49 protein-coding genes (1 of these 49 cut by a window edge) are annotated in these 53,851 nt (G+C 71.9%); 18 read left to right on the top strand and 31 right to left on the bottom strand.

The genetic code is table 11. The features are described 5' to 3' along the window. On the bottom strand, positions 1 to 827 hold an 827-nt coding region (locus Ade02nite_RS43715; RefSeq protein WP_203777044.1), incomplete at its 3' end, for an SDR family NAD(P)-dependent oxidoreductase. A gap of 61 nt (positions 828 to 888) precedes the next feature. Here Ade02nite_RS43715 and Ade02nite_RS43710 point away from each other — a divergent pair. Beyond that, positions 889 to 1,836 carry a Dyp-type peroxidase gene (locus tag Ade02nite_RS43710; RefSeq protein ID WP_203777042.1) on the top strand — a complete coding sequence of 316 codons (948 nt, stop codon included), beginning with the start codon at positions 889 to 891 and terminating at the stop codon, positions 1,834 to 1,836. Here the strand turns inward: Ade02nite_RS43710 and Ade02nite_RS43705 are convergent. Beyond that, positions 1,825 to 2,448 (bottom strand): HAD-IA family hydrolase, encoded by a 624-nt coding sequence (locus Ade02nite_RS43705; protein WP_239169484.1) that lies wholly within the window; start codon positions 2,446 to 2,448, stop codon positions 1,825 to 1,827. The two genes, Ade02nite_RS43710 and Ade02nite_RS43705, sit on opposite strands and share 12 nt — an antisense overlap. 280 nt (positions 2,449 to 2,728) lie before the next feature. Here Ade02nite_RS43705 and Ade02nite_RS43700 point away from each other — a divergent pair, with 280 nt between their 5' ends. Further along, positions 2,729 to 3,688 (top strand): hypothetical protein, encoded by a 960-nt coding sequence (locus tag Ade02nite_RS43700; protein WP_203777041.1) that lies wholly within the window; start codon positions 2,729 to 2,731, stop codon positions 3,686 to 3,688. A gap of 132 nt (positions 3,689 to 3,820) precedes the next feature. Here the strand turns inward: Ade02nite_RS43700 and Ade02nite_RS43695 are convergent, their stop codons facing one another. Then, positions 3,821 to 4,594 (bottom strand): SGNH/GDSL hydrolase family protein, encoded by a 774-nt coding sequence (locus tag Ade02nite_RS43695; RefSeq protein WP_203777039.1) that lies wholly within the window; start codon positions 4,592 to 4,594, stop codon positions 3,821 to 3,823. Positions 4,595 to 4,730: 136 nt separating this feature from the next. After that, entirely contained in the window at positions 4,731 to 6,011 is a 1,281-nt protein-coding gene (locus tag Ade02nite_RS43690; protein ID WP_203777037.1) for an NAD(P)/FAD-dependent oxidoreductase, read from the bottom strand. A gap of 314 nt (positions 6,012 to 6,325) precedes the next feature. On the opposite strand from Ade02nite_RS43690, the gene Ade02nite_RS43685 reads away from it, so the two are divergent. Both Ade02nite_RS43685 and Ade02nite_RS43680 read left to right on the top strand, forming a co-directional pair. Continuing rightward, positions 6,326 to 6,844 (top strand): SigE family RNA polymerase sigma factor, encoded by a 519-nt coding sequence (locus tag Ade02nite_RS43685; protein WP_203777035.1) that lies wholly within the window; start codon positions 6,326 to 6,328, stop codon positions 6,842 to 6,844. Continuing rightward, positions 6,841 to 8,040, top strand: a complete 1,200-nt coding sequence (locus tag Ade02nite_RS43680) for a TolB family protein (protein ID WP_203777033.1) — start codon at positions 6,841 to 6,843, stop codon at positions 8,038 to 8,040. The genes Ade02nite_RS43685 and Ade02nite_RS43680 overlap by 4 nt, the downstream gene beginning before the upstream one ends. Before the next feature lie 4 nt (positions 8,041 to 8,044). Here the strand turns inward: Ade02nite_RS43680 and Ade02nite_RS43675 are convergent, their stop codons facing one another. The 6 genes from Ade02nite_RS43675 to Ade02nite_RS43650 all read right to left on the bottom strand — a co-directional run bounded on the left by Ade02nite_RS43675 (position 8,045) and on the right by Ade02nite_RS43650 (position 14,906). Then, entirely contained in the window at positions 8,045 to 8,692 is a 648-nt protein-coding gene (locus Ade02nite_RS43675; RefSeq protein WP_203777031.1) for a tetratricopeptide repeat protein, read from the bottom strand. Positions 8,693 to 8,711: 19 nt separating this feature from the next. Continuing rightward, positions 8,712 to 9,950: a tetratricopeptide repeat protein gene (locus Ade02nite_RS43670; RefSeq protein ID WP_203777029.1), complete on the bottom strand. Its 1,239-nt coding sequence runs from the start codon at positions 9,948 to 9,950 to the stop codon at positions 8,712 to 8,714. Next, positions 9,947 to 10,891 carry a cyclase family protein gene (locus tag Ade02nite_RS43665; protein ID WP_203777027.1) on the bottom strand — a complete coding sequence of 315 codons (945 nt, stop codon included), beginning with the start codon at positions 10,889 to 10,891 and terminating at the stop codon, positions 9,947 to 9,949. The genes Ade02nite_RS43670 and Ade02nite_RS43665 overlap by 4 nt, the downstream gene beginning before the upstream one ends. A 10-nt stretch (positions 10,892 to 10,901) precedes the next feature. Further along, the gene (locus tag Ade02nite_RS43660) at positions 10,902 to 11,489 is read right to left on the bottom strand and encodes a TMEM165/GDT1 family protein (RefSeq protein WP_203777025.1); all 588 of its coding nucleotides are present in this window, start codon (positions 11,487 to 11,489) and stop codon (positions 10,902 to 10,904) included. Positions 11,490 to 11,714: 225 nt separating this feature from the next. Then, positions 11,715 to 13,283, bottom strand: coding sequence for an alpha/beta hydrolase (locus Ade02nite_RS43655; protein ID WP_379038473.1), 1,569 nt, complete (start codon positions 13,281 to 13,283; stop codon positions 11,715 to 11,717). A 393-nt stretch (positions 13,284 to 13,676) separates the two neighbouring features. Beyond that, positions 13,677 to 14,906, bottom strand: coding sequence for an MFS transporter (locus tag Ade02nite_RS43650; RefSeq protein ID WP_203777022.1), 1,230 nt, complete (start codon positions 14,904 to 14,906; stop codon positions 13,677 to 13,679). Positions 14,907 to 14,987: 81 nt separating this feature from the next. Here Ade02nite_RS43650 and Ade02nite_RS43645 point away from each other — a divergent pair, with 81 nt between their 5' ends. Continuing rightward, complete coding sequence (locus Ade02nite_RS43645; RefSeq protein WP_203777020.1) at positions 14,988 to 15,572, top strand: TetR/AcrR family transcriptional regulator; 585 nt, start codon at positions 14,988 to 14,990, stop codon at positions 15,570 to 15,572. Between the two features lie 127 nt (positions 15,573 to 15,699). On the opposite strand, the gene Ade02nite_RS43640 is transcribed toward Ade02nite_RS43645, so the two are convergent. Next, positions 15,700 to 17,568, bottom strand: coding sequence for an MFS transporter (locus Ade02nite_RS43640; protein ID WP_203777018.1), 1,869 nt, complete (start codon positions 17,566 to 17,568; stop codon positions 15,700 to 15,702). Positions 17,569 to 17,728: 160 nt separating this feature from the next. On the opposite strand from Ade02nite_RS43640, the gene Ade02nite_RS43635 reads away from it, so the two are divergent. Further along, positions 17,729 to 18,256: a hypothetical protein gene (locus tag Ade02nite_RS43635; RefSeq protein WP_203777016.1), complete on the top strand. Its 528-nt coding sequence runs from the start codon at positions 17,729 to 17,731 to the stop codon at positions 18,254 to 18,256. Between the two features lie 79 nt (positions 18,257 to 18,335). Here Ade02nite_RS43635 and Ade02nite_RS43630 read toward each other — a convergent pair whose 3' ends face one another. The 7 genes from Ade02nite_RS43630 to Ade02nite_RS43595 all read right to left on the bottom strand — a co-directional run bounded on the left by Ade02nite_RS43630 (position 18,336) and on the right by Ade02nite_RS43595 (position 25,518). Then, complete coding sequence (locus tag Ade02nite_RS43630) at positions 18,336 to 18,641, bottom strand: hypothetical protein (RefSeq protein ID WP_203777014.1); 306 nt, start codon at positions 18,639 to 18,641, stop codon at positions 18,336 to 18,338. A 388-nt stretch (positions 18,642 to 19,029) separates the two neighbouring features. Further along, positions 19,030 to 20,550 (bottom strand): APC family permease, encoded by a 1,521-nt coding sequence (locus Ade02nite_RS43620; protein ID WP_239169483.1) that lies wholly within the window; start codon positions 20,548 to 20,550, stop codon positions 19,030 to 19,032. Positions 20,551 to 20,644: 94 nt separating this feature from the next. Further along, positions 20,645 to 21,634 carry a zinc-dependent alcohol dehydrogenase family protein gene (locus Ade02nite_RS43615; protein WP_203777010.1) on the bottom strand — a complete coding sequence of 330 codons (990 nt, stop codon included), beginning with the start codon at positions 21,632 to 21,634 and terminating at the stop codon, positions 20,645 to 20,647. Then, the gene (locus Ade02nite_RS43610) at positions 21,631 to 22,431 is read right to left on the bottom strand and encodes a carbohydrate ABC transporter permease (RefSeq protein WP_203777008.1); all 801 of its coding nucleotides are present in this window, start codon (positions 22,429 to 22,431) and stop codon (positions 21,631 to 21,633) included. Before Ade02nite_RS43610 ends, Ade02nite_RS43615 begins: the two co-directional genes overlap by 4 nt. Continuing rightward, on the bottom strand, positions 22,428 to 23,357 hold the full coding sequence (locus Ade02nite_RS43605) for a carbohydrate ABC transporter permease (protein WP_203777006.1): 930 nt from the start codon (positions 23,355 to 23,357) through the stop codon (positions 22,428 to 22,430). Before Ade02nite_RS43605 ends, Ade02nite_RS43610 begins: the two co-directional genes overlap by 4 nt. Next, positions 23,357 to 24,706, bottom strand: a complete 1,350-nt coding sequence (locus Ade02nite_RS43600) for an ABC transporter substrate-binding protein (protein ID WP_203777004.1) — start codon at positions 24,704 to 24,706, stop codon at positions 23,357 to 23,359. The genes Ade02nite_RS43605 and Ade02nite_RS43600 overlap by 1 nt, the downstream gene beginning before the upstream one ends. Before the next feature lie 50 nt (positions 24,707 to 24,756). After that, positions 24,757 to 25,518: a DeoR/GlpR family DNA-binding transcription regulator gene (locus Ade02nite_RS43595; RefSeq protein ID WP_203777002.1), complete on the bottom strand. Its 762-nt coding sequence runs from the start codon at positions 25,516 to 25,518 to the stop codon at positions 24,757 to 24,759. Positions 25,519 to 25,749: 231 nt separating this feature from the next. Between Ade02nite_RS43595 and Ade02nite_RS43590 the strand changes: the two genes are divergently transcribed. Beyond that, positions 25,750 to 28,008 (top strand): putative bifunctional diguanylate cyclase/phosphodiesterase, encoded by a 2,259-nt coding sequence (locus Ade02nite_RS43590; RefSeq protein WP_203777000.1) that lies wholly within the window; start codon positions 25,750 to 25,752, stop codon positions 28,006 to 28,008. Positions 28,009 to 28,021: 13 nt separating this feature from the next. On the opposite strand, the gene Ade02nite_RS43585 is transcribed toward Ade02nite_RS43590, so the two are convergent. The 3 genes from Ade02nite_RS43585 to Ade02nite_RS43575 all read right to left on the bottom strand — a co-directional run bounded on the left by Ade02nite_RS43585 (position 28,022) and on the right by Ade02nite_RS43575 (position 31,469). Beyond that, complete coding sequence (locus Ade02nite_RS43585) at positions 28,022 to 28,915, bottom strand: phosphotransferase enzyme family protein (RefSeq protein WP_239169482.1); 894 nt, start codon at positions 28,913 to 28,915, stop codon at positions 28,022 to 28,024. A gap of 70 nt (positions 28,916 to 28,985) precedes the next feature. Next, the gene (locus Ade02nite_RS43580; RefSeq protein WP_203776998.1) at positions 28,986 to 29,159 is read right to left on the bottom strand and encodes a CsbD family protein; all 174 of its coding nucleotides are present in this window, start codon (positions 29,157 to 29,159) and stop codon (positions 28,986 to 28,988) included. A 60-nt stretch (positions 29,160 to 29,219) separates the two neighbouring features. Further along, the gene (locus Ade02nite_RS43575; protein WP_203776996.1) at positions 29,220 to 31,469 is read right to left on the bottom strand and encodes a putative bifunctional diguanylate cyclase/phosphodiesterase; all 2,250 of its coding nucleotides are present in this window, start codon (positions 31,467 to 31,469) and stop codon (positions 29,220 to 29,222) included. Positions 31,470 to 31,567: 98 nt separating this feature from the next. Here Ade02nite_RS43575 and Ade02nite_RS43570 point away from each other — a divergent pair, with 98 nt between their 5' ends. Both Ade02nite_RS43570 and pseI read left to right on the top strand, forming a co-directional pair. Continuing rightward, positions 31,568 to 32,020, top strand: coding sequence for a GNAT family N-acetyltransferase (locus tag Ade02nite_RS43570; protein ID WP_203776994.1), 453 nt, complete (start codon positions 31,568 to 31,570; stop codon positions 32,018 to 32,020). After that, a complete protein-coding gene (gene pseI, locus Ade02nite_RS43565; protein ID WP_203776992.1) occupies positions 32,020 to 33,048 on the top strand; it encodes a pseudaminic acid synthase in 1,029 nt (342 codons plus the stop codon). The genes Ade02nite_RS43570 and pseI overlap by 1 nt, the downstream gene beginning before the upstream one ends. A 41-nt stretch (positions 33,049 to 33,089) precedes the next feature. On the opposite strand, the gene Ade02nite_RS43560 is transcribed toward pseI, so the two are convergent. Next, complete coding sequence (locus tag Ade02nite_RS43560; RefSeq protein ID WP_203776990.1) at positions 33,090 to 34,925, bottom strand: amino acid adenylation domain-containing protein; 1,836 nt, start codon at positions 34,923 to 34,925, stop codon at positions 33,090 to 33,092. Positions 34,926 to 35,346: 421 nt separating this feature from the next. On the opposite strand from Ade02nite_RS43560, the gene Ade02nite_RS43555 reads away from it, so the two are divergent. Genes Ade02nite_RS43555 through Ade02nite_RS43535 form a run of 5 tightly spaced genes read left to right on the top strand, consistent with a single transcriptional unit; the run spans position 35,347 to position 38,224 of the window. After that, positions 35,347 to 35,697: a fluoride efflux transporter FluC gene (locus Ade02nite_RS43555; RefSeq protein WP_239169481.1), complete on the top strand. Its 351-nt coding sequence runs from the start codon at positions 35,347 to 35,349 to the stop codon at positions 35,695 to 35,697. Continuing rightward, positions 35,694 to 36,050 (top strand): fluoride efflux transporter CrcB, encoded by a 357-nt coding sequence (gene crcB / locus Ade02nite_RS43550; RefSeq protein ID WP_203776986.1) that lies wholly within the window; start codon positions 35,694 to 35,696, stop codon positions 36,048 to 36,050. The genes Ade02nite_RS43555 and crcB overlap by 4 nt, the downstream gene beginning before the upstream one ends. A gap of 52 nt (positions 36,051 to 36,102) precedes the next feature. After that, entirely contained in the window at positions 36,103 to 36,735 is a 633-nt protein-coding gene (locus Ade02nite_RS43545; RefSeq protein ID WP_203776984.1) for a GNAT family N-acetyltransferase, read from the top strand. A gap of 40 nt (positions 36,736 to 36,775) precedes the next feature. Further along, positions 36,776 to 37,762, top strand: a complete 987-nt coding sequence (locus Ade02nite_RS43540; protein WP_203776982.1) for an RNA polymerase subunit sigma-70 — start codon at positions 36,776 to 36,778, stop codon at positions 37,760 to 37,762. Between the two features lie 15 nt (positions 37,763 to 37,777). Further along, entirely contained in the window at positions 37,778 to 38,224 is a 447-nt protein-coding gene (locus Ade02nite_RS43535; RefSeq protein ID WP_203776980.1) for a DUF6069 family protein, read from the top strand. A gap of 53 nt (positions 38,225 to 38,277) precedes the next feature. Here the strand turns inward: Ade02nite_RS43535 and Ade02nite_RS43530 are convergent, their stop codons facing one another. The 9 genes from Ade02nite_RS43530 to Ade02nite_RS43490 all read right to left on the bottom strand — a co-directional run bounded on the left by Ade02nite_RS43530 (position 38,278) and on the right by Ade02nite_RS43490 (position 49,329). Next, positions 38,278 to 40,425, bottom strand: coding sequence for an MMPL family transporter (locus Ade02nite_RS43530; RefSeq protein WP_203776978.1), 2,148 nt, complete (start codon positions 40,423 to 40,425; stop codon positions 38,278 to 38,280). Positions 40,426 to 40,496: 71 nt separating this feature from the next. Continuing rightward, positions 40,497 to 41,141 (bottom strand): response regulator, encoded by a 645-nt coding sequence (locus tag Ade02nite_RS43525; RefSeq protein ID WP_203776976.1) that lies wholly within the window; start codon positions 41,139 to 41,141, stop codon positions 40,497 to 40,499. 28 nt (positions 41,142 to 41,169) lie between these two features. After that, positions 41,170 to 42,471, bottom strand: coding sequence for a sensor histidine kinase (locus Ade02nite_RS43520; protein ID WP_203776974.1), 1,302 nt, complete (start codon positions 42,469 to 42,471; stop codon positions 41,170 to 41,172). 77 nt (positions 42,472 to 42,548) lie between these two features. Next, the gene (locus Ade02nite_RS43515) at positions 42,549 to 44,855 is read right to left on the bottom strand and encodes a hypothetical protein (RefSeq protein ID WP_203776972.1); all 2,307 of its coding nucleotides are present in this window, start codon (positions 44,853 to 44,855) and stop codon (positions 42,549 to 42,551) included. Positions 44,856 to 44,906: 51 nt separating this feature from the next. Continuing rightward, positions 44,907 to 46,100: an acyl-CoA reductase gene (locus Ade02nite_RS43510; protein WP_203776970.1), complete on the bottom strand. Its 1,194-nt coding sequence runs from the start codon at positions 46,098 to 46,100 to the stop codon at positions 44,907 to 44,909. Then, entirely contained in the window at positions 46,097 to 47,131 is a 1,035-nt protein-coding gene (locus tag Ade02nite_RS43505; RefSeq protein ID WP_203776968.1) for a LuxE/PaaK family acyltransferase, read from the bottom strand. The genes Ade02nite_RS43510 and Ade02nite_RS43505 overlap by 4 nt, the downstream gene beginning before the upstream one ends. Continuing rightward, entirely contained in the window at positions 47,128 to 48,357 is a 1,230-nt protein-coding gene (locus Ade02nite_RS43500) for an AMP-binding protein (protein ID WP_239169479.1), read from the bottom strand. The genes Ade02nite_RS43505 and Ade02nite_RS43500 overlap by 4 nt, the downstream gene beginning before the upstream one ends. After that, on the bottom strand, positions 48,354 to 49,091 hold the full coding sequence (locus tag Ade02nite_RS43495) for an SDR family NAD(P)-dependent oxidoreductase (RefSeq protein WP_203776966.1): 738 nt from the start codon (positions 49,089 to 49,091) through the stop codon (positions 48,354 to 48,356). Before Ade02nite_RS43495 ends, Ade02nite_RS43500 begins: the two co-directional genes overlap by 4 nt. After that, on the bottom strand, positions 49,084 to 49,329 hold the full coding sequence (locus tag Ade02nite_RS43490; protein ID WP_097328818.1) for an acyl carrier protein: 246 nt from the start codon (positions 49,327 to 49,329) through the stop codon (positions 49,084 to 49,086). Before Ade02nite_RS43490 ends, Ade02nite_RS43495 begins: the two co-directional genes overlap by 8 nt. Positions 49,330 to 49,520: 191 nt before the next feature. On the opposite strand from Ade02nite_RS43490, the gene pseB reads away from it, so the two are divergent. The 4 genes in view from pseB to Ade02nite_RS43470 are tightly spaced (at most 4 nt apart) and all read left to right on the top strand, a layout consistent with a single transcriptional unit that may run on beyond the window. Further along, positions 49,521 to 50,501 (top strand): UDP-N-acetylglucosamine 4,6-dehydratase (inverting), encoded by a 981-nt coding sequence (gene pseB / locus Ade02nite_RS43485; protein ID WP_239169478.1) that lies wholly within the window; start codon positions 49,521 to 49,523, stop codon positions 50,499 to 50,501. Next, positions 50,501 to 51,625, top strand: coding sequence for a DegT/DnrJ/EryC1/StrS family aminotransferase (locus Ade02nite_RS43480; protein ID WP_203776964.1), 1,125 nt, complete (start codon positions 50,501 to 50,503; stop codon positions 51,623 to 51,625). Before pseB ends, Ade02nite_RS43480 begins: the two co-directional genes overlap by 1 nt. A 4-nt stretch (positions 51,626 to 51,629) precedes the next feature. After that, positions 51,630 to 52,457: a hypothetical protein gene (locus Ade02nite_RS43475; RefSeq protein WP_203776962.1), complete on the top strand. Its 828-nt coding sequence runs from the start codon at positions 51,630 to 51,632 to the stop codon at positions 52,455 to 52,457. After that, positions 52,457 to 53,851: the 5' portion of a class I SAM-dependent methyltransferase gene (locus Ade02nite_RS43470; RefSeq protein ID WP_239169485.1), read on the top strand. It continues 147 nt past the right edge of the window; the window shows 1,395 of its 1,542 coding nt (coding positions 1–1,395); the start codon lies at positions 52,457 to 52,459; its stop codon lies beyond the right edge, outside the window. The genes Ade02nite_RS43475 and Ade02nite_RS43470 overlap by 1 nt, the downstream gene beginning before the upstream one ends.

Here is a 53,851-nt window from a genome sequence, read left to right as displayed (position 1 = left end):
CTGAGGCGCCTGCCGGCTCGTTGCGTGATCTTCCAGTAGCGGGTCGGGGTGAGCCGGGCCAGCACGTCCGCGGCCCGCGCCACCCCGCCGATCACCAGGCGCGGGCGGCGGCGCTGGATCGCGGCGACGATCTGCCGGGCCGCCTCCTCCGCCGGCATGGTCAGCGCCCGCTCGGCGAACCGCTTCGCCTGGGACGCCTGCTCGCCGCCCGGATCGCCGGCACTGAGCCGCGCGTTCGCCGCGATGCTCGTCTTGATGCCGCCAGGGTGCACCACGGTCACCCCCACGCCCCGCGGCTCCAGCTCGTTGCGCAGCGCGTCGGTGAACCCCCGCACGGCGAACTTGCTGGTCACGTACGCCACCTGACCGGCCGGGGCGATCAGCCCGAAGAGGCTGGAGACGTTGACGACGTGCGAGCCGGGCCGGGCCAGCAGCTGCGGCAGGAACGCCTTGGTCATCCGCACCACCGCGTGCAGGTTGATCTCGAGCAGCCAGTCGAAGTCGGCCATGCTGTTCTGCTCGAACGTGCCCATCAGCGTCACGCCCGCGTTGTTGACCAGCAGGTCGACCCCGCCGTGGCGCGCCCCCACCTCGGCCGCCAGATCGGCCCGGTCGCCACCGTCACTCAGATCGATCTCGTACGCCGACACGTCGGCGGCCCCGAGCTCGCGCGCCGGCTCCGCCACCCGCGCCATGCCGTCGGCGTCCCGGTCCACCAGCACCAGCACGGCCCTGCGGCGCGCCAGCTCCAGCGCGAGCGCCGCCCCGATCCCACTCGCCGCCCCCGTGACGACGCAGGTCCGCCCGGCAAACGCGAAGGGCCGCATCACACGTCACGCCGATCACTCATGCGTCCATTATCGGGTGACGGTCCGTAGGCTGCTGACCATGACAGCGCCCCGTTCCGTCGCTCCCACGGTCGAATCGCAGGCCGTGCTCGCGCCGCTCACCGACGCGGCCATCTTCCTGGTGATGACCGTCCGGCCCGGCGGCGAGCAGGCCGTCCGCGACCTGCTCGAGGACGTGAGCGGGCTCCAGCGCACGGTCGGCTTCCGGCTGCCCGCCGCCAAGCTGTCCTGCGTCACCGGCATCGGCTCCGACCTGTGGGACCGGCTGTTCCCCGGCGGCCCCCGCCCGGCCGAGCTGCACCGCTTCCGCTCCTGGAAGGGCCCGCGCCACGTCGCGCCCTCCACCCCCGGCGACCTGCTCTTCCACCTGCGCGCCGGGCAGATGGACGTGTGCTTCGAGATGGCCGCCAAGATCGCGCAGCGGCTGGCGGGCGCCGCGGACGTGGTCGACGAGACCCACGGCTTCAAGTACTTCGACGAGCGCGACCTGCTCGGCTTCGTCGACGGCACGGAGAACCCGACCGGCCACGCCGCCGAGCGGGCCGTCCTGGTCGGCGACGAGGACCCGGCCTTCGCCGGCGGCAGCTACGTCATGGTGCAGAAGTACGTGCACGACCTGGCGGCCTGGAACGCGCTGAAGGTCGAGGACCAGGAGGCGGCGATCGGGCGCACCAAGCTCGACAACGTCGAGATCGAGGACAAGGCGCCCAACTCGCACGTCGCCCTCAACACCGTCGACGACCCGGACGGCAACGAGCTCAAGATCCTGCGGGACAACATGCCGTTCGGCTCGATCAAGGAGGGCCAGTTCGGGACCTACTACATCGCGTACGCGGCCACGCCCGACGTCCCCGAGCTGATGCTGCGCCGCATGTTCCTCGGCGAGCCGTACGGCAACTACGACCGGATCCTCGACTTCTCGACCGCGATGACCGGTTCGCTGTTCTACGTCCCCACCGCCGACTTCCTCGACGACCTACCCGCGTAGGAAGGCGGCCAGGTCGGCCAGCGACCCCAGGCGCAGGTCGCCGTCGAGCCCGCGCAGCGCCGCCGTGCGCGCCCCGGCGGCCCGCGCGGCCTGCAGACCCACCTCGGCGTCCTCCACCACGACACAGCCGGCCGGGTCCACGCCGAGCAGCTCGGCCGCGCGCAGATAGCCCTCCGGGTCGGGCTTGCCGGCGGCGATGTCGTCGGTCGTCACCAGCACCGGCGCCACGATGCCGGCCGCGCCCAGCCGAGCCTTGGCCAGCCGGGTGTCGGCGCTGGTCACCACGGCCCACGGCAACCCACGCTCGGCGAGCACGCCGAGCGCCTCGAAGGCACCCGGCGTCGCGGTGACATCGCTGAGGTCGTCGTACTGAAGCTCCAGCTGACGCGCCGAGGCGACGACGATCGCGCCCTCGTCCAGGTGGGGCAGGAGCTTGCGCACGGTGCTCGCGCTGGGGCTGCCGTGCGCCATCTCGTACGCCTCATGGCCGTCCACGCCGTATTCCGCCGCCCAGGCCAGCCAGGACCGCTCCACCGCCCCGTCCGAGGCGACCAGGGTGCCGTCCATGTCGAAGAGCACAGCACGCACTTCGTCCGGGTTGATACGGGGCACCTAAAACCTCCACAGGCCGTCCATAGTCACGTTGGTCAGTGTCCTTGGTAGCGCACGAGCGAACCGAGGGAGAACCGAGACGATGACCGTTCACGACCATTCCACCCGTTCGTCCGCCGAGCCCCCGCGGAGTTGGCCGCCCGTTGACCCGGCCGCACTGCCCGCCCCCGACGATAGGCCGAGCTCCGCAGACGATCACGCGGGGTTCGCGGGTCCCACAGCCTCCTATCCGGCGACGTCACACCTGGACGAGCAGCCCCCGACCGCAGCGTTCCCCAGCGTGCCGCCCACCGGCGAACCCTTCCCGACGCCTGCGCCGGCCGCGCGGGATGGGCTTGCGTCCTTCTCCGGCCCCAGCTTCGCGGTCGCCCCGCGCGACGGCTCGGCGGGCGGCGCCCCGCCCACCTGGACCCCGCCCGAGGACAACGGGGGCGGCGGCGACCGCCCCGGCGGCCGCAAGAACGCCAAGCTGGCCGCCGCGGGCGCTCTCGTCGCCGTGGCCGTGGCCAGCGCCGGCATCACCGCCGGCGTGATGGCCGCGACCGACGGCTCCTCGTCCACCACCCAGACCGGCCCGGGCGGCGGCGCCGGCCAGCAGGGCGGCGGCTTTCCCGGCGGCAACGGCACCTTCGGCGGCGGCCGCGGAACCCTCGACGGCGCGGGCGCCTCCACCGCCCTCCACGGCGAATACGTCATCTCCGACGGCAACGGCGGCTACACCACCCAGCTCACCCAGACCGGCACGGTGTCCGCCATCAGCAGCAGCTCCATCACGGTCAAGAGCACCGACGGCTACAGCCAGACCTACGTGATCACCAGCTCCACCACCGTCGACAACGGCGCCGACCAGATCTCCGAGGTCGCCACCGGCCACACCGTCCGCGTCATCGCCACCACCGCCGACTCCAAGTCCACCGCCACGTCGATCACCGACACGAACCTGGCCTCGACCGGCACCGCTCAGCAAGGAACCCAGCAGGGCGGCACCACGCAGCAGGACGGCACTCAACAGGGCGGCCAGGCCCCTGGCGGCATGCAGGGCGGTCTTCCCGGCGGCGGTCAGCTCCCCCAGGGCAACGGCCAGGCACCCACCGGCACTCAGGACGGCGCAGCCACCGGCACCGGGGTGACCGGCACCGGCACCGCTGACACCGGCGCGACAGGCACCGGCACCGCCGGTACAGGGGCGACAGGCACCAGCACGGCCGGCACCGGCGTCACGGGAACGACCGGCACCTGATCCGGAAGCACCGGCCCGCCCAACCACCGCTCAAAGTCCCGCCCTCCCAGGGGGCGCCCGGCCACGCAAGTGCCGGACGAGACGGGGACCTCGCGGCTCAGCACACGCGAGCTCCCCGTCCCGTCCCCACCGTCAGCGCCCCACCAGCGCCCTACCCACCGCAGGCAGATACCCGTCGCTGTAACCACCCGCCGTCGGATGGAACGGCGCCTGCGCCGCCGGCCCGCCCAGCCACGGGTCGTTGCCGCACAGACCATGCCCAGCAAAGGCCGGCCGCACGTCCGCGAAGCGAATGCCGGCCCGCGCCGCCCGCTGGCGGATCTTTGCGTCGAGCACGTCGACCGCCGAGTTGAGGGCCGTCCGCTTGGTCAGGCTCGCCGGCACCGTGGCGCAGTCGGGCGTCGTCTCGAAGAAGTGCGCGTACCCGGTCGCCACGACGGTCGCGTGCGGGGCGCGCTTCTTGATCGTGCGGTAGACGGTGTCCAGGCGGCCCGGCAGGGTTTCCGCCGTGAACTTCTCGGCGGCCGCCACGACCGTCGCGCAATCCGCGTCGGTGCCCTGGAGGCAGGTGGCGAGGCCGGAGCTGAAGCCCAGGTCGTTGCCGCCCACCGTCACCGTCACGAGCCGGGTGTGGCGGTCGAGGTTGCCGAGCTGGGTGGCGAGCACGTCGGCCGTGGTGGCGCCGCTGCACGCGTCGTAGTGGAACGTCGTGGCGCCGAGCCGGCCGGCGAGCAGCGGCGGGTAGCCGCCCGTTCCGCGCAGGCAGGTCGGGTCCGTGTACGGCGGAGCGCCCACCCCGGCCGCGTATGAGTCACCCAGGGCCACATAGGCCTTTCCAGGCGTGGCGGCCTGGGCGGCGGCGGGCGCGAGCACGGCCGCGGCCACCGCGGTGGCTACTGCGATCAATCGACGACGAAGCACGAAAGAACACCTCTCTGACGGATCTTCCGCGCCGTCAGACGGGCCGATCGCCCTGGAGTTCATTCGTTCCCGCAGCGAGCTCACCCTGAAGGGCCGAGCGGTCATCGTCCCCCGACGACGCTCAGGCGGCCGAGCTGTCCAGCGGCACGGAGGCGCCGCGCACCAGGCCCAGCTGGACGCCCTGGCGTGGGAGCAGCGCGTCGAGCACCCAGTCGGCCGCGACGCGGACGCGGTTGCCGGGCATGGAGAGCAGGTGGTATCCGCGGGTGACCACCTTGGCCGGCAGGCCGGAGAGCGGCACACCGATCGGGTTGGCCGCGGCGTCGAAGCCGCCGAGGTCCACCACGAAACCGAGATCGTTGTGCTTGTACGGGCGGCGGCGGCCCGTGCCGTACGAGGCGGCGATGTTCTTGGCGGCCGCGACGCCCTGGCGGGTCGCGTGTTGCGCGGTCATGCCGGTGAACTCGCCGGGGCGGGTCAGGTCGGGCACCGCGGCCGCGTCGCCGATCGCGTAGACGTCGGGGTGGCCGGGCACCGTGAGGAACTCGTCGACCACCAGGCGGCCGTGCTCGATGGGCAGGCCCAGCTCGGCCACCAGCGGGTCGGGCCGCACGCCGACGCACCAGATCAGCGACTTGGTGGGCACGTACTCGCCCGTCGACAGGTGCACACCGTCCTCGGTGGCCTGCTTGACGCTCGTCCGCATGAGCACCTCGACGCCCCGCTCGCGCAACACCGCGTCGGACGCGTCGGCGAGCCGGCTGTCCAAGGAGGGCAGCACCCGGTCGGCCGTGTCGAGGAGCAGCCAGCGCACCCGGCCCTGAAGCTCGGGGCGCGCCTTGACCAGCGCGTCGGTGTAGAGGACGCCCTGCGCCGCCACCTCGGTGCCGGTGTAGCCGGCGCCGACCACGACGAACGTGCTGCGCGCGTCGCGCTCGGCCGGGTCGTCGGTGCCCGCGGCCATCTCGATCTGGCGGATGATGTGGTCGCGCAGGTAGAGCGCCTCGGAGACGCCGCGGAAGCCGTGCGCGTACTCGCTGACGCCGGGCACCGGCAGCAGCTTGTTGACGCTGCCCGCGGCGATCACCAGGCGGTGGTAGCCGATCGTGGCCGTGCCGCCGTCGGGGTCGCGATAGGACACCGTGCGCGCGTCGAAGTCGAATCCGTCGACCTCGCCGAGGATCAGCCTGGCGTCGGGCAGGGTCGCGGCGAGCGACACGGTCACCCGGCGCGGCTCGAGGATGCCGGCCGCGACCTCGGGCAGCAGCGGCAGGTAGAGGAAGTAGTCCGTCGGGTTGATGACGACGATCTCGGCGCCGCCGCGGGACAGCTTGCTGAGCTCGCGGGCCGCCGTGAACCCGGCGAAGCCGGCTCCGACGATCACGATGCGTGGGCGTGCCATGCGGGTCCTTCCGTCATGGGCGCCGGCGCGCCCGCGAACCGACCGATGCCCTGTCGACGCTACCGAAAACCCGTTTGGCCAGGGATGTGAGTGGCGTGACAAGGACTGCCCGATCGGCGGAGGCGGATTTAGGCCGAACGGACGTCATCCGGGCATCGGCGTCCGCGCGTCCTCCCATGCGCCGAACGGTGCCCACACGGGGAGGCACCGCGCGGTGCGGGGAAGAGGGGGAAGACGTGACGACCGAGGGCGCGGTGGTTGAGCCGCCTCGGTACGCTCACGTCTCCCTCGTCTCCTCGATCGGACAGCCTTGGATGGACGCCCGTGAGGCCGACTACGCACACTTCGTCCGCACGCGGACACATGCGTTGTTGCGCTCGGCGTACCTTTTGACCGGGGATCAACACTTAGCCGAGGATCTGGTGCAGGAGGCGCTCGCCCGCACCCACCGGGCCTGGCAGCGGCTGGAGCGGCCGGAGAACGCGGAGGCGTACTGCCGCAAGGTCATGTACCACGCGCAGGTGTCGTTCTGGCGGCGCCCGAGGGTCGCCGAGGTCATGCCGGCCGACTTCGAGCCCGACCGCCGCCGCGGCGCCGACGACCCTGCCGACGAGACGGTCCAGCGGGTGATGCTGCGCCGCGCGCTGCTCATGCTGAGCGCGCGCCAGCGTGCCGTGATCGTGCTGCGCTTCTTCGAGGACCACACCGAGGTCGAGGCCGCCCAGTTGCTCGGCGTCTCGGTCGGCACGGTGAAGACGCAGACCGCGCGCGCCCTCGACCGGCTGCGCACGCTGGTGCCCGACATCCAGATGCTGGCGGAGGGCGGGCGGTGAACGGCGACCACGACCGGCTCCGCGAGTCGCTGCGCGACCTCGCCGACGTCGCCGAGCCCACCGACCTGTACGAGCGCGCGGTGCGCCGCTCCCGCCGGATCGCTCGCCGCGAGGCCGCCGTCGGCGCCACCGCCGCGGTGGTGGTGCTCGCCGCGCTGGGCAGCGGGCTCTGGCGGTTGCCGCAGGCGGCGCGGGACGAGCCGCCCGCGTCCGCGGCGGTGGCCCCGTCGAGCGAGGCTCCCACGCTCGCCCCGTCCTGGTCGGCGACCACCGAGACGCGGCCCCTGCCGACGGCGGTTCCCACCACAAAGGTCGCCGAGATCCGCCCGCCCTACCGGGGCAGCCGCCCGAAGGCCCGGGCCACCACCGCGACGCCGCTGTCGCGGACCATCGCCGACCTGCCGGGCCACGCGTTCTACCGCGAGGGCGGGACGGTGGTGAAGCTCTCCCCTTCGGACGGTGCGACCCAGACGGTGCTGCGGGACGCGACCTCGGCGGTGGGCGTCTCCCCCGATGGCTCGCGCATCGCGTACGAGGTCGACGGGTCCTTGATGGTCGGTCCCACCACGCCGGACGCCACCGCGCAGCAGGTCGCCACCGGGGTGACCGCCCCCGATCAGGCGCCGGCCTGGTCACCCACGGGAGACCGGCTGCTGGTCACCCTCGAACGGCCGGGCGTGCTCGACCTCGCCTCCGGCGAGATCACCCCGTTACCCGAGGGCCTCACCGCCGGGCAGCATTTCCGCTGGTCGGGCGACGGCAGCAAGCTGGTGTACGCGACGGCGCACTGCGGCCTGGAGATCGCCGGCACCGAGGACCAGTCGGGCACCGTGGTGCCGGTGCTCGGCGACACGCAACCCGCCGACAACCCGGACGGGCTGGCCGCGTGCAAGCCCACCAGCGTGGACGCGACCGGCCAGCGGGTGACAGTGCCGTTGCAGACCACCGGCGAGACCGCCGCCGGCACCGACGCGGCCGACGCCGTGGTCGACACGGCCACCGGCGATCTCGTGCAGCTGCCGGTCACCGGCTCGGTGGTCGGCACGGTGTTCGACGCGGAGGGCAACCTGCTGGTGCGCACCCGCCAGGACGACGTCACCAAGCTGTGGCTCTTCGGCCCGGACAACACGCTCGAGGTGCAGGCCACCGAGCCGGCGTCCGTGCGCGACTTCGAACTGATCGCCTACACGGGGTAGGCCCTCAGCCCTTACGGCCGAAGAGCCGCCAGCCCTTCTTCCTCGCCGGGGCCTCGCGCTCGGCCTCGCCGTTGAGCACCGCGAGCCGGTGCTGGGCCACCGGGTTCTCCGGCTCCATCCGCAGCGAGGTGAGCAGCGCCTGCCGGGCCTGGTCGACGTGCCCCATGGCCTCCAGCGCGACGCCGTGCGTGAAGTAGTAGTGCGCCTCGGTGGGGTCGAGGCCGATGGCCGTACGGGCGGCCTGCTCGGCGTCGGCGATGTGCCGCTCGGCCGAGAGCAGCGCCCAGGCGACCCGGTCGTGCCAGAGCGCGTTGCGCGGGTCGGCGATGACGGCCCGGTAGGCCATGGTGACCGCTTCCTCGTGCCGGCCCAGCAGGGTGAGGGCGCGGCTGGCCAGCGCGAGCGACCGCGGCTCGCCCTGGTTCAGGCCGATCGCGTGGTCGGCCGCGTCGAGGGCGCCCGCGGCGTCGTCCAGGGCGAGCCGCAGCCGCGCCATCAGGATCCAGCCCTCGATCGTGCCGGGGTCGGCGGCCAGCACCGGCCTCAGGACGCCCACCGCCTGCTCGAGGTCGAGCTGCTCGAAGAGGGTGGCGGCCCGCGCCACGCCTACCTCGGTGGGCCCGCCGAAGGCATGCTGGAGGTCCGGGGTCACATGGGCATGATCGGCAGATTCAGCTCGTTGATGAGACTTTTCGCTTTCGTCTGACGATGGTGGCGAGCGCGAGGCCCGCGCAGACGTACAGCCCCAGCCCGATGCCGAGCAGCATCCAGTCGCCGGCGCCGATCAGGCAGAGCGTGCCGATCACCGAGCAGCCCACGATGATGATCCACAACGTCGGCCCGCTGAGCCCGCGCGGCACCGGGATGCCGGCCGCGCGCACGTGCGCGTTCGACGCCGAGACGGTCAGCAGCCGGGCCGCGAAGCCACCGCCCGCCGCCAGGCCCAGCAGCCAGCCCATCCACGACCGGGGCGCGACCGTCGCCGTCAGCAGCAGCGCGATGCTCACCGCGGCCAGCACGGCCGCCACGCGCTGCCGGCCGTAGGCGAGGACCGTGATCAGGTACGTCCGCAGGCCGCGATCCAGGCGCGACACGAAGTAGCCGGCGACACCGATCGGGACGAGGGCCGCCGCGGCCGCGAGGAGCCGCGCGCCCTGCTCCGAGAAGTCGAGAACCCGCCACCCGATGTACGCGAGCAGGGCCAGCACGATCGCCGTGTAGACCAGGAACCGCTGGAGCGCCACGTCCAGCATGAACTTGCTCGCCTGCTGCCCCGGGTCGGCGCGCAGGGCCCCGGCCAGGCCGCTCGCCCCACGGGCCAGCCGGCCCAGCGCGAACGGGTTGCGGTGCACCACGTCCAGGGTGGCGAGCTCGTGCTGGGCGACCGCGTTGTCCGGCTCCAGGGCCAGCGCGTCCCGCAGCGCCTGCCGCGCCCGGTCGGTGTAGTCGAGCTGCTTCATCACCATCGCGTACGTGATGCGGAAGTCGGCCTCGTGCGGGTCGAGCTCCACGGCCCGGCGGGCGGCGTGCTCGGCCTCCACCGTCCGGCGCCCCTCGCCGAGCAGCGCCCACGCCACCCGGTTGTGCCGGTATGCGTTCTCCGGCTCGAGCCGTGCCGCCGCCTGCGCCACCGCGACCGCCTCGCCGTGCCGGTCGAGCCCGCTCAAGGCCCGGCTCAGCGCGCCGAGCGCCTCGGCCGACTCGGGCGCCGCGACCACGGCTCGGTGCGCCACCTCGTGGGCGAGGTCCGGCTTCTTGAGCGCGAGCTGGGTGTGGGTCATCAGCACCAGAGCGCGCACGTTGTCCGGCTCCGCGGCCAGCACCGGGCCGAGCAGGTCCGCCGCGCCGGCCGCGTCGCCCCGCTGGAACTGCGCGGCGGCCCGGGCTATCGAGGTGGCGGTGTCGTTCATTGCGGGAGCCAGCCCGCCGAGCGCGTGTGGTCGTGCGGCTCGTGGAACGGCACCTGCGCGTACGCCCGCACCGGGAACGTGCCCATCGCGGTGACGCGCGGCGGGGCGGCCGTGAACCGGGCGCCCCGCGGCGGCAGATTCTCCAGGCCGGTGAGGTGCTCGACGATCGGGATGTTCGCGGCGAGCAGCACGGTGTGCGCGGGCCGCTCCCCGGCGCTCGCCGCCGAGGAGTCGTCGAGGTTGACCGAGTCGATGCCGACCAGGGCGGCGCCGCGCTCGACCAGCAGCGCGGCGGCCTCACCGGTCAGGTAGGGCGCGTCCTGGGCGTACGCCGGGGTGCCCCAATGGCGGTCGTGGCCGGTGTGCAGCAGCACCGCGTGGCCGGCGACGGTGAGCGGCTCCAGGTCGTCGGTGGTGATCGCCCGGCGGCCGCCGCCGACCGCGCGGACCACCACGGCGGGCAGGTCGGCGAGGCGCTCCAGGGGCATCCCGGCGAGGTCGGTGCCGCCCTCGTACCGGTGCCGTGGTGTGTCCAGGTAGGTGCCGGTCTGGCCGACCATCTCGATCCGCTCCATGCTGAACGAGGTGCCCTCGGCGTAGCGCGACCGCGAGTCCTCCCAGGTCAGGTGCGCGGAGATGACCAGCGCGGGCAGATCCGGGTAGGTCGTCATCCCGGCCTGGATGACGTGGCTCAGCTCGACGAAGGTGGTGCGCGGCGGGCCGGGCTCCCCGGCGACCGGGGGCTTCTCGCCGAAGACGCGCACGGCGGTGAGCTCGACCCGCTCGACGTCGCGCAGGCCGAGCGACCGTACGAGAATCGCCTCGATCTCGGCCGTGGTCACGTCGGCGTGCGGCACGTCCACGCGCAGGCCCTCGGCCCGCAGACCGCCGCCGGTGGTGAGGGTCACGGCGGCGGTGACTTCCGCCCGGTACTGGAGCACGGCCCATCCCCTATCGCAGCTCGATGATCGCTTCCACGATCAACCAGATGCCGAAGATAGCGAAGAGCGCGGCGGCACCGTACTTGATGACCTTTTCGGGCAAGTGGCGACCGAGCATCCGGCCCACCAGGATCGCGAGCGCGTCCGCGGCGACCATGCCGACCGTCGAGCCCAGCCAGGTGCCGAACCAACCGTGCTGGGTGGCCAGCGTGATGGTGGCGAGCATGGTCTTGTCACCCAGCTCGGCCAGGAAGAACGCGCCGCCGACCGCGAAGATCGCCGATTTGGTGGTGCGCTCGGCCTTGTTCTTCTCCTCCTCGGTCAGCGCGTCCCCGCGCAGGGTCCAGGCGCCGAAGACCAGGAACGCCAGGCCGGCGACGAGTGAGATCCATCCCGTCGGGAGGGTCGCGCCGAGGCCGTAGCCGATGCCGACCGACACGGCGTGCACCACGGCAGTGGCCACGGTGATGCCGATCAGCACCGGCACCGGCTTGAAACGGGTCGCGAAGGTCAGCGCCATGAGCTGCGACTTGTCGCCCAGCTCGGCCACGAAGATGACCACGAAACTGATCGCCAGGGCGGCGAGGAAACCATCCAAGGTAGTGCTCCCGGTTTATCTCGGACCGGGAGGAAGTGCGCACGGGCGACCTCGACCCGGCCGCGCGTACACAGCCAGATCGAAGGTCTCGCTCGCCCCGAGAGGCCGCGCGGCCGGACCAGAAGGTCAGTATGTCGACCGCGACATTGGGAGCTACTCCCCTTCGCACTTCAGAGCATAGGCCACGGCCCCGCGCTTCGAGGCGGGGCCGTGGCCTATCTCATCTCATCGCTCGCGGATCAGGTCGAGCCTTTCCTGGTACGCCGGCGCGCGCTTGGCGGCCGGCGCGGCGCTCGGCTCCGGCGGGTCGATCGGCTCGCAGCGCTTGTCCGAGCGCTCGCCCTTGAGCCGCTCGGGCAGCTCACCGGTGGCCAGGTAGGCGGCAACCGTGTTGTCGACGCACTTGTTGCCGAACAGCGACCCCGAGTGCGTGGTGCCGCCGACGCCCTCGACCAGCACCGAGCGCGGGAACCGCTTGCGCACCTCGAGGCTGCCGGTGAACGGGGTGGCCGCGTCCAGCGTCTCGCTGATCAGCAGGATCGGCGGCACCGTCTCGCCCGACACGGTCGCCGGGACGCCGGGCTTCGCGGCCCACGACCGGCACGGCGCGTTGTACCAGGCATTGCCCCACGTCTCGAACGGCGCCCGGCGGTGCACCTCCCAGTTGTCCGAGGTCCACTTGGCCCAGCTCCGCGGCCACGGGGCGTCCGTGCACTGGGTGGCCAGGTAGATGGCGTACCCGTTGTCCCCGCCCTCGGTCTGCGGGTTGTTGTCGTCGTACAGCTTGCGCAGCCCCGACGCGTCACGCTTGTGCACCCAGCGGCTGAACGCCTCGGCGATCTGCGCCCAGCCGAAGACGTAGTAGCCGGCCTGGAGGAATACGTCGGTCAGCTCGGACGGCCCGATCACCCCGCCGGCCGGCTTCGCGGTCACCCGGCGCTGCTCGGCGTCGAACCGCTTCTGCACCTCACGGGCCGTACGGCCGAGCTTGTAGACCTTGTCGTTCTTGGCCACCCAGCCGAAGTAGACCTTGATGTTCTTGTCGAACGCGAGATCCTGGTCGAGGTTCGAGTCGTACCAGACCCGCGCCGGGTTGACGTTGCCGTCGAGCACCATCCGCCGCACCCGGTCCGGATAGCGGGTGGCATAGACCTGGCCCAGATACGTGCCGTACGAGAACCCGTAGAAGTTGATCTGCCGCTCGCCCAGGGCCTGCCGCAGCTGGTCCATGTCCTGCACGGTGTCCAGCGTCTTGAGATGGTTCAGCAGCTTGCCGCCGGCCCGCGCGCAGTCCTTGGCATACTGCTCGGCCCGCCGCAGCCATGTCGCCTCGATCTCGGCGCTGGTCGGCACGTAGGGCGGCCGGTTGTAGCCCGCGTAGTCGCTGTCGCAGCTCAGCGCCGGCCTGCTCTCCCCCACCCCGCGGGGGTCAAAGCCGATCCAGTCGTACGCCGCGCCGGCCTTGCCGGGCACCAGCGACCCGAGAATCGACAGCATCCGCCCCTTGCCACCCGGCCCACCCGGGTTGACCAGCACGACGCCCTGGTACTTGCTCTCCGGCACCGTGTGCTTGACCCGGGAGACGGCGATCTGAACGGTCGCCCCACGCGGCCGCTTGTAGTCCATCGGCACGGTCAGGAAGCCACACTCCGCCTTACGAGCCGAGAGCGTCGCGTCGGTGCACGGCTTCCACTTGATCGCCCGAGCGGCCCGTGCGTACCCGCTCGCCACGTCCCGCTCACCGGCTCGGGCCGCGATCCCCGCGCCGCGCTCACCGGCCCGCGTGTCCGTCACTGCGCCGCGCTCGCCGGTCCGGGCGGCACCCGCCCCGGCGCCATGCTCATCAGCCCGGGCCGCACTCGCCGCAAGCCCGCTCCCCGCCACAGCGATCGTCGTGGCCGCCGCCAGAAGTCTTCTCATGCCTGCCTCTCGTGTCCGGTTCGCCCCAATATGCTGCGGCGTGGGCGGCCACATGAGGACCGTCCACGCCGGGACACCACGAAAGAAACGTCCGACCGGCCGAGCGCGCCTCCCTCCACCGGACAGCCACGACCGGCGAGCTCGGTTATCCCCAGTGCGGGTTATCCACAGGACGATGCACGCGATCTCGCAGATTCGGCGAGAATGGCTCGCCGGCCCTGCTGGTGGGGGTCCCCCTTGGGAGGGCGGGGTCGTGGGTGGCCGGGGTCAGGCCGTCGCCGCGCGGCGGCTGCGCAACCGCTGGGCGACCAGGGCCAGCGCTCCCAGCACGGCCACCACCACGCCGTAGGCCACCGCCGTCACTTGCAACCCCGCCGACGTCGCCGCGAAGCCCGCGATCACCGCCGGCACGCTGAAGGCGATGTACGCGATCACCAGCGCGACCGCCAGCAGCTCGCCCCGCTCGTGCGGGTCGGCCAGGAGCGCAAGCGTGCCGAAGGAAGCAAGCGCCGACGCGCCGAAGCCGACTCCCGAGATCACCGTGCCGACGGCCGCGATCACGACCTGGTCGGCCTCGACACCGGCGACGCTGATGACGGCGCCGACGGTCAGCAGGCTGGCGGCGATGGCCAGCACGCGCGGGGTGGGCAGACCGCGCAGCGCGTACGAGGTGAGCGCGCCCGTGCCGCACAGCAGCGTGACCACCAGGCCGCCGATCAGGTGGCTGCCGAGGCCGAAGACGCCGGCCGCCACCGAGGGGCCGAGCGAGAGGTAGAGGCCACCGATGGCCCAGCTCGCCACGATGATCGGGACGAGGGCGAAGACGTCGGCGCGCAGCCGTGCGGGAATGCCGAGCTTGGGAGCCAGCGAGGCGGCGGCGCCGGGCCGGCGGGCGGAGGTCTCGGGAAGGCGCAGCACGACGAGGCCGGCGATCACCATGGCGCCGAGCAGCAGGGCCCAGACGAAGTGGGTGGGTGCGGGCGCGTACTGCACCAGGGCGCCGGCGCCGAGCGCGCCGAAGGCCAGCCCGGCGCTGGGGATGATGCCGTTTACCAGGCCGGCGCGGCCGGGGGCGTGCGGCGGGTTGAGGTCGACCAGCGCGGCGCCGAGCGTGGTCATGGCCGCGCCGGTGGCGATGCCCTGGAGGAAGCGGGCGACGCTCAGCACGGCCACGTCGCCGGCGGTCAGGAAGAGGACCAGCGCGACGACTTCGAGGCCGATCGCGGCGGCCAGCACCGGGCGGCGGCCCAGGTGATCGGAGAGCGCGCCGAGGGTGAGCAGGGCGCCGACCAGGCCGACCACGTAGATCGCGAAGACGACCGTGAGCGTGGTCGCCGAGAAGCCCCACAGGTGCTGGTAGACGACGTAGAGCGGAGACGGCGCCGCGGACGCCGACGTGAAGGTCAGGAAGATCGCGGCGATCGCCGCGAAGGCGAGCGGCCGGGAGAAGTGGCGGCTGCGCACGAGAGCGGGGGGCGCGTCGGCTACGGCGGTCATGGGACTTCCTTACGGATACTGAACAGACAGGTCTGTCTGACCGCACGAGAGTAGACAGATCTGTCTGGTATCGTCAACGGCATGTCCGCCGCGTCACTCACCACCCCGCGCAAGCCCTCCGCGCGGGATCGGCTCCTCGCAGCCGCCGACGAGCTCTTCTACGCAGAGGGCATCCACACCGTCGGCATCGACCGCGTCATCGAGCGGGCCGGCGTCGCCAAGGCATCGCTCTACAGCACCTTCGGCAGCAAGGACGAGCTGGTCCGCGCCTACCTCGAGGGCCGCCACGAGCTCCGCCGCACGCGCCTCCTCAAGGGCCTGGAGCGGTACGAGGACCCGCGCGACCGCGTCCTCGGCGTCTTCGAGGTGCTCGACGAGCTGGCCGGCACCCCGGGCTTCCGCGGCTGCGCCTTTTACAACGCCAGCGCCGAGGGCACCCCCGGCGGCCCGGTCCAGGAGGTCTCCGACGCCACCCGCGCCTGGACCCGGGGCCTCTTCGTCGAACTGGCCCGCGACGCCGGCGCCAAGGATCCCCACGCCCTCGCCGACCAGCTGACGGTCCTCTACGACGGCGCCTCCGTCGGCGCCAAGATGGACCGCCCGTCGATGGCCCCCCAGGTAGCCCGCGACATGGCCGAGATCCTCCTCAACGCCGCCACCGCCTGACGTCTGCCAGGCCTCGTGGGCGCGCCGAACGCCGGAACGCCTCTCCTCCACTGCGACCCTCAAAGCTGCCCGATCTTTTGGATTCGGACGGCTCGAGGTGCGCAACCACCATCTGGCCGGCAAGGAGCTAGAGGCCCGGCGAAGCGGTGCCGCCGGCCGAACTCGCAGGACCGGAAGGCGCGGCGGCACCCGGCGAGCGGGAGGGCCCAGCGGCAGGTTCGGTGAGCGGCTCCGCCACCGCCGTCGCCGGGTTGAGGGGCTGGGCTTCCGCGAACTCGGCCTGGACCTCGGCCTCATGGGCGACGAAAGGGGCGACGGACGAGTCGGCCGCGGGCTGGGCCGGCACCGGCTTGCCGCGCAGCAGGGAGGCCAGGGCGCCCACCACCGACATCGCGATCGCCAGCCAGAAGACGATCACCAGGCCGTCGTGGAAGGGGCCGGAGATGAGCTGGGGGAAGAAGTCCAGCCCGGTCAGGCGGGACGCGTTCTCGGGCGGCAGGGCGCTCAGCGTCTGCCGGCCGAGCAGCTCGCCGATCGGGTTGTAGCCGAGGAACGCCGCGAAGAGGGTGCCCACCGGCGGGGTCGCGGCCACCGACGCGGCCGTGTCCGCCGGGACGCCCTGGGCCACCAGGCCGCTGTTCAGGGTGCTCGGCAGCGAGGATGCCAGACCGGCCACCATCAGCGAGAAGAAGACGCCGATGGAGAGCACCTGGCCCGCGTTCTGGAAGGTCGCCCGCATGCCGGAGGCCGCGCCGCGCATGGTGGCCGGCACGCTCGACATGACCAGTGAGGTGTTCGGCGCCGCGAAGAGGCCGCCGCCCAGGCCGTTCACGAAGATCAGCACGGCGAACACCGCGTAGTTGAAGTTGCTCGGCACCAGCAGCAGGCCGGCGAAGGACACCGCCATCACGAGCAGGCCGCCGGTGGCGAACGGGCGCGGGCCGAACTTGTCGGACAGGGTGCCGGCGAGCGGGCCGGCGGCCAGGAAGCCGATCGTCAGCGGGACCAGGTAGATGCCGGCCCACAGCGGGGTGGACTCGTAGTCGTACCCGTGCTGGGGCAGCCAGATGCCCTGGAGCCAGATGATCAGCATGAACTGGAGACCGCCGCGGGCGATGCTGGCCAGCAGGTTGGCCAGGTTGCCGCTGAGGAACGACAGGTTCCGGAAGAGCCCGAGCGGGAACATCGGCTCGGCCACCCGGGTCTCGATCAGGCCGAAGACCACGAGCACCAGCGCGCCGCCGATCAGCCCGGCCAGCACCCACGGGTTCGTCCAGCCCATGGTGTGCCCGCCGTACGGCTGGATCCCGTACGTGATCGCCGCCAGGACGGCCGTGAGCCCGGCCGCGAAGGTCGCGTTGCCCCACCAGTCGATCTTCGCTTTGCGGCGGACGCCGGTGTCGCGCAGGGAGCGGTACGCCCAGACGGTGCCGAGCACGCCCAGCGGGATGTTGACCCAGAAGACCGAGCGCCAGTCCCATTCGGCGAGCACGCCACCCGCGACCAGGCCGATGAACGAGCCGGCCAGCGCCGAGACGATGTTGACGCCGAGCGCCATGCCGCGCTGCTTCGCCGGGAAGGCGTCCGTGATGATCGCCGCGGAGTTGGCCATCAGCATCGCGCCGCCTATCGCCTGCACCACGCGCCAGCCGATGAGCCAGAGGGCGCCGCCACCGCCGTCGAACGGGTCGAGCGACAGAACGATCGACGTGAGCGTGAAGATGGCGAAGCCGGCGTTGTAGATGCGCACCCGGCCGTACATGTCGCCGAGCCGGCCCAGCGTGACCACCAGGACCGCGGTGACCAGCATGTAGCCGATCAGCATCCACAGCAGGTAGCTGACGTTGTCGGGCTCGAGCGGGTTGATGTCGATGCCCTTGAAGATCGCCGGCAGCGAGATCAGCACGATCGACGAGTTGATCGTCGCCAGCAGGGTTCCGAGGGTGGTGTTCGACAGCGCGACCCACTTGTAACGCGGGTGATCAACGGTCAGCACAGCTGATTTATATCACCGGATTATGGACTGCCGCCCGGCGAGTGATCCAGCGCTCACATCGCCGAAAAGCCTTAACCCGAAGGTCACAAATTCGCAATTCGCCCGTACGTGCACGGCAGTCCGACAAGCCGCGGACCGTCCGGAATGTCACCATGCAGGTATGGGTGAGCAGACACTCTGCACGGCTCGAGACTCCTGGCTGCACCCCCACCTGGGCGCCACCACCACCGGAGGCCCGGCCCCGCGCGAGTACGTGGTCGCCCTGCGCCACGTGGCCCTGACACTCGACGCGGACCCGCGCTGGCGCTCCTGGTGGCGGCAGTCCGGCCTGTCCGCCTGCGAGCTCGGCATCGTCGCCGAGGGCCCGCTCGACCATCCCCGGCCGAGCGCCGACATCCGCCGCCTCGACGACCGCCTCCAGGCCAACTTCACCTGCGCGCTGCCCGCCCGCGGCCCGGCGCCGCACGAGGGCATCGAGCTGGCCACCCGCACCGCGGCCGGCGAGATCCGCGCGATGTTCGAGGTGATCCGCCAGGCCCTGACCCTGCCGGCGCTGCCGCCCACGCCCCCGGTGCCGAGCCTGCCGGCCGACGTCCCCGACGTCCCGGTGACCACCAAGCACCTGCCCGAGGCCCCCGACGACCCGGATCACCTCACGCTGGCCCAGATCCAGGAGTTCTTCGCCTAGGGCCTCACTTGGTGAGGGGCGCCGGTCACGGCGGTTGCGGCTGAGCCGCGGTCCCACCCGAAGAGGAGCGTGCCGAGCTCTAATAGGTCAGGGCTACCAGGTCGCGGAGCTGGGCCAGCGCGTCCCGCTTCGCCGGGCCCTCCGGGAGCTCCTGCTGGGCCGCGACGACCAAACCCGAGCGCAGCAGGGCGTAGATCTCGCGCTGCCCCTCCTCCGGCAGGTCGGGGATCCAGAGGCTACCGAGATTCTCCGCGACCACCATGCGGAGCCAGTCGGCCGTCTTGGGGTCGTCGATCCTCGGAATGAGGTATTCCAGCGTCCATTCGAAGAGGCCACCCGTCGACTGCCAGTCGACGCCCGGCCGGACCATGATGAGAGCCGCCATTGACGCCGCCCCAGGATGAACACGCGCGGTGCCAGTCCGCGCTCCGCGACGAATCGTTCCACTCGGGCCACCTGCTCCGGGGTGAAGCGTGAGACATCCACCGGAACGAGGTCGGCCTTCTTGAGGTGCAGCACGATCTGCAACGAGAATCGCGCCCATTGCTGGTCGAACCTGTGGGCCGCGAACGGTCCCACGGCGTCGTAGGAGAGTCCCCGCTCGTCGACCCAGTCGGCCCGGCAGCCGGGCGCGGCCCGGGTCAGCCGGACACCGAGCTCGGTCTCGATGCGCAGGGCCGTCTCGCTTTCGTTGGGCCGGTATCGGCCGGTCGCCGGGTCCATGCCGAGCGCGCGAACTCTTCGCAGCTCTCGCAGGCGGCCCGGCGCGACCATCAGCGGTTCACCCGCTCCGGGCGGTGCGCGCCGGGTTGCCGTTCGTCCGACGGCTCCCGCGGCGCGGGCAGCGCGGGCACCACCACCACGCCCCGCCCGATCGCCTCGTATATCTCCGGCCGGAGGCGCCGCAGCAGCAGCGCGTGCAGCGCGCCCGCGATCGCCACGAGGGCCACCCCCACCGGCACGATCCACCGCAGCGCCGAGGAGCCCGGCACCCCGAGCAGCGGCCCCAGCTCCCGGACCGTCAGGTAGCCGATCACGCCGAGCGCCACTGTGGACAGAAGCGGGGCGGCGAAGCGGCTCCACGCGCCTTCCCCGTCCGGCACCTGGTTGAGGTGCAGCAGCGCCGCCAGCGACGTGCCGACCAGCAGGACCAGCACGCCGAGCGCACCGGCGACCAACAGCCGGCGCCCGAGGACGGCGACGTCCGAGACCCCGATGGCGTACGCCGCCAGCAGCGCGACGCCCGCCGCGAGCGACTGCACCAGCGACGCGTTGCGCGGTGCCCAGGTGCGCACCGCCGTCCGGCTCAGCCCGGACGGCAGCACCCTTTCCCGGCCGAGCGCGAACAGATAGCGGGCGATCGTGTGGTGCAGCGCCAGCATCGCCGCGAGCAGCCCGGTGAGCAGCATCAGCCGGCCGAGGGTGACCGCCCAGGGCGCCAGCCGGGCCGCCGCGAGGTCGAAGAGCAGTTCGGAACCGCGCTCCCGGGCGAGGGCCGCGATCTGCCCGGTGCCGGCGGCGACCGCGAGCGACCACGACGCACCGGCGAGCAGCAGCGTGACCGCGAGCACCGTGCCGTACGCGGCGTTGCCGGGGTCCCGGCGCGGCCGGATCGCCTCCTCCGCGTACGCCCCCGAGGTCTCGAAGCCGGCGAACGCGAGCAGCGCCACGGCGAGCAGCAACCCGAGCACCGGCATGTCCACACCGGACGGCGCGATGGTCGCGGCGGTGCGCCCGCCCGCTACCGGGTCGATCGCGTTGGCCACGGCGAACCCGGTGACGACCGCGCCCTCGGCGAGGACCAGCAGCGCGATCAGCCCGCTGCTCACCTCGACCCGGATCGTGCCGCAGAGCGTGATGACCAGCCAGCAGCCGGCGGCCACCATCCACCACTGCGCCTCGGCGCCGAGCCAGCTGCGCAGCAGGGGCGCCGCCGCCGCGCCGGTGAGGCCGTAGAGGCCGAGCTGGAGAACCTGGTAGGACGCGACGGCGAGCCAGGCCGCGCCCGCGCCGGCCGGCTTGCCGAGGCCTTTCGCGACGTACGTGTACATCGCGCCGGCGAACGGCGCGCGGTGCGCCATCGCCGCGTATCCGCCGGTGAAGACGATCAGGACGAGGCCGGCGGCGAGGAAGGCGATCGGGACGAGCGGCCCGCCGCCCGTGGCGTAGGCGGCGGGCACCACGTGGACCAGCACGGCGATCGGCGCGGTCGCGGCGAGCGCGAAGAAGGCGACGGCGGCCGCGCCGATGCGGCCGGGGGCGAGGGTGTGCGGCGACTGGTCGGGCGTACCCACGGACCTATTTGATCCTGCGGGGTTGCCGCTTGACAACTAGCCGTAACGGTTCACTCACCAACCGTGGAGAAGGTTGGCACAAACACGCCCTGACCTAGGGTTCGATGAGGATTTTGCGGCCCACACCGGCCCGGAAACGGTCCAAAGCCGACGCATAGGAGTCGAGCGGGAACCTGTCGCTCACGAAGATCGACGGGTCGAGGACGCCGGCGGCCAGCATCTCGCCGGCCCGGTCGAAGCTGTGCAGCACGGCCATCGAGCCGGTGATGGTGATCTCGCGGCGATAGATCTCGTACGGCTCGATCGCCACTCGCGCGCCATAGCCGGCCACCCCGAACTGGAGGAACGTGCCACCGCGCCCGACCCGGCCGAGGCCGTCGCGGATCGCCGCCTCCACGCCCGTGCAGTCGATGACCACGTCGAACCCGCGGGGCGCCTCGATCTCGTCGGCGGACGCGACCGCCGCCGAGCACCCGAGCCGCTTCGCCGTCTCCAGGCGCGCCGGGTTGAGGTCCACAACGGACACCGACTCGGCGCCCGCCCGCTTCGCCAGCTCGAGCATCATGAGGCCCATCGTCCCGGAGCCGTAGATGAGGTACGAGCTGGCCATCGCGCGCGGCAGCACGTCGAAGCCGCGCACCGCGCAGGAGAGCGGCTCGATCAGCGCCGCGTCCCGGGCTGCGAGGTGCGCGGGGAGCTTGAAGAGGTTGGCCATGGGCGCGGCGACGTATTCGGCGGCGCCGCCGCTGACCGTCACCCCGATGGCGCCCCAGTTCTCGCACTGGTTGCCCCGCGCCCGCTTGCAGTAATAGCAGTGCCCGCAGTAGAGCGACGGGTCGACGGCCACCTGGTCACCGACGGCGTAGCCGGTGACCTCGGCGCCGACCGCGACGATCTCGCCGGCGAACTCGTGCCCCGGGACGATCGGGAAGGCGGGCGCGAACTCACCGTCCATGATGTGCAGGTCGGTGCCGCAGATGCCGACCGCGGCCGGCTTCACCACCACCTCGGCAGGACCGGGCGTGGGATCCGCCAACGATGCCAACTCGATCGTCCCGGGGGTGACGACGACGGCTGCTTTCACTTGACGGCTCCCATCGACAGACCACGGACCAACTTGTTCTGCGCCAGCCACCCGGCGATCAGCACCGGCAGCGAGACCAGCGTCGCCGCGGCGCAGAGCCGGGCGAGGAACAGGCCCTCGGAGGAGATGAACCCGACCAGGAAGATCGGCGCGGTGCCCGCGTTCGTCGCGGTCAGGTTCACCGCCAGGAAGAACTCGTTCCAGGCGAAGATGAAGCAGATCAGCGCCGTCGCCGCCAGGCCGGGCGAGACGATCGGCAGGATGATCTTGCGGATGGAGGTGAGCAGGCCGGCGCCGTCCACCTCGCCGGCCTCCAGCACCTCGCGCGGCACCTCCAGCAGGAAGGAGCGCATCATCCAGACCGCGAGCGGCAGGTTCATCGAGGTGTAGAGGACGACCATGGTCCAGATGTTGTCCAGCATGCCGAGGTGCTTGACCAGCAGATACAGCGGCAGCAGCGCGGCCACGGCGGGCATCATCTTGGTGCTGATGAAGAAGAACAGCGTGTCCGTCCATTTCGCGACGGGACGCAGCGAGAGGGCATAGGCGGCCGGGGTCGCGAGCGCGACCACGAAGATCGTCGAGAAGATGCTCGCCATCAGCGAGTTGAGCAGGAACGGCGTGATGTTGCGGTCGAAGACCTGCTCGTACTGCGCGAGGGTCGGGGTGAAGACCCAGCTCGGCGGGTTGCCGGCCGCGGCCTGCTCCTGCTTGAAGCTGGTCAGCACCATCCAGATGACCGGAAAGACGAACACGATCCCGGCGACCCAGGCGACGACTCCCCAGAGGCGTCTCACCGGTGCTCCTCCATCTTGAACAGCGACGAGATGACCCGCAGGGCGAAGGTGGCCACGATGATCGTCAGGATCACCACGATCACGCCGGCCGCCGACGCCTCGCCGTACTCGAACTTGCGGAAGGTGGTCAGATAGATCTCGTACGGCAGGTTGGTCGTGGCCGTGCCGGGACCGCCCTGCGTGATGCTGAATATCGCGTCGAACGTGTTGACCAGGTAGATCGACCCGAGCAGCGCGCCCAGCTCCAGATACTGGCGCAGGTGCGGCAGCGTCATCCGGCGGAAGATCTGCCACGCGTTCGCGCCGTCGACCCGCGCCGCCTCGATCACCTCGTGCGACTGCGACTGGAGGCCGGCCAGCAGGATCAGCATCATGAACGGCGTCCACTGCCAGACCAGCGTGGCGATGACGGCGCCCTTCGGGTACGACGAGATCCAGTCGGTCGAGCCGCCGAAGATGCCGTTGATCAGGCCGTACGCGGGGTTGAAGATCGCGTGTTTCCAGAGCAGCGCCGCGGCGATCGGCATCACCAGGAACGGCGTGATCAGCAGCGTGCGCACCACCGAGCGGCCGAGGAACTTACGGTCGAGCAGCAGGGCCAGCAGCAGCCCCAGGATCATCGAGAAGATCACCGCGCCGGCGGTGAGCAGCACCGTGTTGACCAGCGCCGACCGCAGCCGCGTGTCGGTCAGCACGGTGACGTAGTTGTCCAGCCCCACGAACGGCTTGTCGCCCGGCCGCAGCGCGTTCCAGCTCAGCGTCGACAGGTAGAGCGTGTAGAGGAACGGGATCTGCGTGATGACCAGCGCGAAGATCAGCGCGGGCAGCAGCGGCGCCCGGCGTACCCAGCGATCCTTTGCTCCGCCCCTGGTGGGCAGGACGGGCGGCTGGGTCCGCTCGTCCTGCCGGGCGACCAGGGTGGTCACTACTTGTACTTCTTCGCCACGTCTTCGGCCTGCTTCTGGCCGTCCGCGAGGGCCTTGTCGACCGTGCTGCTGCCGGCGATGGCGGCGCTCACCTCCTGGGACACCTTGGTGCCGAGGTCGGCGAACTCGGGAATGCCGACGAACTGCACGCCCAGCGCCGGCCGCGGCTGCACGCCCGGGTTGGTCGGGTCGGCGTGCTCGATCGAGCCGAGCGTGATGTCGGCGAACGCCTTGGCCGACTCCTTGTACTCCGCAATGCTGTAGGTCGAGGTGCGCTTGCCCGAGGGGATGCGCGACCAGCCGAGCTTCTCGCCGACCAGCTTCTCGTAGTCCTTGCTGGTGGCCCACGAGATGAACTTCCAGGCGGCGTCGGCCTTCTTGGTGGTCTTGGGCATCGCCCACGCCCAGGTCCACAGCCAGCCGGAGTACTCGGTCTTGTTGACCGGGGCGTACGCGTAGCCGACCTTGCCGGCGACCTTGCTGGCGTTCGGGTCCTCCAGCGTGCCGGCGGCCGACGTGGCGTCGTACCACATGGCGGCCTTGCCCTGGCCGAACGTGTTGAGGCACTCGGTGAAGCCGGACTGCGGGGCGCCGGACTGGCCGTGCCTCTTGAGAAGGTCGACGTAGAACTGGGTGGCCTGGGTGAACTCCGGCGAGTTGACCTTCGCGGTCCAGTCCTTCTCGAACCAGGTGCCGCCGTACGTGTTGACGACCGTCGTCAGCGGCGCGAAGAGCTCGCCCCAGCCGGGCAGGCCGCGCAGGCAGATGCCGGCGACGCCCTTGCCCTTGTCGTCGAGCTTCGCGGCGAAGTCGGCCACCTGGGCCCACGTCGGGTGCTCCGGCATGGTCAGGCCCTTGGCCGCGAAGAGCTCCTTGTTGTACATGAGGAACGACGACTCGCCGTAGAACGGTGCCGCGTACATCTTGCCGTCCTCGCCGGTCAGCGAGTCGACCATGGGCTTGAGCAGGTCGGCCGAGTCGTACGCCGCGTCGGCCTGCGCCTGCGTCGACAGCTCGTGCAGCCAGCCGTTCTTGGCCCAGATCGGCACCTCGTACGCGCCGACGGTGGCCACGTCGTACTGCCCGCCCTGGTTCGCGACGTCCTGGGTGACCTTGTCGCGCAGCTCGTTCTCCGGGAGGATCGTGAACTTCACGGTGATCCCGGTCTGCTTGGTGAAGTTCTCGGCGGTCAGCTTCTGGATGTCCTCCATCTGCGGGTTGCCGACCATCAGGGCGGTGATGGTGTTGCCGGCGGCGTCGCCGCCGCTGCCGCCGGTCGAGCCGGCGCCCGAACAGCCGGCGGTGGCCAGCAGCAGGCACGCCGCGGCCAGGGCGAGTTTTCTGGGCATGGTGGATCCTCCGTTTTATGCGAAAACGGCTGCGGATGAGGCGGGGGATTTCAGACCCGAATGACCTGAGGTCCCATTCGGGAATAGCGGTTCGCCTCGGACGCCGGGAGGCCGGTGTCCGTGACCAGTGACTCGAAATCGGATATCTCGGCGAATCGGCAGAACGTGCGCACGCCGAACTTGGTGTGAATACCGACGAAGATGCGGCGCCGCGCGGCGCGCACGGCACGCGCCTTCACGTCCGCCACGGCGGGGTCGGGGGTGGTCAGCCCGACCTCGCGGGAGATGCCGTTGGCCCCGATGAACGCCAGGTCGATGACGAAGCCGGAGACCATGCCGGCCGCCCAGTGGTCGACGGTGGCCAGCGTGCGGCCGCGCACCCGGCCGCCGAGCAGCAGCACCGTGGCCGGGGTGGAGCCGGCCAGCCAGGCCGCGGTGTTGAGCGAGGCGGTCACGACGGTGAGCGGCCGGTCGGTGGGCAGCGCCTCGGCGATCAGCTGCGGGGTGAAACCCTCATCGATGAAGATCGTCTCGGCGTCGCCGATGAGCCCGGCCGCGGCGGCCGCGATCCGCCTTTTCTCCGGGACCCCGCGGACGGTGCGCATCGCGAGGTCGGTCTCGAATTTGGCGGTCTCGACCGGATAGGCGCCGCCGTGCGTCCGGCGGATGAGACCGTGCCTTTCCAGCAGGCGCAGATCGCGGCGGATCGTCTCGGCGCTGACGGAGAGCTCGGCCGCCAGCTTCGCCACCTCGACCTCGCCGTGCCGGCGGGCCAGGGCGACGATCTGGTGCTGCCGCTCATCAGCGTTCATGGCGATATTTGTAACACCGGAGAAACGTGTGTCCGCCATCACAAACTCATCGACTTCGTTGTTTGTTTGCCCGTTCCCTGCCCCGAGCCGGGCGGTACGACTCGGTTTCTAGTCGGACAATTCCGGCAAAACATCTGACCGTTTCGGTCGAAATCATGACCGCGTCGTGCCCGGCCATGTGCGCTCGGGCGTTCCCCTCAAGTCCGGCCGTGCCCGGACGACAAGAGTCCCGTGCTAGCGACGGAGCAACTGACAGAGTTCCTGTCCGCGGTCGCGGACCGGCCCGCCGGTCCGGCCGCGCAATACGCTGCCGTCGAGTGCGCCGCCCGCGCGCTCGGCGCCGACGTCGCGGTGCTGATGATCGACGACGGGGTGGTGGCCGCCATCGGCCTCGCGGCCGATGAGGTGCCCGCGTACGCGGTGGCCGAGGTCGCCGCCGGCCGCCGGACCACCCTCGACCTCGGCGCGGGCCGGCACGCGGTCACCCACGCGACGATCGGCGGTCCCGCGCCGGGCGTCCTCGTGCTCGGCCGGGCCGGCGCGCCCTTCACCGCCGAGGAGATCACCCTGCTGCGCGGCATGGCGCGCGTCCTCGAACTGTGCCTCCAGTCGCTCTACATCACCGAGTCCGAGCGCCGCTACGCCGAGGAGAACGGCCGTCTGCTCGGCTACCTCGACCAGGGCCGCCGCGTCTTCTCCGAGCTGGCCGGGGTGCAGCGGGCCATCGGCCGCCGCCGGCCCGTGCCGGAGACCTTCGACCTGGTCACCGCCGCGCTGCGCGACCTGCTCGGCGTCGACATGGTGTCGATCAGCCTGGTCGAGCGCGACGATCCGCAGCTGGGCAGCCTGGTGGCCGCCGTGGGGGTCGCCCCGGAGGTGCGGGCGCAGCTCCAGCGCGTGGCGGTGGCCGCCGGCGGGGTGGCGGGACTCGCGACCCTGGGCGACGAGCTGGTCGCCGTGGAGGACTACACCACGTCGCCGATAGCGCTACCGGCCCTGACGGCGGTACACCTTCAGTCGATCATGGCCGTGCCGGTGCACGAGGGCGACAAGTCGGTCGGCGCGATCGCGGTGGGCACGTACACCTCCCGCCGCGACTGGGACAAGGCGGCGCGCGACATCGTGACGGCGTTCGCCGAGCACGTGAGCCTCGCGCTGACGGACGCCCGCACCCAGGAGCAGATGAGCAGGGCGTACCTGGACTCGCTGACCGGCCTGGCGACGAGGGCGCTGTTCCAGACGAGGATGGAGGAGTCGCTCGGCCCTAACGGCCTGGGCGGCGCGGTCCTGTTCGTCGACCTCGACCGCTTCAAGGTGGTCAACGACTCGCTCGGGCACGCGGCGGGAGACACCCTGCTCACCCGGGTCGCCGAGCGCGTGCAGGCGTGCCTGCGCGACGGTGACACGGCGGCCCGCCTGGGTGGTGACGAGTTCGCGGTCCTGCTTCCCGGCCTGCGGGGCACGGACGAGGCCGTTCCGGTGGCCGAGCGCATCCTCGACGCGCTGCGGCACCCGTTCGACCTGGCGGGCACCGAGACGTTCGTCAGCTCCAGCATCGGCATCGCGTTCAGCGGGCCGGGCGAGCACGACGCGTCGGAGCTGATGGTCCACGCCGACCTGGCGATGTACCAGGCGAAGAAGCACGGCAAGGACCGGTACGAGGTCTTCGAGCCGGCCATGCGCGCGGCGTTCCAGGCCAACATCGAGTTGGAGGCGGACCTGCGCCGGGCGGTCCTGCGCCACGAGTTCGAGCTGCGCTACCAGCCCATCGTCCACTTGCACACCGGCGAGATCACCGGCGTCGAGGCGCTGATCCGGTGGCAGCACCCGGACCGGGGTGTGGTCCCGCCGATGGAGTTCATCCCGCTGGCCGAGGAGACCGGGCTCATCGTCCCGATCGGCGAGTGGGTCCTGCGCGAGGCGACCCAGCGGGTGGCCGAGTGGAACCGCCGCCGGCTGGGGCCGCCGCTGTCGGTGAGCGTCAACATCTCGGCGGTGCAGCTCGACCAGACGACGCTGCCGCAGGTGGTGCACAGCGCGCTGGAGACGGCGGGCATGCGGCCGGACCGGCTCATCCTGGAGCTGACCGAGTCGCTCCTGGTGGAGCACCGCCCGGCGACCCTGGAACGGCTCAACGAGATCAAGCGGCTCGGCGTCCGGCTGGCCATCGACGACTTCGGCACGGGCTACTCGTCCCTGGCCTATCTGCGCCAGTTCCCGATCGACATCATCAAGATCGACAAGTCCTTCGTGGACGACGTCGTCGACGAGCCCACGGCGGCCGCGCTCACCCACGGCATCATCCAGCTCGGCCACGCGCTGCAACTCTCCACCATCGCGGAGGGCATCGAGCACGCCGGCCAGCTGACCTCGCTCGCCGGCGGCAACTGCGAGCTGGGCCAGGGCTACTACTTCGCCGAGCCGCTGACCCAGGTGGCCCTCGACGACCTGCTCTTCCCCACCGACGTCCCGCCCATGGAGTGCGAGTAGAGCGCCGAGCCGGTCAGCGGGCCTCCAGGTTGGCGGCGAGATGCCTGAGGGCCGCGGCGGCGTCCGGGCCCTCGGTGTGCGGGCCGCGCAGGTCCGCCGTGTAGCCGGCGATGTCGGCCAGGGTCCACCAGAGGCGGTAGAACTCGACGGCCGCCTCGCTGACCCGGCGGCCGGTCACCCGCTCGTAGCGCGACTCGGCGCCGGTGAGCATCCAGATGTCGCGCTCCGCCGGGGCCACCTGCACCGTGTCCCAGTCGATCAGGCGCAGCCCCTCCGCGGTCCACAGGATGTTGCCCGGATGGGGCTCGCCGTGCGTCACGACCCAGTCCCGCGGCGGTGGCAGGGCGCCGGCCAGGGCGTCGAAGCGGGCCAGCCGCTCGGCGACGCTTCCGGCATGCTCCGCCAGGAGGCGCCGGGCGGGCTCCGCGTAGGGGCCACCGGCCCACGGGCCGCGCGGGCCGGCGTGCAACTGGTCGCGCCCGGGCAACACCAGGTCGGCGCGCGGGGCACTCGCGGCACGGGTGGCGTGCAGCCTGATCAGCAGGTCCAGGACGGCGTCCCGGTCCTCGTCGCGGTGCGGGCCGAACGATCCGGCCGTGCCCGCGAGCAGGGGATAGACGGACAAGGCGTAGCGGTCCGCCAGCCGCCGCACGACGGCTCCGTCCCCGGTGGGCACGGGGGCCACGACGAAGTCGAGCTCGGACGCCAGCTCGGCGGCCGTGCGCAGTGCTTGTTCGAGCCCGGCCGACCACTCGGCGACCGTGACGAACCAGGCGCCCTCCACCGACCAGTGGTATCCCCCGGCGCCCACCGGCAGGTAGTCGACGCTCCGGGCCCGGATGCCCCAGCCGGCGGCCAGCTCCTCGGCGAGCAGATCGTCCCCGACGCCCTCCGGCCGCTCCCGCATGCCGAGCATTGTCACCCGCCAAGCGCGAAGCGGGCGGCCGCCACGGCCACCCGCTTCGCCGGATACCCGGTCAGGACTTGAAGGCGTCCTTGATGTTCTCGCCGGCCTGCTTGAGCTTGGAGCTGGACTGGTCGGCCTTGCCCTCGGCCTCGAGGCGCTCGTCGTCCGTGGCCTTGCCGACGCCCTCCTTGACCTTGCCGGTCAGCTCTTCCGACTTGTTGTTGATCTTGTCTTCGGTAGCCATGGTTACCTCCGGGGGACATCTGCCTACGCCGCTGGATGTACCCGGCACGGACCCGCCCAATCACGCCGAGGCCGTCAGGGCGTCCCTCTCGAGCATCCGGCCGAAGTCCGCGGCGGGCATCGGACGGCCGAAGAGGAAGCCCTGAGCCGCCGCGTAGCCCAGGGCCCGCAGGCGATCGGCCTGGTCGCGGGTCTCGACGCCCTCGGCCACGGCGTGCAGGCCCAGAGCGCCCGCCACCTGGAGCACCGCGGCGGCCACGGGCGCGCGCTCGCTCGGTACCGCCTGGGTGAACGTCCGGTCGAGCTTGACCTCGTCGACGGGGACGTCGTGCAGCATCGCGAGCGTCGACGCCCCGGTGCCGAAGTCGTCGAGCGAGACGCGCACCCCCAGGGCCCGCAGCCCGGCCAGGGTGCTCTCGGACGCGGCCGGGTCGATCGGCATCGACTCCGTGACCTCCAGCGCGATGCGAGAGCCCGAGATCTCGTACGCGTCGAGCAGCGCACCCACGTAGAAGGCGAACCCTGGCTCGCGCAGGTCGCGCGCCGAGATGTTGACGTTGAGCACGATGTCCGTGTCCCAGCCGGCCAGCTCGCGCACGGCCCGGCGCAGCACCCAGCGGCCCAGCGGCACGATCAGGCCGGTGCGCTCGGCGACCGGGATGAAGGTGTCCGGCGCGAGCGTGCCGTGCACCGGGTGCGCCCAGCGCACCAGGGCCTCCGCGCCCAGCACCCGGCCGTCGGCCAGCGAGACGATCGGCTGGTAGAGCAGGAAGAGCTGGTCGTCGCGGATGGCCTCGCGCAGCTCCGCGCCCAGGTACGACTGGTCGCTCGCCGCCATGCCCTCGTCGTAGTGCAGGGCCGCCGTGCCGGGCAGCGCCTTCGCCTTGTACATGGCGATGTCCGCCCGGCGCAGCAGCAGGCTCGGGTCGTCGCCGCTGCGGCCGTCCGCGATGCCGATGCTGGCGCGGATCGGCAGCTCGTGGCCGTCGGCCAGCACCGGCTCGCGGAGCGCCCGCATCATGCGCTCGGCCGCCAGGTCGGCCGCGGCCGGGTCGGCGCCGTCCAGGACCACCACGAACTCGTCGCCGCCCAGCCGGGCCACCGTGTCCTCGGCGCGCAGGCAGCCGTCGAGGCGGCCGGCCACCGCGATCAGCAGGAGGTCGCCCACCTCGTGGCCGAGGGTGTCGTTGACCTCCTTGAAGTCGTCCAGGTCGATCAGCGCGACCGCCACCGGCCGGTCGCCGGGGCTGGTCAGGGCCTTGTCGAGCCGCTCGTGGAAGAGCACCCGGTTGGGCAGCTGGGTGAGCGCGTCGTGGGTGGCGCCGTGGTCGAGGCGGCGCAGCAGGCGCCCGTTGTCGCGGAACGCGGTGATCTGCCGGATCACCACGAGCGCGGTGAGCGCCACGGCGCTGGACACCACGATGCGGCGGTCGGCGCTCGACGCCGGCCAGGTGATCGCGAGCAGCAGGCCGTCCACGGCGGCCACCGCGACGTACGGCAGGACGCTGAACGTGCGCCGCCGGTCCGGCTTGGCGCCGCGGCGCGGGCCGTACGAGACGGCGCGCTGCCGCTCGGCGGCGAGCGCGACGAACAGGTAGACCGCCGGCATGTTGATGATGTCGGGGTACATGTGCGGGTCGAGCGCCATGAACAGCGGGCGCACGACGGGGCCGACGGCGCTGATCAGGACCGCCACCGCGATCATCTGGAGCGCCACCCGGTCGAACAGGGCCTGGCTGGCCAGGAGGAACTTCGCCACCGCGAAGACCGCGAGCAGGGCGAGCACGCTCAGCGCGAGCGAGACGTAGATCAGCACCGGGTCGGTCTGATGGATCGCGAACCGGGCCGAGAAGTGCCACACGAAGACGGCGCACGCCAGCATCACCGTGCCGGCGTCGAGCACCAGGCGGAAGGTGTCGCCCCGGGTCCGCATGCCGAACGGCAGCCGGATCAGGGCGTACATGACCAGCAGGATCGCCAGGCCGTCGAAGACCATCTGCCCGGTGCCCATCTGCATCGAGGCCGGGTCGGCGGCGCCGTACACGTACACGACCTGGGCGGTCACGCCGAGGCCGACCAGGGTGCTCGCCGCCCAGAGGTGCCGCCAGAACCGGCGGATCGGCGGTGGCAGGTGCTCGGCCCGCGCCGTGCGCCCGCACTCGGCCGCGAGCAGCCCGGCGCCGGCGATGCCGGGCAGCCAGAGCAGCGGCCACGGGATCACGGGGCTGATCGCGTTCACCCCGACCCCGATGATCGTGACGACGAGCAGTGAAGCGTTGGCGCGGAGTAACCGGCCGGACAGCCCGAACATGCTCGGTCCGATCGGCCGGTCCCGCCCAGGGGTGAGGAATCGCGCTGTGACCTAGGTCCCCGGCGGCGGGCTTGCCGGGGCGGCCATACTTTGACACTGTGCTGCGACCCGCGACCTATGCCGAACGCGACCTGATCCTGCCCTGGCGGAACCACCCGTCGGTGCGGGCGGTCAGCCTGACCACCCACGAGATCAAGCCGGAGGAGCACGCTGCCTGGTGGGAGAAGCGCTGGCAGAACGTGCTGATCTACGAGGACGATCGCGGCGTGCCGTGCGGGGTCGTCATCTTCGACGGCAACACGTGGTCCTTCTACCTGGACACCGAGGGCCTGGGCGACCGGCAGCTCGCCGCGTGGATGCGGCTGGAGAAGGAGGCCGTCGACTACGCGTTCGGCACACTGGGACTCGAAACGCTGGGCGGCGAGACCCTGGAAGAGAACAAGCAGGTGCTGGCGTTGCACCGGCGGTTCGGTTTCAAGGAGACGCGGCGCTACGAACGACTGGTCGACGGGGTTCCGAAGACGGTCGTCTGGACTGAGAGAGGGAAGTAATGACTAAGTTCGGGCCCGACAAGCGGCCGTACATCGTCGCGGAGATGTCGGGTAACCACAACGGCTCTCTCGACCGGGCGCTGGCGCTGGTCGACGCGGCGGCCGACAACGGCGCGGACGCTATCAAGATCCAGACGTACACGGCGGACACCATGACCGTGGACGTGAAGCACCCGCGGTTCCAGATCTCCAAGGGCCACGAGCTGTGGTCGGAGGCCTACCTCTACGACCTGTACGAGCGGGCGCACACCCCGTGGGACTGGCACCAGCCGATCTTCGAGCGGGCCCGCGAGCGCGGCCTGACGCCGTTCTCCAGCCCGTTCGACCGCACGGCGATCGAGCTGCTCGAGAAGCTCGACGCGCCGATGTACAAGATCGCGTCCTCGGAGATCACCGACCTGCCGCTGATCCGGATGGCCGCGAGCACCGGCAAGCCGATCATCATCTCGACCGGCATGGCCTCGGTGAAGGAGATCGCCGCCGCGGTCGAGGCCGCGCAGGGCGCCGGCGCCACCGACGTCACCGTGCTGAGCTGCACCGCGTCGTACCCTGCCCCGCCGCAGTACACCAACCTGCGCCGGATCCCGGTGCTGGCGCAGATGCTCGAGCTCCCGATCGGCCTCAGCGACCACACGCTGGGCATCGGCGTGCCGATCGCGGCCGTCTCGTTCGGCGCGTGCCTGATCGAGAAGCACATCACCCTCGACCGCGAGGACGGCGGCGTCGACTCGGCGTTCTCGCTGGAGCCCGCCGAGCTCAAGGCGCTGCGGATCGAGTCGGAGCGGGCCTGGGAGGCGCTGGGCACCACCCACATCGGCCCGACCGAGGCCGAGAAGGAGGGCCTGCGGTTCCGCCGGTCGCTCTACGTGGTGACCGACGTGAAGGCCGGCGACCCGGTGACCGAGGAGAACGTGCGCTCGATCCGCCCGACCGGCGGCCTCGAGCCCGACGCGATCCGCACGGTGATCGGGCGGACCTTCACCCAGGACGCGGCCAAGGGCACGCCGCTCACCTGGGACCTGATCTGACCTGAGACGAAGAAGGGGGCCCCTCGGGGCCCCCTTTTTTCCTACTGTCCTCGCCGTCGCAGCTTGCCGAGGACCTTGCGGCCGTCACGGCCCACGACCTTGTAACCGGCCCGCGCCACCATGAGGACCCGGCCGGCCCAGCTCTTCTTGTAGAACTGAACCTCCCAGTCCATCTTGCTGACCGCCAGGTCACGCGACTTGATCATCTGCTCGGTCCACTCCATCATCGCCAGCAGATGGCTTGCCTCGTAGCGCTGGCGCCAGAGCGCCTCGGTGAGCTCGCGGAAGCCCTGCACGTCGACCTGGGCCGTGCCCGGCGACACCGAGAGCAGCTGGAGCCGGCGGTCGTGCTGCGCGTCGAGGCTCAGATCGAAGTCCGCGGCCTCGACGGTGACCTGAAGGTCGACGGCGCGGCGGATCTCGTGGGCGTCGACGCCCTGGCCGGCCATGCCGAGCAGGGTGGCGGTCAGGTCGACGGCGTGCGAGGTGATCGGCCACGGGTGCGGCTGGCCCGAGGTGATGAGCTGGACGGCGAACGCCCAGAACGCCCGGACCTCGGCCGTCTCGAGCGCGACCGGCTCGATCGGCTCCCAGCGGGTCGGCAGCAGCGCCGGCCCGTGCGGGGTGACGAAGACGTCCGCGAAGCCGGCGAGCGCGGCCGGGCCGGTCAGGAAGCCGTCGCGCGCCTGGGCGCGCAGCCACGCGTCGTACTGCGCGAGCTCGACGCGGAGCTGGCGCAGGTCGTCGGTCGCCGCCAGGTGGAGCAGGCGCTCCTCGAGCACGTAGCCGCGGTCGGCGCCGGACGCGAGGGGCTCGCTGACCCGGCGCAGGCCGTAGCGCTCGACGGTGCCCTCGATCGGCTGGAGCACTGTCGTGCGGACCTCGCCGTCGACCGGGGCCACCTCATAGACGAAGGTGCCTCGCGGATCGCCGACGAGCAGCTGGTGACCGGGGACCGCGGGCGCCGTGGCGGACGCGCGCGCGACGACCAGCCAGGCCGCGGCCACCGCGCTCTCGGCGCCGGCGCGCACGGCGCGGTTGATCAGCCGGCGCGGGTCGCTGAGCACCGGGCGGTTGCGGAAGCCGGCCGCGTACGCCTGGGAGAGCACCGTGCCGAGCCGGGGCCGCAGCGGCGAGCCGACCTCGCCGAGCAGTCCCTCGCCGACCAGGACGGTCGGGACGGCCGGCTCCGGAAAGGCCGCGTAGGACGAGGTGGCCGTGAGGCCGGCGTCGCCCAGGCGGGTGATCAGCTGCTCGCGCGAGGCCGGCCGGTGCGCGTCGTGCTCGTCCACCGGGTACCACGCGGAGTCCTGGCGCTCGCGGGCGCCGGGCTCGAGCCGCACGGTGTGGTGCAGGCCGAAGTTGTTGTCGTGCAGCAGGACCAGCGCGCCGTCTGCGGCCACGGCCGAGGCGAGCCGGTCGATCAGCTCGCCCGCGGACAACTGCTCGCCCTCGGCGGAGTTGAGCCGGCCCACGCCGTCGACGGCGACCACGAGGTCGAACGTGGCGGCCGGGTCGAGCTTGACCACCGCGCCGCCGAGCACCGTGACGCTCGGGTGGCCGGCGGCGGCCCGCTCGGCGTCGCGCAGCGAGCGCAGCAGCCAGGTGACGGCCGCGCCGCTGTCGGCGAGGGCGGTGACGATCTCCTCGGAGTGAGGGCCGGCGATCAGCACGCTGCGGCCGGGGCCGGCGTGCTCGCGGAGGATGTGCCGCAGGACGGCGCCGCGCGGCAGGGCCGGCCCGTGTTGCTCGTCCAGATCGGTCCAGTTGAACATCTCTCCGCCGAGACGCCGTAGGTTGGTCACCGGCGGCGCGGTCAATGCGGCGGCGAAGTCCGTGCCATCGGTGGGGAGCAGTGCGGAAGCGCGCTCCGACATCACTCAGACCTCTCTGTTGCAGCGGCCGGCCCAGAGGCGACCAGTTCGTCGGGGGTCGCGGGGGCGTGACTCAGCTGCTGTGCGCCGTGGTCTCGGCCCGTCACGTCGACGCCGAAAGGTACCATTCAAGGTTAGTTACCACCCCGATCGCAGGGGCGGCATTCCGCCGCGACTCTAGGACCATAAGCGATCCAGCGGCCGGATTGTCCGTTACCGCCCCTCATGGTCCTGGCCGCATAACGCGGCTTCGGCCGGCCGAGCCTATCACCTGTGTCACACATCACCGTTTGCGCCGCGGGCCCCGCTCGCCCGGCGGCCCGCAAGATCATCGCCTACAGTGGACACGCGAGACCGGCCGGAGTGGGCGCCGCCACGCCTGCTCCGGCCACCTTTCTTGAGATCATGAAGCGTGGTCCTCGCGGTGATCTCTCTCGGTGGCGTGCTCGGCGCGCTCGCCCGGTACGGCCTCACCCAGGCCTGGCCGCATCACGCCGGCGGCTTTCCCTGGGCGGTCTGGACGATCAACGTGTCCGGCTGCTTCCTGATCGGCCTCCTCTACGTCTGGCTCGGCCGCTACCGCCCGCGGCAACGGCTGCTCCGCCCGTTCCTCGGCACCGGCGTGCTCGGCGGTTACACGACGTTCTCCACCGCCATGACCGACGTCCTCACCGCGCCGACCGTGACCGGCGTCCTCTATCTGCTCACCACGCTGGCCGGCGCGCTGCTCGCGGTCTGGGCAGCGACCCTGCTGGCCGAACGGGTGCCGCGATGACCACTGTCCTCCTGATCGCCGCCGGTGCGGCGGTAGGCGCGCCGTTGCGCTACCTCGCCGACAAGGCCCTGCGGTCCCGGTCGGGCTTCCCGCTCGGCACGCTCGCCGCGAACGTGACCGGCTCGTTCCTGCTCGGCTTCCTCCTCGGCCTGCCCGTCTCGCCCACCCTGGCCGCGGTGCTCGGCACGGGTTTCTGCGGCGCGCTGACCACCTATTCCACGTTCAGCTGGGAGACGCTCACGCTGGCCCGCTCCGACCGCCCGCACCGCGCGCTGGTGTACGCCCTCGCCAGCATCGTCGCCGGTCTCACGGCCGCCCTGCTCGGCCGCCTGCTCGCCCACATGGGCGCATAGCCATCGCGCTCGCACGGTGAGCGCGCGGGCCTCGCGCTCGCACAATGAACGGGTGGACCTCGCGACAATTCTCGAAGCCGCGGCCGACGGCTACTTCCCGCCCCAGAACGGCGGCGTCACCGTCGTCCCCCAGCCGAGCAAGCGCGACGCCGGCGTGCTGGCCTTCACCGCGCACTCCGTGATCTTCCTCGACGAGGATCCCGCCTGGATCCGGGCCACCCTCGCCACCGTCGAGTCCGACCCCCTGGCCGCGACCATGCACCCCGCCTTCCTGTCCGCCCTGCTCGGCCGCACGGCCCGCCGGACCGACACGATCGACCTGCTCACCGTCGCACCGGCCCTGCCCGGCCCGCCGCCCCTCCCGCTCCTTCCCCTCGATCAAGATCATTCCCGGGTACGCAGCGCGCGTGCCCGCCGCGACCACGTCCGGGCGTGGCGCGCCGACGGCGGCATCGTCACCCTGGGCCACGGCGTCGCCGGCCGATGGGAGGTCTCCATCGAGGTCGACGAGGCGGCCCGGCACCACGGCCTCGGCCGCCTGCTGGCCACCGCCGCGCGCCACCTCGTCCCGCCCGGCGCGTGGCTCTGGTCGCAGCAGTCACCGGGCAACGCCCGCAGCGTCCGCACCTTCCAGGCGGCCGGATACCGCGCCGTCGGCTCGGAGCTGCTTCTGCACCCCGCGTGATGAGTTCTTCCGCCCGTGGCCGTCACACCTAGGACAGGACATGACGAGGCGGAAGGATGACGTGATGGACGTGAGCACTCTGGAGGAGCCCGCCTTCGCCGGGATGGCGGAGCGCCACCGGCGAGAGCTGCATGTGCACTGCTACCGCATGCTCGGGTCGTTCGAGGACGCCGAGGATACCGTGCAGGAGACGTTCCTGCGCGCCTGGCGGCGGCGGGAGACCTTCGAGGGACGGTCGACGTTCCGGGCCTGGCTCTACCGCATCGCCACCAACGCCTGCCTGGACCTGTTGGCCAAGAGCCGCCCCGAGCCCGCGACCGGCGGCGAGGTGCTGTGGCTCCAGCCCTACCCGGACCGGCTGCTCGACGAGCTGCCCGCGGACGACGCGGACGAGCCGGAGGCGGTCGCCGTCGCGCGGGAGACCATCGAGCTGGCGTACGTGGTCGCGGTCCAGCATCTCGCGCCGCGCCCGCGGGCCGTGCTGATCCTGCGGGACCTGCTCGGCTGGCCGGCGAAGGACGTCGCGGACCTGCTCGGCGACTCGGTCAACTCGGTCAACAGCGCCCTCCAGCGGGCCCGCGCCGGCATGCGCGAGCACCTGCCCGCCGAGCGCCAGGACTGGACCGGCGGCGAGGACGACGCCACGACGCGCGATCTCGTGCGCCGCTACACCGACGCGAGCGTGGCCACCGACATCCCGGCGCTCGCCGCGATGGTGCGCGACGACATCCGCACCTCGATGCCGCCCACCCCGGGCCTGTACGCGGGGCGCGACGCGGTGGTGACCTACTGGGTCGAGAGCGGCTTCGAGGGCATGACCGGCCTGCGCGCCGTGCCCACCTCGGCGAACCGGCAGCCTGCCGTCGCCTACTACCACTGGCGCGAGCGCGAGGGCGCCTACCTGCCGCTGACCATCGACGTCCTGCGCATCACCGGCGGGGCGATCTCCGAGATCACCACCTTCCACGCCGACCGGTTCCCCCGGTTCGGCCTGCCCGAGCGCCTGCCCGCGGACGGCACGGAGTAGGGACGGAGGACCGGCATGAGCAGCACGCAGCACACCGGAACCCGCACCGGCCACGCCCACCCGATCCGCGGCCTCGCCGGCATCGGCCTCGCCGCCACGCTCGCGGCGACGGCGGCCACCACGGTCGCCGCCGCCCTTGCCCGGGCCCTCGGCGTCGACTTCGAGATCCCCGACGGCGGCGAGACGATCCCGGTGGCCGGGGTCGCCGTGGTGACCGGCTTCTTCTCGGTCGTGGGCGTCGTCATCGCCGTCGGCCTTCTGCGCTGGAGCGCTCGCCCCGCCGAGCGTTTCGTGGCGACCGCGGCGTCGCTGACCGCCGTCTCGCTGATCCCGCCTTTCCTCGCCGGAGCGGACCCCGCCACCGTGGCAGCCCTCGTCGCGCTGCACCTCGTCGCCGCGGCGGTGATGATTCCCGCCCTGGCCCGAGCCCTTCGGACCCGCGGCGCGACGGCCGGCAGGTGACGCGCCAGGCGGCGCCGCTCCCGGTGGAGCGGCGCCGCCTGTCTGCGCGGAGGTCAGGCCGAGATCAGCTCGCGGTCCCGGTCGTGGGCCGGCGGGGCCGACGGCGGCTCGTGGGCGATCTGCGGCAGCCAGCCCAGCCAGCGCGGCAGCCACCAGTTCTTCTCGCCGAGCAGGGCCATCACGGCCGGCAGCAGGACCGCGCGGATGATCGTGGCGTCCAGCAGGACGGCGGCGGCCAGGCCGATGCCGAGCTGCTTCGTCGAGGCCAGCGGCAGGGTGGCGAAGAGCGCGAACACCGCCACCATCACCACCGCCGCGCTGGTGATGACGCCGGCCGTGCGGCCGATGCCCTCACGCACCGCCTGGCGGGTCGGCAGGCCCCGGTCGTGGCCCTCGCGGATGCGGCTCAGCACGAAGACGTGGTAGTCCATCGACAGTCCGAACAGGATGATGAACAGGAACAGCGGCATCCAGTTGACGATGCCCTCGGCCGCGTGGAAGTCGAGCACGCTCTCGAAGTGGCCGTACTGGAAGACGTAGACCAGCATGCCGTACGCGGCGGCCACCGACAGCAGGTTGAGCACCACCCCGGTGATCGCGACGACGACCGAGCGGAACGACACGAGCAGCAGCAGGAACGCCAGGCCGAGGACGAAGCCGAACACCCACGGCAGGCTCGACTCGAGGCGGGCGTTGAAGTCGGCCTCCCCCGCCGCCTCGCCGGTGACCAGGGCATCCGCGCCGAAGGTCGCCGGCACCACGTCCTCGCGCAGCACCGGGAGCGCGTCCTTGTCCTTCAGGCCGACGGACACCACGGTGACCGTCCCGGCCGGGTTGACCCGCACGTCGACCGGGCCGACGAGCCGGCCGTCGCTCGCCGAGACCGCCTTCTCGAAGGCGGCGACCTTCTGCCGGTCGACGGGGCCCTGGAGGACCACCTCGGCCGGGGAGATCTCGCTGGGGAAGGCCTCCTGGACGGCCTTGTACGCCTGGACGATCGCCGCGTCCGGCGGCAGGTCCTCGAGGCCCTCGCCCTTGGTCTTCAGGTCGAGCGCCGGCCAGGCGAGCGCGCCCAGGGCGGCCACCGCGAGCACCGCCGAGATCAGCGGCTTGGCGAGCACCACGCCGAGGAAGGCGTTCCACACCCGGCCGTCGCTGCGCTTGCGGTAGAGGCCGGGAATCTTGATGGCGTCGACCTTGTCGCCGAGGGCCGAGAGCAGCGCCGGCAGCACGGTCAGCGAGCCGAGCACGGCGGTCGCGACCACCAGGATCGTGCCGATCGCAAAGCTGGTGAACGTCGCGTCGTAGGTGAGGAACATGCCGGCCATCGCCACGATCACGGTGAGGCCGGAGATCCAGATGGAGCGGCCGGACGTCTGCGCGGCGATCACCAGGGCCCGGTGCGGGTCGGCGCCGTTGCGCCGCTCGTCGCGTTCGCGGCGGATGTAGAAGAGGCAGTAGTCGACGCCGACCGCCAGGCCGACCAGCAGCATCACGTGCATGGTGGTGTCGACCGTCGGGGCGAGGCGGCTCGCGAAGGCGAGGAGCCCGATCGCGGCGACCACTGCCATCACGGCCAGCAGGACCGGCAGGAACGCGGCCACCACCGCGCCGAAGGCGATCAGCAGGATGCCGAGCGTGACCGGGATCGACAGCAGCGACAGCGTGTGCAGGCCCTTGTCGAGGTCCTCGCCGATGAGCTTGTCACCGCTCGCGTTGCCGCCCTGGCCGATGTACAGGCCGGGGTGCTCCTTCGCCACCGAGGCGACCGTGTCGAGGGACGGCCCGACCCGGTCGGCGGCCGTCTCCGGGTCGCCGGAGATGCCGAAGGTGATCAGCGAGGAGCGGCCGTCGGGCGACTGGATCGCCGGCTGCACGTCCACCACGTTCGCGGTCTTCTTCAGCGCCGCGGTCAGGTCGGACAGGGCGGCGGCCCGGTCGGTGTCCGCGCGGTTCTGGACGATCACCATCTCGCGCGCCGGCTCCACCGGGAAGCCGGCCGCCTCGACGATCTTGTCGGCCTTCTTCGACTCGCCGTGGCCCTGGTCGGAGCCGGTCGCCTCGATCGTCGAATACTGTCCGGCGAGGACGGTCACGCCGATCACGAAAGCGATCCACCCCAGGATCGCGAGCGTCCGATGGCGGGCGCTCCACAGCGCGGCACGAGCCGCGATTCCCTTCACATTCCCCCTGGCATTCATGAGGGAAACGCTATGAGCTGGGAGAACACCGATCGATCCCCTTGACCCCCGTCTTCGGGGTAGGGCCAGCCCTACCCCTGCAGGTAGGCCAGCACCGCCATCACCCGGCGGTGCTGCTCGTCGTCCTGGTGGAGGCGCAGCTTGGTGAAAATGTTGCGCACGTGCTTCTCGACCGCGCCGTCGGTGACGACCATCTTGCGGGCGATGGCCGTGTTGGACATGCCCTCGGCCATCAGGCCCAGCACCTCGCGCTCGCGCGGGGTGAGCGTGCGCAGCGGGTCGTCGCGGCGGCGGCGCACCAGCAGCTGGCTGACCACCTCGGGGTCGAGCACCGTGCCGCCGCCGGCCACCCGCGCCAGCGCGTCGAGGAACTCGGCGACCTGGGACACGCGGTCCTTGAGCAGATAGCCGACCGCGCCCATGCGGTCGGCCAGCAGGTCGTCGGCGTAGGACACCTCGACGTATTGGGAGAGCACCAGGATCGGCGTGCCGGCGACCAGGCCGCGCGCCTCGACCGCGGCCCGCAGGCCCTCGTCGGTGTGCGAGGGCGGCATGCGCACGTCCACGATGGACACGTCGGGCTTGTGCTCGGCGATGGCGGACACGAGGGAAGGCCCGTCGCCGACGGCCGCCACCACCGTGTGGCCGTTCTCCTCGACGAGCCTCACAAGACCCTCGCGCAACAGCACCGCGTCGTCGGCAATCACCACCCGCATGCCGCCATGCTGTCAGATGACAGTTCCCCTAGAGGGGCAGGGCCGCCGTGAGCTGCGTTCCACCCGTCGACGGGCTCGTCACGTCGAGCACGCCGCCCGCGGCCTGCACCCGGTCGGCCAGGCCGGCGAGGCCGTGCCCCTTGGCCAGGCTGGCGCCGCCCACGCCGTCGTCGATCACCGAGACGAGCAGGCCGGCCTGGTTGCGCTTGACGGTGACCTGCACCTCGCTGGCGTGGCTGTGCTTCGCCACGTTCGTCAGCGCCTCGGCGACCACGAAGTAGGCGGTCGACTCGACGACCGGATCGAGCCGCTCGGCGACCGGCGCGTCCAGATCGACCGGGACGGTGCAGCGGCCGGCGAGGGCGGTGAGCGCCGCCTGGAGGCCGCGGTCGACCAGGATCGGCGGGGCGATGCCGCGGGAGAGGGCGCGCAGCTCGTCGAGCGTCTCGCGGGTCTGCGCCAGCGCCTCGGCCACGGTGGCCCGCGCCGCCTCGGGGTCGGTGGCGAACTGCTGCTCGGCGCGGCCGAGGTCCATCGCGAGGCGGACCAGCCGCTGCTGCGGGCCGTCGTGGATGTCGCGCTCGAGCCGGCGCAGCGCGGTGGCCTCGGCCGAGACGGCGGCGGCCTTCTGCGCCTGGGCGACGTCGCGGGCCGCGTTCGCCTGGGTGACCTGCTCGCGCAGCTCGTTGACGCCGCAGAGCAGGCCGCGGGCGAACCAGGCCTCCATCAGCGCGGCGCCGCGCACCACCGGGTAGAGCGTGCCGGCGAAGAAGACGCCGATCGCGAAGTAGAAGATGAGCCGGGTGCTGGTGGCGTCGCCCATGCCGAGCAGCTCGGGCAGGTCCTGGTTGTCCGGCCCGCGCGGGATCGCCCAGTCCCACAGCGGGACGGTGAGGCCGCTGAGCGCGCCGATCCACCAGGTGAGCACGAAGCTGAACGCGATCGTGCTGGGGATGAAGCGGAACATCCCGTGCAGCAGGTCGAGCCACGACTGGCCGTCGGTGAACGGCGTGAAGGTGCGGCGCAGCAGGTCACCGCCCTGGTTCTTCTTGTACGCCGGATGCGGGATCTTGTGACCGAAGACCGGCCCGATGCGGGCGCGCTCGACGGCCGCGAAGCCCCGGGCGACCATCAGCGTGCCGACCAGCAGCGGCAGGCCGATCCAGATGGCCACGAGGCCGACTCCGGTGAAGAACCCGGTCATGCAGACCGTCACGGTCACCAGGCCGATCGGGAAGCCGAGCAGGACGTACTGCGTGTCGATGCCGATCCGGCGCAGGAGCCGGGTGGCGGGTGCTGGCGCAGGCGCGGGAGAGGCATACGTCGTCATGTCTTCGACGCTAGGCATCGGCGCCCCCTGTTCCGATCCCGCTGACCGCCGTCTGCATGGTAGGGCTGGCCCTACCGTCACGGTAGTTGATAAATGCTCACCGGCCCGGATCGATAGCGCAGCGTCGCCACGGCGGACAGGTGCGGCGAGACGCCCCCGGCGGCACGTTCGTCACCGAAGAGCCATGTCACGTGGTACCGGCGGCGCAGCTCGGCCACGTCCTCGGGCCGGCCCCACGCGAAGACGCGCTGGTTGAGCTGGAACGCCGCCTGGTCGGGAGCGGGCTGGTACATGTACCGCTTGCCGTTCACGCCGTCGGCGGCGACGGCCGCGTCGGTGTAGCCCCAGCTCTCGACGAGGGTGCGGCGGCCGCCCAGCCCGGCGACCCAGAACGCCCGGGCGTCGCAGTCCGGCACGCCGCTGATCGGGCGGCAGTGCACGTTGGTGGCGACGAGGTCGTAGCGGCCGGCGTGATGGTCGAGCCAGGCGGCGGCCGCCATCTCCTCCGGCAGGATCACCGTGCGCTGCTGCGCGGCGCGGTGCGGCGCGTTCTGCCACCTGATCGCGCCCGCGACCTCGCGAGCCTGCTGCACGGCGCCGCCCGCGACGCCGGCCGTCAGCACCGCCGCGATCAGCGCGGGGAACAGCGCCCGCCACGCGACCCGGCCGGTGCGGCGCCACCACAGCAACAGCGCGGCCACGGCCACCACGGCGGCGACCGCGGCGGTCAGCAGCAGCGGCTCGGCCAGCGCCCGCAGCCAGCCCGCCTGCGTCGGCGGCCGGGGCGGCGACACCCGCGGGGCGATCACGGCCCACAGCCCGCCGGCGATCGCGCCGGCCACCACCGGGCGCAGGCTGCGCGCCTGGTCGGCGAGGAGCCAGGCGGTGAGCACCGTGCCGAACGGCACCGCGCAGAGGAAGAAGTAGTTCTGGCTGGCCGACGGGTGCCACAGCAGGAAGGCGGCGCCCGCCCCCGCGCAGATCATGCCGGCCAGCAGCCACGCGGCCGGTTCGCGGCGGGTGCGGCCGAGGCCGACCGCGGCCACCCCGAGCAGGCGCGGCGCCTGCATCACGGCCCACCAGACGAGCAGCCCGGCCAGGAAGGCGCCGCCGGCCAGGCCCGCGTGCTCCACCCCGTACTGGACCTCGATGGTGTCCTCGCGGCCGAGGGTCTGCCGATAGGGCGCCACCCAGTAGAGGATCGCCAGCGGCTGGAACGCGAGCGTGCCGGCGCCGCCGCCCGCGAAGAGCCGGAAGCCCACCACCACCGCGGCCAGCACCAGGCCGAAGAGCCCCAGCACGGGCAGCAGCCGCCGCCGCTCGCGGATCAGCACGATCAACAGGGCCGCGGCCAGCCCCGCGAGGAACGGCGGCAGGGCGCTGGACTTCGACCCGGCGACGGCCAGGGCGAGCGGGAAGACCAGCAGCCACCCCCAGCGCAGGGCGCGGCCGCGCAGCACGTCGACGGCGAAGAGGATCAGAAGACCGAGGAGCCCCAGCACGTACGTCTGCGAGGGGCTGACGTAGCTGATCGGGATGACGCCGATCGGGGTCACCGGGCTGCCGAGCAGCAGTGGGAAGCTGAGGATCGCCGCGACCCCGCCGCCCGCGCCGGCCCACCACCGGCCGCTGAGCTCGCGGGCCAGCGCGGCGCACACCAGCAACGCGACGCCGGCGACCGGCACGAACCAGAGGCGGAGCAGCACCACCGCCGGGTCGATGCCGGTGATCATGCTGCCGGCGGCGACGTCCGCGTCGGAGAGGTAGTGGTAATGCAACGCCTCGCCGGCCACCTGGGGCACCTGGAACGGCATCGCCCGGGTCATCTCGTGCACGAGCGCGAGGTGGTAGAGCAGGTCCTGGTAGGGCGCACCGCCGGCCGGCGGCAGCGGCGTGCGCACCCAGTCGGGATAGACCACGACGACCAGCAGGACCAGCCCGCCCGCCACGATCCACGACCAGAGCGCCGGCAGCGGCCGCGGGTCGCTCACCCGCCAGTGGCGGTGCAGGCGCGGCACGACCAGGAACGGCGCCACGATCAGCGCGGGCCACCACGGCAGCAGCGGGAAACGGTCGACCGCGGCCGCCAGCGCCCATCCGCCCAGCAACAGCAGCATGCCGGTGGCGGCGCCGAGGCCGAGGTCCTCCGGCAGGTTGCCCCGGCTGCCGCGCACCAGGCGGTGCACCAGCGTGCCGGGCAGCACCACGTCGAGGGCGAAGTAGGCCGCGTAGAGCGCGATGTCGTTGCCGGAGACGCCGGTGTCGAGCAGCGCGAACACCAGCGCCGCCGCCGGGAGGAGCCAGGGCAGCGCCCGGACCGGGGAAAAGCGGCGGGAACGAGTCGAGACCGCCGGGGGTCCGGCGGTCTCGAGAACAGCTGTCACACGGCGAGCGTAATCAGCCGGGCAAGGTCACGCGGCTGGACGTAGCGGCCGTCACTGGACGAGCGTCGTCAACCGGGTGAATTCGCGCGGCAGGTCGTAGCCGTCCCAGAGGGAGCCGAACGTGAGCGCCTGGCCGAACGGCACGATCCGGTCGACGCCGCGGCCGCCCAGCGCGAGGCCGAACTCGCGCAGCTCCTCGGCGCCGAAGCCGAAGTGGCTGAACGTCTGGTCCTGGCGGTTCATCGCCGGCACCAGGTCGAGCAGCGAGCCGACCTCGGCGAACGGGAACGCGCCCGCGCCGATCCAGCGCCGCGGCGCGTCCGGCACGGTGACCAGCGACATCGCGGTGACCGAGTTGGCCGGGAACTCCATCGAGGAGATCGCGCCGGTGGCCGCGAGGCCGTACGCGTTGACCCTCTTCTCGACCGCCATGGCGGCGTCGATCTCCCAGCCGCGCTGGCCGGAGACCTCGATCAGCAGCTCGATGAACTCCTCACGGACGTCCTGGGTCTGCTCACCGACGATGAACACGGTGCGCGGCGAGGAGCAGGCGGCCTGGTCGAACCAGTACGCGTCGTTGGTGAAGCCGACGACGGCCTCGCGCCGCTTGGCGGGCTCGGCGGCGCGCCAGCCGGCCGCCGACAGCGCCGCCCACGACGTGCGGTCGGGGAAGGTCAGGTCGCGCGCGGACGGGCGCAGCGGGTGCTTGCGGATCGCCTCGACCGTGTTGTCGCCGCCCCAGATGACCCGCAGGTCGGCCCACTTGCTCAGGGCACCGGTGATGGCGTCGTCGCGGCCGTAGGTGACCATCCGCTGGGTGCGGCCGATGATCGGGTCGGAGTCGGCGAGAACCTCGTTGAGCGCGCCCAGGATCGTGTCGGCGGCGGTGGCCGAGCGCTCCGAGATGCGCACCACGTTGTGGTTGCCGGCCAGCGCGGAGAGCGCCCACGAGTAGACGAAGATCGTGTCGACGTTCGCGGGCGGCACGTGGAAGACGTTGCCGCGCGGGAAGACCAGCGCGTCCTCGTGCTGCATGTGCTGGACGACGCGGTGCAGCTCGGCGGGGCGCAGGAAGAAGCCGAGCGAGCCCAGCTCCGGGTGACGCCGCGCGACGGCGGGCACGAGCAGCTTGCGGGCCAGCTTGGCCAGGAAGTCGACGACCCGCGGGTCACCGACGGCGAGCCGGTCCTCGGAGGGGGCGGTGAGGTCGCCCTCGGCGCCGAACCTGTACCTGATCGTGGTCACGCCGCCTCCCGGTAGGTGTCGGAGCAGCCGCGGGCCTCGGCCCGCGGGAGCCGGCCGAGCACCGAGAAGCGCTTGCCGGGCCAGTCGCCGTCGTCGATGCCGTGCACCACGCCGAGGTCCTCGGTGAGGATGATGTGCCCCGGGTACGAGGTGGGCAGCGTGCTGATCACCTCGATCAGGCCGGGCTCGCCGACGGGCTGCTCCTCCCACGTCTGCGGGTTGCGGATCACGATGTCGGCGAAGTCGGGGGCGTAGAGCGAGCCGCCGGACGGGCCCTCGAGGAAGACCGTGCCGATCTGCTCGATCATGCCGTAGTAGTTGTGCACCCGGGTCAGCCCCACGCCGGCCAGCCGGGCGCGGAACTCCTCGGGCGAGACGGCCTGGTCGATCAGCTTCTTCCAGCCGCCCGAGTGGATCAGGATGCCGTTGCTGAGGTCGAGGCCGTTGTCGCGGGCCACCTCGTAGAGGTGCAGCCAGACCAGGTAGGTGAAGCCGAAGATCAGGAACGGCTCGTCGCCGTACTTCTCCAGGAACTCCCGCAGGGCCGGGACGTCGACGTGGCCCTCGTTGTCGAGCGCCCAGACGTGGTTGCGCCCGAAGTTGGACATGCCGAGCACGCCGGCGCCGCGGGCGCTGAACGACTTGCGGTCCTTGAGCATGGCCTTGGTGTCGACCAGGATCATCGGCAGCCGCTTGGGGCCGAGCACGCTCTGCACCGTCGCGCCGAGGCGGCGGGTCTGCTCGGCGGCCGCCTCCTTGTCGAGGTAGATCTTGCTGACCTCGCCGGTGGTGCCGCTGGAGGTCAGCACCTTGTAGACCTCGTCGTCCGGGATGCTCTTGAGCTCGAGGTTCTTGAACAGCCGCACGGGCAGCCAGGGCAGCCCGGCGATCGAGGTCGCCGGCGTGTAGCCGGACGCGGCGAGGATCCGCTCGTACGGCTCGCACTTTTCCCGGTGGTGGTCGACCAGCGCGGAGAGCTCCTTGAGAAGGACCTCCTCCTTCGCGGCCTGCGGGAGGGTGAAGACACTCACAGCGACGACTCCAACGCCCGATAGTCGGTCTTGCCGTTGGGCAACAGCGGCAGCGCGTCAACACTACGCACGTTCACGCCGGTGAAGTGTGTCCCGAGCCACTCGGCGATCTTGGTGCGCAGGGTGCGGGCCTCCTCGTCCGAAATGCCCACCCCGAAGACCTCGAGCCTGTCGTCGCCGGCCACGGCCGCGACCGGGAAGTTCTTCTCGACGTCGTCGAGGTTGATCCGCACCCCGAAGACCTTGGCCATCCGCTTGATGCGGCCGGTGATGAACAGGAAGCCCTCGTCGTCGAGCCGGCCCAGGTCGCCGGTGCGCAGCACGCCGCCCTGCTCGTCGCCCTTGGCCAGGTCGGCGGCGGTGTCGGCGTAGCCCATCATCACGTTCGGGCCGTGGAAGACGACCTCGTCGTCCTCGATCGTGAAGTGCGAGCCGGGCAGCGCGAGGCCGACCGAGCCGAGCTTGTCGGCGAGCCGGTCCGGCGGCAGCGTCGTCATCCGCGGCGCGGCCTCGGTCTGGCCGTACATCACGTAGAGCCGGCCGCCGACGGATGCCATGCGCTGGGCGAAGTCGGTGACCAGCTCGGCACGCAGCCGGCCGCCGGCCTGGGTGAGATTGCGCAGCGTGGGGTATTTCGCGGGGTCGAAGCGCAGCCGGCGGAGCATCTCGTACTGCGACGGGACGAACGCCATCGAGGTGACGCCGTGCTCGACCGCGGCCTTCCAGAAGTCGCGCTGCATGATGCCGGTGCGCTCCAGCACGACGGTGGCGCCACGCAGCAGGTGCGAGTTCAGGACCGACATGCCGTACGAGTAGAAGAGCGGCAACGTGGTGATCGCTACCGACTCGGCGGTGATGTCGAGCACCTGCGCGATCTGCTCGGCGTTCGTCTCGACGGCGCTCGCCGAGAGCCGGACCAGCTTGGGGTTGCCGGTCGACCCGCTGGTGGTCAGCAGCAGCGCCAGATCGGGGTGCACGTCGGTCGTGCTGAACCGCTCGACCAGGTCGCCGTGGTCGCCGTCCGGGTCGAGAAGCACGACCGGACGGCCGAGCCGCAGCGCCGCCAGGTAGCGGGCGATCGACGCGACGGTCGTCTCGATCGGCAGGAAGACCACCCCGCCGGGCTCCTCGGCCAGGACGGCGGCCGCCGCCTCGATCATTTCCTCGGTCAGCGTCTCGCCGGTGACCGCGTCGACGACGCGGGCACCGGGGTGGAACAGGTTCACAGCTTGAGTCCTCCGTCGACCCCGATCACCTGACCGGTGACGAAGCGGGCCTGGTCGGAAAGAAGGAAGGCGATCACGTCGGCCACGTCCTCGGCCTCGCCGAGCCGCCGCAGCGCGGTGTCGCCGATGCGCTCCTCGCGGCCCTTCTCGTCGAGGGTGTCGAGCATGTCGGTCCGGATGAAGCCCGGCTCGACCGCGTTGACCCGGATGCCCTGCGGCCCGAGCTCCTTGGCCGCGGACCGCGCCAGGGCCGCCACGGCGCCCTTGGACGCGGAGTAGACGGCCTGCCCGGCGATCCCGCGGCTCGCGGTGATCGACGAGAGCAGGACGACGGCCGGGTCCTTGCCGCGGGCGAGCAGCCGGGCGGCGCCGCGCAGGGTGTAGACGGCGCCGGCCGCGTTCACCGCGAAGAGTCGCTCGATGGTGGCGTCGTCGGTCATGCCGAGCATGCCGGCGGCGTGCGTGCCGGCGTTGACCACCAGCGCGTCCAGGCGCTTGAAGCTCTGGAACGCCAGCTGGATCAGGGCCTTGCTGGTCGCCGGGTCGGCGATGTCACCGTGCGCGTGCAGCGCGGTGACGCCGAACTTCTCGCTCAGCTCGGCCGCGACCGCGGCCACCGCGTCGGCGCCGTGGCCGTGCAGGACCAGGTCGTAGCCGCGCTCCGCCAGCTTGGTGGCGGTCGCCTTGCCGATGCCACGGGAGGCGCCTGTGACCAGGGCCGCCCGGTCACTCATTGAAGTTGATCCCGTACTTACCGAGGATGCTGATCGCTTCCTGGAAGCTCGACATGTTGATGACGTCGTCTGTGTCAATCATCACCGAGAACTCGTCCTCGATGGTGGCCACCAGCGACATGTGAGCGAGCGAGTCCCACTTCTCGTTGTCCTGGTACCGCAGGTCGTCCACGGGGGCGTCCGCCGGAAGGTCCAGTGCGGTGCGGAACGCCTCGCGCAGTCTCTGCAGTTCGCTCACGGGGTAACTCCAAGGGGGCTGTGGACAGAGGATTCTAAAACTGACTGTGGCCCATGAAGGCCGGGCCAATGCTAGCTGAACACAGGGTGAACTACGGTGATCGTTTGAGCTTGCGCCACGAATCGGCTGGTCGGATGGTTATGCTTCCGGCTCGTACCGCGTCCTTGTCCCACCCCCCGGGAGAAAATCAAGTGTCTGTACTCAGCGGATCGTCGATCCTGGTCACCGGTGCCACCGGTTCCTTCGGCAAGGCGTTCCTCAACTACGCCCTGACCCACCTCGACCCGCACCGGATCGTCGTGTTCTCCCGGGACGAGCTGAAGCAGTACGAGCTGCGGCAGATGTTCAACGATGACCCGCGGCTGCGCTTCTTCCTGGGCGACATCCGGGACAAGGCGCGCCTGGAGCGCGCGATGCACGGCGTCGACTACGTGGTGCACGCGGCCGCGCTCAAGCAGGTCGACACCGCGGAGTACAACCCGTCGGAGTTCGTCGAGACCAACATCAACGGCTCGCAGAACGTGATCGACGCCGCGATCGACAAGGGCGTCAAGAAGGTCGTCGCGCTCTCCACCGACAAGGCGTCGAGCCCGATCAACCTGTACGGCGCCACCAAGCTGGTCGCCGACAAGCTCTTCATCGCCGGCAACCACTACGCGGCGACCCACCCGACCCGCCTCTCGGTGGTTCGTTACGGAAACGTTATGGGCAGCCGCGGCTCGGTCGTCCCGCTGTTCCGCCGCCTCGCCGCCGAGGGCAAGAGCCTGCCGATCACCGACAAGCGGATGACCCGCTTCTGGATCACGCTCCCCCAGGCCGTGAAGTTCGTCGTCGACTCGTTCGACGTCATGCAGGGCGGCGAGCTCTACGTGCCGCGCATCCCGAGCATGCGCATCCTCGACCTGGTCGAGGCCGTCGCGCCCGACTCGGCGACCCACGAGGTCGGCGTGCGCCCGGGCGAGAAGCTGCACGAGGAGATGATCGCGGCCGACGACAGCCGCCGCACGCTGCGCTTCCCCGACCGCTACGTGGTGCAGCCGGTCGTGGCGAGCTGGGGCTACGAGACCCCGGCCGGCGGCGAGGAAGTCCAGGACGGCTTCAACTACCGCTCGGACAACAACGACCTCTGGCTCTCGGTCGAGGACATGCGCGCCCTCCTCGAGGAGAACTGATGCTGCCCTACGGGCGGCAGTCGATCGACGAGTCCGACGCCGAGGCGGTCGTCGCCGCCCTCGGCAGCGACTGGCTGACGACGGGTCCGCGCGTCGCGCAGTTCGAGGCGGACATCGAGGCCGCGGCGGGCGCGCCCGCCGTCACGGTCACCAACGGCACGACGGCGCTGCACACGGCGTACGCGGCGGCCGGGGTCGGCGCGGGCGACGAGGTGGTCACCACCCCGATGACCTTCGTGGCCACGGCCTCCACCGCCATGATGCTCGGCGCCAAGGTCGTCTTCGCCGACATCGAGGACGACACCGCCAACATCGACCCGGCCTCGGTCGAGTCGCTGGTCACCGCCAAGACCAAGGCGATCGCCGCCGTCGACTACGCCGGCCACCCCGCCGACTACGACGCCCTCCGCAAGATCTCGGAGAGCGCGGGCGCGGTGCTGATCGGCGACGCCGCTCACTCGATCGGGTCGAGTTTCCACGGCCGGCCGGTGGGCACGCTCGCCGACCTGACCACCTTCTCGTTCTTCCCGACGAAGAACCTCACCACGGCCGAGGGCGGCGCCGTCGCCTCGATCCGGCCCGACCTGCTGGAGCGTGCCCGCACGTTCCACAACGTCGGCATGGTGAAGGACCCGGCCAAGCTGCGCCGGCCCGACGAGGGCGGCTGGTTCTACGAGGTGCACGAGCTCGGCCTCAACTACCGCCTGCCCGACATCCTCTGCGCCCTCGGCAGCTCCCAGCTCAAGCGGCTGGGCGCGTTCAAGGCCCGCCGGCAGGAGCTCACCGCGCGCTACGACGAGCTGCTCGCCGACGTGCCCGGGCTGCGGCTGCCGACCCAGCGCGAGGGCGTCGACCCGCTGCGTCACCTCTACCCCGTCCGGGTGCTCGACGGCCGCCGCCGCGAGGTGTACGACCGGCTGCGCGAGGCCGGCATCGGCGTGCAGGTCAACTACATCCCGGTCTACTGGCACCCGGCCTTCGAGGAGCTTGGCTACCGCCGTGGGATGTGCCCCGTCGCCGAGTCCTTCTACGCTGAAGAGCTATCGTTGCCGCTCTTCGTCGACCTCAGCGATGCCGACCAGGACCGAGTCGTCGAGGCGCTGCGGACCATCCTCGGGAGCTAGACGGGTGCACCACGCCAACCACTTCTACGGCCACGCGCACATCCTCGCGGAATACTGCGGTCTCGATCCCGAGAACCCGCCCCGCATCGACGGCTATGTGCAGCACGGCTGGAACGTGGTGGACGGGCTCGGCTTCGGCACGCCGTACGTGCCGGGCCGGCCCATCCTCGTCTATTCCGAGCGCACCCGGCGGCGGGCCTGGTCGATGGGGCGCCGGCAGGCCACGGTCATCGGCGCGCCCTTCCTCTACCTGCTGACCATGCGCCCCGAGGACCCGGACGCCCCGCCGCGCGAGGGCACGATCTTCTATCCGTTCCACGGGTGGGAGAACCAGCAGGTGCTCGGCGACCACCAGCGGCAGGTCGAGGAGATCCTCGAGACCGAGCAGGGCGCCGTCACCTTCTGCCTCTACTGGAACGAGTTCCGCAACGACAAGGTCCGGGCGTCGTACGAGCAGTACGGCCGGGTCATCTGCCACGGCTACCGCGGCAAGCAGTGGCGCGACACCGACCGCCACTTCCTCGACAAGCAGCTCGCCGAGCTGCGCCGGCACAAGCGCGTCGCGTCCAACAGGCTGAGCAGTGCGATCTTCCACGGCGTCGCGGCGGGCTGCGAGCCGGCCGTCTACGGCGACCCGATGCACCTCGACAAGGAAGATCTGCCGATGGCCGCCCGGATCCGCCGCGAGTGGCCCGAGCTGCACGGCAAGCATCTCGACATGGCGGTGGCCCGCCCGTCCGCGCTCGCCGAGCTGGGCGACGGCTACCTCGCCTCCCCGGCGGAGCTCCGGGCGATCCTCGGGTGGACCGCGAAGGCTAGGGTGCCCGCGTGATGGAAATGGTAGGCGGTGAGATGCCCTCCTTCACCGAGGACAGGCCCCGCGCCGGCGGCGCCCTCTTCGGACATCTCGCCGCGCACCTGCCCGCGGGCGCCGAGGTGCTGGTCGCGGGGCCGCACGACGACGCGCTGATCGACGCGCTCGCCGGCCGCGCCACCGTGACCTGCCTGCTCCGCTCCCAGCCCGAGGCCATCGAGCTGGAGGCCCGCGGCGTCCGCGTGCTCTGCGGCACGCTCCCCAAGGTCACCGAGGCCGAGCGGTACGACGTCGTCGTGGCCCTCGACGGCCTCGGCCGGCTCTGCTCGGTCGAGGGACCCCAGCTCGACTGGGCCGAGAGCCTCCAGGCGCTCAAGCGCCTCCTGCGCCCCGGCGGCACCCTGCTGCTCGCCGTCGAGAACGAGCTGGGCGTGCACAAGCTCGTCGACCCGTCGTCCACCACCTCGGCGCAGGACGACAGCGCGTGGCGGCCGCTCGGCGAGTTCGACACCAAGCCGGGCAACCCGGGCCGCCTCGCCGCCCGGCTCTCCGCCGAGGGCCTGGCGATCGACTGGCTCGGCGCGGCCTGGCCGTCGCCCGAGGCGCCGACGCTGATCGCCACGCCCAACGCCCTGCACGACGGGCCGGCCGACGCGCTCGCCGCCGTCACCGCGAGCGCCACCGCGCGGGCGTACGCGGGCCGGCCGGTCCTGAGCGATCCCCGCCGGCTGGCCGCGGCCGCCGTGCGCGGCGGCCTGGGGCCCGAGCTGGCCGCCGCCTGGATCGTCGCCGCCCACCGCGCGCCGCGCCCCGCCGCCGTGCTGAGCCTGCCGCCGGTGCTGCTCACCGCACCCGTCGCGAGTCGCGACGCCGGCGAAGGCCCGGCCGCGGCCGACGGCGCGGTGATCGGGCTGGCGCCCGGCCGTGACGGCGCGTGGACCCGCCGTGTACTCCACGAAGTCCCTGGTCACGACCTCTCCGCGCTCGACGGGCCGCTGCCGCGAGGACGGCTGCTGGAGGAGTTGCTTCTGGCCGCCTGCCTGCGGGACGATCTTCCGATCGTGCGGCGGCTGCTCACCGGCTGGGCCTCCGCGCTGCCGGACGCCACCGCCGACAACGTGGTGGTGCACCGGGACACCTACACAGTGCTCGACCCGAGCGTCCCGCCGCAGGCCGACGTGATCCGGCGGTTCGCGGAGACCCTGCTCGGCGGCGGCTACGCACACCCGTGGCCCGCCGCCACCGACGTACGGACCCTCACCACGATCCTGCACGGCGCCGCGGGCCTGCCCGACGACGTCCCGCCCGGCGAGGATCCTCCGCCGCCCGACGCGCGCCGGGAGCACGAGGAACAGATCCGGGCGCTGCGCCGGCAACTGGCCGACGCCGCCTCCCGCGCCCAGTGGTACGAG

The organism is Paractinoplanes deccanensis (assembly GCF_016862115.1).
In the GTDB taxonomy this organism is placed as follows: Bacteria; Actinomycetota; Actinomycetes; order Mycobacteriales; family Micromonosporaceae; genus Actinoplanes; species Actinoplanes deccanensis.
The sequence above is the reverse complement of the archived record's forward strand: the minus strand, read 5'-3'. Positions and strand labels throughout refer to the sequence as shown.

Bases quoted from the DNA above. Each gene is read 5' to 3' on its own strand.
- Ade02nite_RS43710 (WP_203777042.1), top strand. From the start codon at position 889: ATGACAGCGCCCCGTTCCGTCGCTCCCACGGTCGAATCGCAGGCCGTG.
- Ade02nite_RS43690 (WP_203777037.1), bottom strand. From the start codon at position 6,011: ATGGCACGCCCACGCATCGTGATCGTCGGAGCCGGCTTCGCCGGGTTC.
- Ade02nite_RS43685 (WP_203777035.1), top strand. From the start codon at position 6,326: ATGGACGCCCGTGAGGCCGACTACGCACACTTCGTCCGCACGCGGACA.
- Ade02nite_RS43670 (WP_203777029.1), bottom strand. From the start codon at position 9,950: ATGAACGACACCGCCACCTCGATAGCCCGGGCCGCCGCGCAGTTCCAG.
- Ade02nite_RS43650 (WP_203777022.1), bottom strand. From the start codon at position 14,906: ATGACCGCCGTAGCCGACGCGCCCCCCGCTCTCGTGCGCAGCCGCCAC.
- Ade02nite_RS43645 (WP_203777020.1), top strand. From the start codon at position 14,988: ATGTCCGCCGCGTCACTCACCACCCCGCGCAAGCCCTCCGCGCGGGAT.
- Ade02nite_RS43635 (WP_203777016.1), top strand. From the start codon at position 17,729: ATGGGTGAGCAGACACTCTGCACGGCTCGAGACTCCTGGCTGCACCCC.
- Ade02nite_RS43630 (WP_203777014.1), bottom strand. From the start codon at position 18,641: ATGGCGGCTCTCATCATGGTCCGGCCGGGCGTCGACTGGCAGTCGACG.
- Ade02nite_RS43600 (WP_203777004.1), bottom strand. From the start codon at position 24,706: ATGCCCAGAAAACTCGCCCTGGCCGCGGCGTGCCTGCTGCTGGCCACC.
- Ade02nite_RS43595 (WP_203777002.1), bottom strand. From the start codon at position 25,518: ATGAACGCTGATGAGCGGCAGCACCAGATCGTCGCCCTGGCCCGCCGG.
- Ade02nite_RS43585 (WP_239169482.1), bottom strand. From the start codon at position 28,915: ATGCGGGAGCGGCCGGAGGGCGTCGGGGACGATCTGCTCGCCGAGGAG.
- Ade02nite_RS43580 (WP_203776998.1), bottom strand. From the start codon at position 29,159: ATGGCTACCGAAGACAAGATCAACAACAAGTCGGAAGAGCTGACCGGC.
- Ade02nite_RS43575 (WP_203776996.1), bottom strand. From the start codon at position 31,469: ATGTTCGGGCTGTCCGGCCGGTTACTCCGCGCCAACGCTTCACTGCTC.
- pseI (WP_203776992.1), top strand. From the start codon at position 32,020: ATGACTAAGTTCGGGCCCGACAAGCGGCCGTACATCGTCGCGGAGATG.
- Ade02nite_RS43560 (WP_203776990.1), bottom strand. From the start codon at position 34,925: ATGTCGGAGCGCGCTTCCGCACTGCTCCCCACCGATGGCACGGACTTC.
- crcB (WP_203776986.1), top strand. From the start codon at position 35,694: ATGACCACTGTCCTCCTGATCGCCGCCGGTGCGGCGGTAGGCGCGCCG.
- Ade02nite_RS43540 (WP_203776982.1), top strand. From the start codon at position 36,776: ATGACGAGGCGGAAGGATGACGTGATGGACGTGAGCACTCTGGAGGAG.
- Ade02nite_RS43535 (WP_203776980.1), top strand. From the start codon at position 37,778: ATGAGCAGCACGCAGCACACCGGAACCCGCACCGGCCACGCCCACCCG.
- Ade02nite_RS43530 (WP_203776978.1), bottom strand. From the start codon at position 40,425: ATGAATGCCAGGGGGAATGTGAAGGGAATCGCGGCTCGTGCCGCGCTG.
- Ade02nite_RS43525 (WP_203776976.1), bottom strand. From the start codon at position 41,141: ATGCGGGTGGTGATTGCCGACGACGCGGTGCTGTTGCGCGAGGGTCTT.
- Ade02nite_RS43520 (WP_203776974.1), bottom strand. From the start codon at position 42,471: ATGACGACGTATGCCTCTCCCGCGCCTGCGCCAGCACCCGCCACCCGG.
- Ade02nite_RS43495 (WP_203776966.1), bottom strand. From the start codon at position 49,091: ATGAGTGACCGGGCGGCCCTGGTCACAGGCGCCTCCCGTGGCATCGGC.
- Ade02nite_RS43480 (WP_203776964.1), top strand. From the start codon at position 50,501: ATGCTGCCCTACGGGCGGCAGTCGATCGACGAGTCCGACGCCGAGGCG.